We start from the raw sequence: 57,671 nt of genomic DNA, 5'->3' as shown, positions 1-57,671 counted from the left end.
AGGCAGCAACGGCTGCAACTGCGGCGCCATCACCTCTGCCACCCAGTCCATGAAGGCGCGTACGCGCTGCGGCAGATGGCGGCGTTGCGCATAGAGCAACGTGACCGGCATCGGCTCGGGTGCCAGCTCGGCCAGCACTTCGATCAGGGCGCCGCTGTCCAGATGCGGGCGCAACGGGCTGGCAGGCGCCTGGATGATGCCCAGCCCGGCCAACGCGGCAGCCAGATACGCATCGCCATTGTTCACCGTCACCGGGCCGCGCATCGGCAACACCTGATAGCTCTGGCCGTCGCGATATTCGAAGCCGGGCGAGCGTTGCCCGAGCGTCGGCACGTAATGCACCAGATCGTGCTGCGCCAGATCGTCCAGGCGCGTCGGTAGGCCGCGGCGGGCAAGATAATCGGCGCTGGCGCAGCTGACGATGCCAAACGCGCCCAGTGGGCGTGCGACCAGGCTGGTGTCTTCCAGCGTGCCCACGCGCAGCACGCAGTCGAATCCCTCGCGCACCACATCCACGCGACGGTCGGTGCCGCTGATTTCCACTTCCAGCTGCGGGTGCCGTGCCAGAAACGCGGGCAAGGCGGGGATCACGAAATTGCGCGCGATGCCAGCGGACATGTCCACGCGCAGGCGACCGCGCAGCTGTCCATGCTCGCGCTGAAACATGGTGTGCAATTCGTCCATGTCGTCGAGCAGGTCGCGGCTGCGCTGATAGAACGCCGCGCCGTCGCCGGTGAGTTGCACGCGCCGTGTGGTGCGATGCAGGAGCTGGGTGCCAAGCGAAGCCTCGAGCCGTTGCACGGCGGTGGAGACGCTGGCCTTGGGCAAGCCGAGCGTCTCGGCCGCGCGGGTGAAACTGCCCAGCTCGGCAACGCGCAGGAAGGCACGCAACGATTCGGTGGTGTCCATCGATTGGTCGATTATCTTGAACGGTGCAATCAGCGTGAGCCGATTTATGCGGTGCGGCAAGCGCAATAGGCTGGGCCACACCCACTTATGGAGCGTGCCGATGTCGACCACCACCACACCCATCACCTTGATCACCGGCGGTAGTCGTGGCCTGGGCCGCAATGCCGCGCTTGCGCTCGCTGCCGAAGGCAACGATATCGTGTTGACCTACCGCAGCCAGGCCGGCGAAGCCGCCGCCGTGGTGGCCGAGATCCAGGCGCTGGGCCGTCGCGCGCATGCGTTGCCGCTGGATGTCGCGCTGGCCGATACCTTCCCCGCATTCGTAGCGCAGCTGAAGGACGTGCTGGCCGAGTGGGGGCGCTCGCAGTTCGATGCGCTGGTCAACAACGCCGGTACCGGATTGCATGCAGCCATTGCCGACACCACGCCCGCGCAGTTCGATGCGCTGGTCGATATCCATCTCAAGGGGCCGTATTTTCTGACCCAGGCACTGCTGCCGCTGATCGCCGATGGCGGACGCATCCTCAACGTGTCCAGCGGCCTTGCACGTTTTGCGCTGCCGGGTTCGTCGGCCTACGCGATGATGAAGGGCGGGGTGGAAGTGTTTACCCGCTATCTTGCAAAAGAGTTGGGTGCACGCGGCATTCGCGCGAACACGCTGGCGCCGGGCGCCATCGAAACCGACTTCAATGGCGGCAGCGTCCGCGACAACGCGCAGGTCAATGCGATGGTGTCCTCGGTTACCGCATTGGGCCGCCCCGGACTGCCGGACGATATCGGGCCGGTCGTGGCGGCCTTGCTGGCGCCGGGCACCGGATGGATCAATGCGCAGCGTATCGAGGTGTCGGGCGGGATGCTGATCTGATCTGATCTCACCTGTCAGGCAGCGCGGCGATGTCGTTCGACGGCATCGCCGCGTGCAAGTTGCTGCAATGCCACCAGTACCTCACACCGCGCGGCCTCTGTATGGCGCGTGCTGCAGGGTTGCCTTGGAGCAACGAACAAGCCGACTGTGCACCGCCAGGGGGCGCGGCCGGTGCTCGGTGCGGCATGTACCACGCCTACACCCCGGTTTCTCCGTGCCGTCCACACCACCTCACGACTGCCCGCCACGCTTTGTTAGCCGCTCTTACTGAAGGGGCCGATCGCCGTGCAGGACGGGGTAGGGATTCAATGCCTCACCCTTCCACCACTGCTTTTCCGGACCCAGGCGATGGATCTCGAAGTGCAGATGCGGTGCGGCCGGATCGGCATTGCCGGTGCTGCCGACATAGCCGATCACCTGGCCACGCTTGATGGATTGTTTTTCGGCCAGGCCATCGGCGTAGCGCTGCAGATGGGCGTAGTAATAGCAGTACGCGCCGCCGGGCTCGAACTGGTATACCGTCAAGCCGCCGCGGTCGCTGTCGAACAGTTTTTCCACCGTGCCATCTGCCACGGCAAGCACCGGCGTGCCGGCCGGGGCCAGGATGTCGATGGCATCATGCACGCGGCCTTCGCTGCGTGCATCGGTAAAGGTGTCCTGCAGTTGGCCGCGGTCGATGCCCTGGACCGGGATCAGCAGGACGTTGCCCGTCGACTGCGCATCGGTTGCCGGCGCAGCTGCTGCAGCTGCAACTGGACTCGGCCCTGCGACTGCAGCATCGGCTGCCATCGATGGCGCAGGTTGCGCAGCAGGTGCGGAGGCGACGATCTGGTTCGCGGGTTGCGCAGCCACGGTCGACGCGCTCGCCGGCTGCGTGACCGTCGCCTCCGGCACGCCGCGTTCCAGCCACCAATACCCGCCTGCACCGATCGCCACGCCTGCAACCAGAATGATCAGCAGTTTCATGCTTACTCCTGCATCACCACCGGGACCGACGGGCCGACCACGCTGGCCAGATTGACCACGTCCCAATTGGTCAGACGCACGCACCCATGCGATTCGGTCTTGCCGACATGGCCGGGCTCCGGCGTACCGTGCAAGCCGTAATGCGGCTTGGACAGGTCGATCCACACACGGCCAACCGGGTTGTTCGGGCCAGACGGCAACGTCGCCTTTTGATCGCCCTTTTTCGCGTCCCAGAACAGTTTGGGGTTGTACTTGAACACCGGGTCGCGCGAGATGCCCAGGATCTTCCAGCGGCCGATCGGCAACGGATCGTGCTTGCTGCCCGACGACACCGGGAACTGCGCATAGACCTTGCCGTCGGCATCGAACAGGCGCAGCGTCGAGTCGGATTTGTCCACGACTAGCTTGGCAGGCTTGGCCAGAGGCGCGACGCCGTCAATGTTGGGAACCTGGATCGCGTTGCCGGCCTTGCTCAGATCCATGCCGGGGTTGAGCTGGCGCAGCAACGCAGGGTCGGCATGAAAGCGCTCGCCCAGGGATTCATCCACCGAGGTGTAGCCGAGCGAAGGCAGCTTGGCCTGCTCGGCCGGGCCCTTGGGGATCGCCTGGAACGGGCCGGCAACGTCGGCATCGGTGAGCGTGTACTGCACCAATGCCGGTGTGCTGTCGGCCTGCAAGGCCTGCCAGGTGGCATCGTCCAGTTCGCCGGTCACCTTGATGTCGTGTGCGGCCTGAAATCCGGAGACCGCGCGCTTCTGATTCGAGCCACGTTCGCCATCGATCTGGCCTGGGGAAAAATGCGCGCGGTCCAGCAGCACCTGCGCATGCAGGTCCGAGCGTGGGCCGGTGGCGACGGCCTTTGCGGCAGGCGTCGCCGTCGGCGCAGGGGCGGCAGCAGGCGCAGCTTGCGGTGCTTGTGCCAGCGCAGACAACGAAGCGCTCAACGACAGGGCGAGCAAACAGACGCGAGCGTAAGAGCGAGGGGGCATGTGCAGGTCCGCAAAGAGGCAAGCGCGCACAGTGCCGCAGCGGCCTGCGTTTGCTGCGTGAAATGGCTGCACCCGGACTGACTGAGGCGCGATGGCGCTGCGGTCCTTGCTCGATGAGGGCGGTGCGGTTCCAGGTTGCGCGGCCGTCCTCACGACGCCACCGCGTTGCACGCGGGGGCATGAAGGGTGGCTTGCGAGACCTCGCAGCATTGATCGGAGGCCGACCGCCTGCGTCATGCGCAGACAATCGACCGATGACCTGTGCGCCCACGTGCAAGAGCACCCGCCTGGTCGCCTACCGCACTGGCCCGATGGTCAGTAGGTATAGCCCACTGTCAGCAGGTACACCCGCCCGGTCTGCACGTAAGCGCCATCGGCGCCGGGGTCGTAAGCCATGTAGCGATCGGACTTGCCCTGGGTTTCGTAGAACGTGGCGGCGTTGAGCAGGTTCTTGGCCGATACGCCCACGTCGACGTGGTACGGCAGGTGATAGGTGGCGTTGAAGTCCAGCGACTTGACCGGCTGCAGATAGTAATTGAGCCGGTCGGTGGTCAGCCCCAGCAATTGCAGGCCGGTGTAGTTGTAGCTCAGGTCGGCGCGCAGGTGCGCATCGTCGTAGAACAGATCCAGGTTGTAGATACGCTCCGGCGCACGCGGCAACCAGGTTTTTTCCGGCTGGTCGGCCCGTTTGCTGTCCGCTTCGCTGCGCTGCAAGGTGAGGTTGGCGGTGACGCCAAGCTTGCTCCAGATGCCCGGCAGGTCCTGCAGGCGCTTGCTGCCGGCCAGCTCCAGCCCGTACAGCGTGGCAGTACCGCCGTTCTGCGGCATGGTCACCGGCACGCCGTTTTCGAAGGTGGTGCCGGTGGGTACCAATCCGCCGAGTGTGTTGTCGTTGCTGGTGGCCGATTGCGAGGTGTAGATGAAGCCGGTGATCCGCTTGTAGTAGGTCGACGCGCTGAGCACGCCGCCGTTGTGGTCGTAGAACTCGGCCGACAGGTCTGCGTTGTCGGCCTTGCTCGGCTGCAGATCGGGGTTGGGTCTGGAAATGCCGACCACGCGCTGGGTGTCGTCGATGGTGTACACCGTCTCGCCGGAAATCAGGCCGAAGGCCGGGCGGCTGAAACTGCGGCGCAGCGCGGCGCGGTAGACAGTGAGATCGTCGGGTCGATAGTTGATGCTGATACCGGGCAGGACTTGCCCATAGGTGCTGCCGGTGCCGACGAAGCCGCCGCTGGTGCCGTCGCCGCTGGATTGCCAGGAATCGGCCGAGTAGCGGGTCAACTCGTAGCGCACGCCGGGCAGGATGCTGACCTGGCCGATATGCAGCGCGGCCATCGCGTAGCCCGAATAGATCGCCTCGGTGCTGGACGTGGTGTTGGCGTTGTAGTCATTGGCGGTGTAGACGCCTGCGCCGTTGGGGTCGTCGACGTACTTGTAGGGCAGGGCCTGCGCGCGCATCCAGTTGCGGTCCAGCAGTTTGAACGGACCTGCGTAGTGCCCATCGAAGGCGTTGTAGGTCAGGCGGCCGGGGATGGCGCTCAGCGGGGGGCCGCCAGCGGTGGGGAAGGCGTAATTGGGGCCACCAAAATAGGGCCCGCTGGTCACGAAGTTGCCGTCCTTGTGGAAGAACGGGTGGTCGTACGCACCGCGGTCGGAGTGATCGGCAGACAGGCCGACCTTGACGCTGTCCAGCACGTCGCCATCGACCTGGTAGGTGATGTCGGTATGCGCGTTGAGGCGGTTGTCGTGACTGCCGGCATCGTGGCCTTGCACTTTCCACAGCAGCGACGAATCCAGGTTGTAGAAGAACTCCTTCAACGCCGCCGAGCTGGGACCGATGCTGGGGTAGGTCGGGTCGCTGAGGTCGAAGGCGAAGCTGCCCGGGGTATAGCCATACAGACTGGCCGAAACATAATCCGGCCGGCTGCGCGTGCCGCGCCCGACCGAGGTCCCGTAGTCCAAGCGCAGACGGTCCAGCGTGGTCTGGCCGCCAAGCTGCAAAGTCGCCAGCTTCTCGTCGATGTCGTGGGTATTGAAGTAGCCGCCACGCACCGCCGTGGGTTGGTTGCGATAGGTTTCCAGGCGTGCGCTGGATTGATCCTGCTGCCCGGTGACGCCGTAGCTGCCGTAGATGGCGCGTGCATAGAGCGCACTGTTGTCGCCTTGCCAATCGAGCGAGAGGTTGCCGCCATAGCGTTCGATCTGGCTGGTGTACAGGCTGTATTTGTAGCGTGTGCTGATCAGCGGGCCGGCAGCGCGTAGATCGGTTGCGTTGGCCAGTGCGGGGTCGGCAGGCACGTATTTGCTGTTGGGCGCCGGTGCCTGCGCCATGTTGTTGTTCTTGCCGTAATAGGCCGATGCGTAAACGCCAAAGGCATGGTCGCTGCCGAATTTCCAGGCGATCTCCTGCTGGAACGTGGCGCCGGTGTCCTTGCCGCCCAGATGCGAGGCCAGCTTGTTGAGCTGGCCTTGCGCGGTGCTCTTGGCATAAAACTCCTGGTCGAAATCGAACGCGTTGGGCGTGCGCATATCGATCGCACCGCCGATGGCGTCACCGGGCATGTCGGGTGTGGGCGACTTGGACACCTGCACCGACTGGATGCCGAACGGCGCCAGCATGTTCAAGGAGATCGCGCGCGTCGACGAATCGGTTTCCGGCATGCCGAAGCCGTTGAGCGTGTACGCGTTGTAGCTGGCGTCCATGCCGCGGATGCTGACGTAGGCGTTCTCGCCGGTGGTGGCCTGGCCCAGATGCATGTCGCTGTACGACGACAAGCCCGGCATGTGCGCCACCACATCGGCAATGCCGCCGGAGGGGATGGCGTCGATCTGTTGCTTGCTCATCACGCTGTTGACGCTGCTGGACAGGCGTTGCTCGTTGATCGAGCCGGGCGTGGCGGCATGCTTGGCCTGCACGTTGACCGAATCCAGGGTGGTGGTGGCAAGTTCCGGCGTCTCTGCCAGGACGGGCGCAGACAGCACCAGTGCGATAGCGCAGCTCAGACGATGGAGGGTACGGGGAGTGTGCATGCGGGGGACTCGCTAGGTGAAAGGGAGCGTCTGGCCATGACGCGGGCGCTAAGCGTGCAGCGCCGATGCCTTCCATTGCGGCGGGTCTGTGTGCGGGTTTATGCGGTGTACGCCAATGCAAGTGACGCCGATCAGTGACTCAGATCGACGCCCTTGCAGTGCGTTGAGGGCCGTTGCGGATTGCAGCGTGCAACCGCATCGCCCTCCAGGCGCACCACGTAGCCGGTGCTGGCCGACTCGTGTGCGGGAAAGTCGGTGCTGAGCAACTGCGCACCGCTGGCCAGCATGCTGTCGCGGCGGGTGGTGTCGTGCTGCAGCGCTTCCTTCAGGTCTGCGTCGGCTCGCGTGCGCACCAGGTAGCCGGCTTTCACCAGCCGCGTGATCGTGTCGGCGGGGCCATCGTTGAGTTCGGTGAACGCGGCATCTTCCTGCCCGGGCACGGCGTTGGTGAAACAGACCCGGCCACGCAGCGACGGATGTCCCGGCAAATAGCTCGCACCGGCCGTGCGTTGGTCGAGCAAGAACACGACCTTGCCACGCGAGTCGGCCAGCGACGGCCAGCCATGCGCAAGCACTGCGGCGTTGAGCGTACCCGCGTTGCCACGCACCTGGTCGGGGCTGACGTATTCGCCAGGTCGAAAGACCGAGCGCAGTTCGGCATCCAATGCATCCATGGTGCCTGCATCGAACGGCTCGGGCTGCACGCTGGGAAAGCCCAGCTCGACAGGCGCCTGCTTGGTTTCCAGCAGGATGAAGATCGGCACGTGCCCGGGGTGTTGCCTGGACCAGCTGCGCACCTGCTGCAGGCAGGCGATCAGCGGCTGGCAATTGCTGCGCTGGTCCACGTCCTGCACGTGCATGACCTTGAAGCCGGGCGTGTCCATCACACCGGCGGGTGCGCTGGCCGGTGCTGGCGGCAGCCCGGCCTTGGCGATCTGCGCGGCGATCCCCGGATGTGCATAGCGGCCACCCTGGGCATCGGCGAACACGTCCAGTTCCAGTTGCCTGACGCCATCGTCCAGTTGTTGCGCCAGCGGCGGATGGCGGTAATCCAGTGCCGCGAACAACGCGGGATTGAGCTGTTTCAGCAGCGTGGCTTCGCTGGGTGCAAATCCGGCGTGGTAGCTGTTGTGGCTGCCGAGGTATTGCAGGTCGGTGAGGCGCGGCGCAGCAGCTAGCGCAAGATTGCTGGTGATCAAGGCGGCAAACAGCGCAGCTTTCGGCAGTTTGCTTCGCTTTGTGCGTGGCTGCTTCGCTTGGCAGTCACTGGATGAATGAAGTGCGGGAAAAACCGGAGCAAAACCCATGCGGCGACGCCAGGAAACGAGGTGGTCGTCATCATCCGGGTGCAACTTGACGCACATCTTTCCGCAGTATTGCCGTCATGCGTCAGTCGCTTCGATACGCGCAAGCGAATCTGGTTGATCGCCATATGGATAAGTTCATTGTGGTGTTGTCTGGCGCAGTGCATAGGCCAGCAATCGCGCCTGGAGACGCTCGCCAATCGTGCGCGGTGTGTCCAGTGCCATGCGCTGCAGACAGGCCGCTGCGTCGGTCGTGTCGGTAGCGCGCGATGTCGTTGCACGCGCCAGCGTCGCCAGCATTGCGCCCCTGCTGGCGGTGGCACGCTTGAGCCAGGTCAGTGCACGTAGCAAACGTTGTTCGACCGCAGTGAAATCGCTGCCAAGCGGATAATCGGGCAGGCTGCCATCGCGCCGGAATGGCGCCAATGCCCGTTCAAGCGCGTCGGGCGTGTTGCGTTGTGCGCGGGCGGGCAACACGGGCGCCGTGCGCAGCTTGCGTGACTGGGCAGCCTGCGCAAGCAGCGCGTCCTGGAAGCGTGTATCGCAGATGCCGGCCATTTCCAGCACGCACTCCTGGTCGGTCTTGTGGCGCAGATCGGCGATGCCGTATTCGGTGATGTAGATGTCGCGCAGATGGCGGGGAATCGTGGTGTGGCCGTAGTTCCAGCGCACATTGCTGGCTGCCTCTGCGCCGGCATCGCGGGTGGCGCGCAGCATCAAGGTACTGCGTGCCTGCGGCAGGGCATGCGCCATCGCGACAAAGTTGTATTGCCCGCCGACGCCGGAGACCACGCGTCCGTCTTCCAGACCATCGGACACCGCTGCACCGAGCGCGGTCGCCATCATGCAGGAGTTGAAGAAGCGCGCGTCGCGGCGCTGCAGGCGCTCGAGGGCTTCATTGCCGCCGTACAGCTGGTTGATCTCGCTGATGCGGCGCATGCCGATGGCATTGCGGGTATCGGCATCCAGATCGCGCAGCCATTGATAGAAGTCCGGCGAGCCGAGATAGAACGCGCCATGCAGGAACTCGCCTTCGCTTGCCAGACGTGCACGATCGTCGGTATCGGCGCTGCCATCGGCAATGCGCTGCATCAGCGGCAGATCGTCGTGCACCTTGCGACGGATCACGCCGCTGTCCACCAGTTGCTTGAAGCCTTCGTTGAGCATTTCGCTGCAGCCGTACAGGCCGATCGCAAACGGCTCCAGGCCGCCGCTGGCAAGCACGCTGGGGTGCTGGTCCAGGGTTGGGTCCAGCGCCTGCAGCGCGCGGCGATAGGTCGCGTTGTCGGTGTGCCGCAGCACCAGGGCATGACTCAGCGCGTCGGCCAGCGTGCCGATGCCGATCTGCAGGGTGCCGCCATCGCGTACCAGCGTGCTTGCATACAGGCCGATGGCGTAATCGACGGTCGTCACCGGTTGCCGCGGCAGGCCGAACAGACGCGGCGATGGGCCGGGCAGGTCAATGATCAGATCGAAGAAGGTCGCATCCACCGCGGCGGTGCCGCCCATCCACGGCAGCTGCGGGTCCACTTCGGCCACCAGCAGCGGTCGCGGCAGGCCCAGCGCCTGCACGGCGTCCAGCGTGTCCTGGGTGATGTCGTTGTTGCACGACAGCGACAGCCGCGTGCCATCGGGTTCGCGCGCGACCTTCTGCACGATCAGATTCGGCGCGCGCTGCGCCACTGCGGCCGCGGCATGCGTGTAGTTCAAGCTGGTGTAGTCGGCCTGCGCCTGGGTGGAGCGCAGCAGGCCACCGGACTGCATGTAGAACTCTTCCACCTGCACGTGCGCCGGCAAGGCGTCGCGCAGCATGGCATCGACATACGCAAGGCGCGGAAAGTCCTCGCCGAAGTGACGCGCGATGAACGCAGCCGCAAAGCGCGCCTCAAACCCCTTGCCCGGTTTGGGCGGACTGAGCGACAGCGCGGTGTACAGCGCAAGCGATCGTGCGGGCGTGCTCTCGATCTGCGCATACAACGCATTCAACAGCCGGTGCGGCTTGCCGATGCCCAGCGGTGCACCCACCCGCAACGGGCCGGCGATGCATTGCAGGATGTGCGCGACCGCAGTGTCCAGATCAGTGACGTATGTAGGCATGCGCGAGAGCGTAGCCCAAAGCGCTGTGGTGGCGACACCGACAGCGGTCGGGCCACTCCCGACAGTGCGCAACGAATCGCTTCTGCAGAAATTACAACTGGGTAACAACTGGCTCATGGTGGCGTAATCGAGCGCTCCCAGGATGCGCAGCATGATCACCTCACCCACCCCCGCCGGTTTTTGCCCCCGCCATGGCTTTGCCAGTGCCAGCCTGGTCGAGGCCACGCACGCGCAGCGCCAGGAGGTGGAACAGTTCATCGCTGCGGTCTATCTGCGTCGCTATGGCGCGCAGCTGCGCAGCTTCCTGCCGCACCTGCTGGCCTATCGCGATACCAAGGGTGTGCTGCTGGCGGCGGTAGGGGTACGGCTCGGCAGCGCCGGTCGCCTGTTCGTGGAGCAGTATCTGGATAGCCCGGCCGAATCGGCGCTGGCCGGGCGGATGGCGGTGCCGGTCGCGCGCTCGGGCCTGGCCGAGGTCGGCAACTTCGCCGCGATCAGCTCCGGCAGTGCGCGCGCGCTGATCCCGCAAATGACCCATGCGCTGCATCACGCCGGCGTGCGTTGGGTGTTGTTTACCGCAACCCGGACCTTGCGCAATACCTTCGACCGGCTGCAGCTGCAGCCGGTTGCCCTGGCGCCAGCGCTGCAGTCGCGTGTAAAGGACGACGGCACCGAGTGGGGCAGCTACTACGCCACCCATCCACAGGTCCTGTGCGGCGATGTCGCCGCCGGTCACGCGTTCCTGCTTGCGCGGCAGGCGCTGCACCCGCAAGCCGTACGCTGGGACGTCGATACGCTGCTGTGCCAGGCAGGAGCAGGCGCATGAGCGCGCGGTTCGCAGCGCTGCTGGGTGCCCTGCACGGCCATGCGCCGCGCGTGCTGACCGCCGCCGGCAGCCTCGATGCGCAGCAACTGGCCGATGCCGTGGTGGGGCTGGCCGCGCGCCTGCAGACGGCGGGGCTGACCTGTGTCGCCAGCCGGCTGGACAACGGCCCGGGCTGGTTGATCCTGGATCTGGCGCTGCGCCTGATCGATGCAGTGCACGTGCCGTTGCCGACGTTCTTCTCCGAGGCGCAGGTGCTGCATGCACTGATGTCCAGCGGCGCGCAATGCGTCGTGACCGACGCGGCCGCCACTGCGCCACCAGGCACCCATGGCGAAATGTCGGCGTTGCAGTTCGATGCACTGCGCGCCTGGCGGGTGGAAGCGCTTGCGCAGAGCATCGTGCTGCCGGTCGACACCGCCTGCATCACCTATACCTCAGGCACCACCGGGCGTCCCAAGGGCGTGTGTCTGTCGGCCGACAGCCTGTTGACGGTTGCCGGCGCGTTGGTGGATGCATCGGCTGCGATCACGCCGCGTCGGCACCTGTGCCTGATGCCGTTGTCCACCTTGCTGGAAAACGTCGCCGGGCTCTACGCAACCTTGCTGTCCGGGGCGCAGGTCGCGCTGCCGTCGCTGGCGGAAATCGGCTACAGCGGCGCCAGCGGGCTGGATGTGCCGACGCTGCTGCGTTGCCTGCAGCGTTATCAACCGGAGAGCGTGATCCTGGTGCCGCAGTTGTTGTTGGCATTGGTCAGTGCTGCAGAGCAGGGCATTGCGCTGCCTGCATCGTTGCGCTATATCGCCGTCGGCGGCGGCCATATCGGCCCGAGTCTGCTGGCGCGCGCCGCAGCCTTGGGCCTGCCGGTGTTCGAAGGCTACGGCCTGACCGAATGCGGCTCGGTGGTCTGTCTCAACCGCCCCGGTGCGCTGCGTCCCGGCAGCGTCGGCCAGCCGCTGGCGCACACCCAGGTGCAGATCGTCGATGGCGAAATTCAAGTTGCCGGCGCGCGCGCGCTGGGCTATCTGGGCGAACAGCCGATGCCGTCGGGGCCGGTGCGCACGGGCGATCTCGGACGGGTGGATAGCGATGGGTTCGTCCATATCACCGGGCGGCGCAAACATGTCTTCATCACCGCGTTCGGTCGCAACGTCTCGCCCGAGTGGGTGGAAAGCGAGTTGCTGCAGCATCCGTTGCTCGCCCAGGCCGTGGTCTGGGGCGAAGCGCAGGCCGACAACGTTGCGGTGCTGTGGCCGCGTCGGCCCGGCAGCGACGATGCGGCCATCGCCCAGGCACTGGCCGAGGTCAACGCCGGCTTGCCCGACTACGCACGCATAGCGCGTTTCGTACGGGCCGATGCGCCCTTCAGCGCACACGAGGGCCTGCTCACCGCCAACGGCCGTCCCCTGCGCGACGCAATCCTGGCCCGCTACCAATCCGACGTCGATCGCAGCTATCGATTGCCGGCCACTGTCTCTCTCGGAGTTTCAGCATGACCTTCTACACATCCCTGCTGGCGCAGACCCAGGCCGAACGCGAATGCATGACGCAGGTGCCGATCATCCAGTCGGCACTCGTCGGGCAGATCGCGCACGACGATTACGTGGCGTTTCTCGCCCAGGCCTACCACCACGTGCGGCATACCGTGCCGCTGCTGATGGCCTGCGGCGCGCGGTTGCCGGCGCGGCTGGAATGGCTGCGCGAAGCCATCGGCGAATACATCGAAGAAGAGATGGGCCACCAGGAGTGGATCCTGGACGACCTGGTGGCGTGCGGCCAGCCGCGTGAGGCAGCCGTGCTTGCCGGGCCGTCGCTGGCAACCGAACTGCTGGTTAGCTACGCCTACGACACCATCCAGCGCGGCAATCCGGTCGGATTCTTCGGCATGGTGCTGGTGCTGGAAGGCACCAGCGTGGCATTGGCCACGCGCGCGGCCAATCAGATTGCGCAGTCGCTGGACTTGCCGCGCAACGCCTTCAGCTATCTGCTCTCGCATGGCGATCTGGATATCGAGCATGCCGGTTTTTTCGAAGGCCTGATGAACCGCCTCGACGACCCACTCGACCAGCAGGCGGTCGTGCATGCGGCCAAGCGCTTCTACGTGTTGTACGGCGACCTGTTTCGCACCTTGCGCGCCGATGGCGTGCGTCTGGCGGAGGCGGCGTGATGGATCTTCGCGGCAGGTGCGTGATCCTCACCGGCGCCAGTGGCGGCATCGGCAGCGCCTTGTGCGCGCAGTTGGTGGAGGCGGGCGCGACCGTGGTGGCGGTAGGACGCACGCCAGCGACCTTGCAGCGGCTTGCCGACACGCAGCCGGCCGGGCGCGTGCTGCCGCTGGCAGCCGACCTCGCCAGCGCAGCGGGCCGTGCGTCGCTGCTGACGCGGATACACGCGCTGCAACCTGCACCGTCGGTGCTGGTCCTTGCGCATGCGCAGGGCCACTTCGGGCTGTTGCAGGAGCAGGATCCGGCCAGCTTGGAGGCGCTGGTGCATGTGAACCTGACCGTGCCCATGCTGCTGGTGCAGGCCCTGCTGCCTATCTTCCTGAGGCAGCCGGAGGCGGCGATGGTGGCGGTCGGCTCCACGTTCGGCAGCATCGGGTTTGCCGGTTTCGCCGGCTACAGCGCGAGCAAATTCGGCTTGCGCGGGCTGTTCGAGGCCTTGGCCCGCGAACACGCAGACACGCAGGTGCGCTTTCAGTATCTGGCGCCGCGCGCCACAGCGACCAGCTTCAATCCCGCCGCGGTCGATGCGCTCAACGCGGCCTTGGGTACGGCGGTGGACCGGGCCGAGGACGTCGCGGCAGCGCTGGTGCAGTCGATCGCGCGTGGGGACGCGCGTCGGCAGTTGGGCTGGCCGGAAAAACTGTTTGTCCGGCTCAACGGCCTGCTGCCCGAAGTGGTGGACCGTGCGTTGCGCAAACAACTTCCCCTCATCCGCCGCCATGCGCGGCCCGGTAGCGTGGTTGCCACACAGGAGCTTTCGCATGAATCGCAATGACTGTCAGCTGCGTATTCTGGCTGCACTGGCGATGTTGGGTATCGCCGGCGCCAGTTGGGCGACCGGTCCGGCGCCGCAGGTGGCGCAGCTGCAGGATCGTTGGGCCGTGATCGCCTACCAAACTCCAAAATCAGAGCGGGTTGCGGCGCTGGAAACGCTCGCGCAGCAGGCCGAACAGGTACGGCACGCCTTGCCGGACGATGCCGATGCCCTGATCTGGGACGGCATCGTGCGATCCAGTCTGGCCGGCGAAAAGGGCGGTCTGGGCGCATTGGCGCAGGTCAAGCTCGCGCGGACGGATTTCGAGCAGGCGATCAAGCGTGCACCGCGTGCGCTCGATGGCGCGGCCTACACCAGTCTGGGAGCGCTGTATTACCAGGTGCCTGGCTGGCCGATCGGATTCGGCGACGATGCCAAGGCGCGCACCTTGCTGTATCAGGGTCTGGCAATCGACCCTGACGGACTCGACAGCAATTATTTCGTCGGGGATTTTCTGCGCGATCAGAAGGACTGGGCCGGTGCCGCAAAGGCCTTCGAGAAAGCCGCTGCCGCAGCGCCCAGACCGGGCCGGCAGCTTGCCGATGCCGGCCGCCGCAAGGAGCTGGCCGCCAAGTTGGCCGATGTGCGCGCGCAGCTTGCCAAGCACTGAGCCGCCTCACAGACTGGCTCACATGCGCATCTTGTTGGTCGAAGACGATCTTTCGCTGGGCGAAGGCATCCGCACCGCCTTGCGGCGTGCTGCCTATGCGGTGGACTGGGTACATGACGGGGTCAGTGCGCTGATGGCCCTGCAGGAAGACACCCTGGATCTGGTGATCCTGGACCTGGGGTTGCCGCGCATGGATGGGATCGAGGTCATTCGCACCGCCCGCGCCCGCGCGCTGGACACGCCGATCCTGGTGCTCAGCGCCCGCGAGCGCGCCGCCGATCGCGCGCTGGGCCTGGATGTGGGCGCTGACGATTATCTGGGCAAGCCCTTCGACATCAACGAGCTGCTGGCGCGCACGCGAGCGCTGCTGCGACGTGCGGCCGGGCGTGCGCAACCGACCTTGCAAGCTGGCGCGCTGCGGCTGGATCCGGCCGGCATGTCGGTGCGTTGGCATGGCCGCGATCTGGATCTGACCCGGCGCGAATTTGCCCTGCTGTGGCTGTTGATGGAGCAGCATGGCAGGCCGATCGGGCGCGAACGCATCCAGCAACATCTCTACGGATGGGACGAGGACGTGGCCAGCAATGCAGTGGATGTGCACGTGCATCAGCTGCGTCGCAAGCTGTCACCGGCGCTGATCCGTACCGTGCGCGGCATCGGTTACGCGCTCGACGAGCAGGCCGCCCAGGCTGCCGCCGCACCGCCGCAATGAATTCGATCCGCCGGGTGCTGTTGCTGGCCTTGCTCGGCGTGTTGTCGTTGCTGATGTTGGCTGCAGCCGGTTTCAGTTATCGCGCCGGGCTGCAGGAAGCTGGCGAAATGTTCGATGCGCGCCTGGTGCAATCGGCGCGCGTGCTGGTGTCGTTGGTGGACGAACCCTTGGGCGATCTGGCGCAGGGCGAGCCGATCGTGATCCGTGGATGGCACGGGCAGGCGCAGGGCGTGGGCGAAGCGCTGGCGTTCAAGGACGGCCATGCCTACGAAACCAAGCTGGCGTTTCAGGTGCGCAATGCCGGCGGCGCGTTGCTGTTGCGCTCGGACAGTGCGCCAGCGCAACCGTTGGCGCCGTTGCGTGCCGGCTATGCAGACGTGCGACTGCCCGATGGGCAGTGGCGTACGTTTACCTTGCACTCGCCGGGTGGGCGCTGGTTTCAATCGGCCGAGCGTGCCGACATCCGCGAAGAGCTTGCCGAAGATATTGCACTGGGCACCTTGTTGCCGTTGCTGATGGCGTTGCCGTTGATGGCGCTGTTGATCTGGGCCGTGGTGAATTGGGCCACGCGCTCGCTGGTGCGGGTCTCCGACGAGATTGGCGAACGCGATCCCAAGCGTCTGCAGCCGTTGCAGCCGCAGCGCATGCCGCGCGAAGTGCATGGCCTGGTACGCGCGGTCAACGGTTTGATGGACCGGGTGCAGGAAGGGCTGGAACGCGAACGCCGCTTCATCGCCGATGCCGCGCACGAACTGCGCACGCCGATCGCGGCGCTGAAAGTGCATGCGGCCAATCTGCGCCTAGCCGCCAACGCGCAGGAACGCGACGAATCGCAACAGCAACTCGATGCCAACGTGCTCCGCATCGAACGCATGGTGGCGCAATTGCTTGCCATGAGCCGGGTCGAAGCAGTCACTGCCTTGCCACGGCGCAGCGTGAGCCTGGACACCTTGGTGCGCAGCGAATCCGAAGATGTGCTGGTGGTTGCGCTGCAGCGACAGCAAGAGGTGGAACTGGCGCTGCAGCCGGTGCTGGTGCTCGCAGACGAGTCTGCGTTGTCGCTGCTGTTGCGCAACCTGCTGGAAAACGCCGTGCGCTACACACCGCCGGGCGGCCGCATCCGCATCAGCACATATGCCGAACCGGTGCCGACGCTGGTCGTGGAAGATTCCGGGCCGGGTATCCCGGAAGCTGCGCGCGGACGTGTCTTCGGCCGCTTCCATCGCGAGCTGGGCACCGGTGTAGAGGGTAGCGGCCTGGGTCTTTCGATCGTGCAGGACATTGCCCAGGCGCACGCAGCGCAGGTCCACCTGGACGATGCACCAACACTCGGCGGCTTGCGCGTCAGTGTGCGATTTGTGGGCAGTGCCGCCGGCTGAGGTCTGCAGTCATTGCGCCATGCATTTGGCCTGGGAACCACGGCCGCTGGCCTTGCGTGTGGCCAAGCGTGCCGAAATACGGCCCGGGGCAGCGATGTCGTGGGCCATGTGCGGCGCAGCCCGGCGCAGACGCATGCAGCTGCCGACGTGCGTGGCATGAGACTGCAACATCGGCACGGCCCGCGCTGGTCGATCGCGCAAGCGGCGTGGCTCTCGCTTGACAAGGCGTTCGTTCACAGCTGTAATCGTAAAAAATTACAGGCGTAATCCTATGCCGATCAGCGATGCGGAAGCGGTGGTGATGCAGGTGCTCTGGGACCGGGCGCCGCGCACGGCGGACGAGGTGGTTGCCGCGTTGGCGCAGACCCATTGGGCCGAGCCGACCGTCAAGACCTTGCTCAATCGCTTGCTCAACAAGGGCGCCATCGCAGCGCAGAAGGAAGGGCGCAAATACCTCTACACGCCGCTGTTGCAGCGCGATCACTGGGTGCAGCAACAAAGCGAAGGGCTGCTGCAACGCCTGTTCGGCGGGCGGGTTGCGCCGCTGGTAGCACACTTCAGCGAACGCGGAAAACTCAGCGCCTCCGACGTTGCCGAATTGAAGCGCCTGCTCAAGGAGTTGGACGATGAGCCCTGACGCGCTGATGTGGCTGCGCGCCACGGCCTACACCACGGTCGCATTGCTGGCGTGCCTGCTGCTGCGCCGTCCGCTGCGCATTTGGCTGGGTGCCACCGCAGCCTATGCAATCTGGGCCAGCGTGCCGCTCGCGCTGCTGGCAGCCGTGCTACCTGGCCCGCCAGTGGGGGCAGTGGTCGTGCAGGTGCCGGCGCTGACCGCCATCCCGCTCGCACCGGGCACTGGCAATGGCGCAGCAGGCGTGCAGCAGTGGTTGATCGCGGTGTGGCTGGCGGGCGCGGTGTTGAGCGCGGGCATGGTGTGGCGTGGTCAGCGGCGCTTCTTGCGCAGTCTTGGCCCGCTGCATGCGCTGGACAACACGCTATGGCTGGCCACGCATGATGTCGGGCTGCCTGCTTCGCTGGGAGTCATGCGCCCGCGGATCGTGCTGCCGACCGACTTCACCACGCGCTACAGCGCCGACGAGCGTGCCTTGATCCTGGCCCACGAGCGATTGCATCTGCGCCGTGGCGATCTGCAGGCGAATCTGCTGGCCACCGTGCTGCTGTGCATCGGCTGGTTCAATCCGCTCGTGCGTCTGGCATGGCGTGCATTCCGGCTGGATCAGGAGCTGGCCTGCGACGCCGCCGTGCTTGCGCGCCATCCGGGCAAACGGCGCAGCTATGCCGGCGCGATGCTCAAATGCCAGCTGGGCAGCAGATGGTCGCCGTTGGCGTGCCACTGGGCCGCGACGCATCCGTTGACGCAACGCATTTCCGCACTGCGCGCCCCGGCGCGGGAGATGCGGCGTGCACAATGGAACCTGCGCATGGTGATGGCGGTTGCAGGCGTTGCCAGTCTTGCCGGTTGGGTCATCCAGCCTGGGCGTCTGGGCGCGACGCCGACGCCCGGCAATGCGGTGGATTTCAGCACGATGCAGCCGCCCCGTTATCCAGCCGAAGCGCTCACTGCGCACCTTGCCGGTTTTGTCGAGTTGCAGATCGACGTCAGCCCGGGCGGCACGCCCGACCGCGTCGTGATCGTGCATAGCCAGCCGGCCGGAGTGTTCGATCAGGCCGTGCTCGATGCCGCGCGTCACTGGCGCTTTAAACCGGCAACTGCAGACGGCAGGCCGGTGGCTTCCCAGATAAGTGTGCCGGTCCGGTTCGAGCTGGACCCGCCGGAACAGGCGGGCGCATCCACCGATGCTGGCGGCAGCCAGCGCCTTGCGTCGCAATCCCGGCGCATCGATGACTGCGTTGCATCCGCAGGATGCGCAAAACAAGGGGCACTGCCATGAAGGACGGTCTGGCATGGTGCGTCGCCGTCGCGATGAGCCTGTGCGGCTGCGCAACGCAGCGCATGGCAGAGCAGGAGCGCAGTCAGCGCGAGGATTCGGTGGATCAACGCATGCTGCCGCCGCAATCCGGTGGCGGTGGTGGTGCCGTCGCCTCGTATACGCTGGCGCAAACCCAGCGGTTCCGCATGCCGCGCGCCCTGCGCAGCGAGGCGCCGGTGCTGCCGGCCGATTCGCCGCGTCAGACCTTGCCGCCAACCACGGTGTGCGCGCATGTGATTCTTGCAGCCGACGGCGCAGTGCAACGCGTGGACCCCATGTCCGATCGCGACGAATGTGCGGCCGGGCTACTGCCGGAAAACACCGACCTGCTGCACGCCGTGCGCACGACCGTGCAGCACTGGCAGTTCGTTCCCGCCGCACTGTGCACCTATGCGCCGGATGTCGCACAGCCGGCGGCGCTGGATGATTGCAGCGGTGCGACGCATGCAGAGCCGGTGCCGGTGACGTTGTCGTTCGCGTTTACCTTCGTAGTGCGGCAGGGCAAGGTGAGCGTGCGTACCGGCAAGGTTGCGCAGTGAGCGGACGTGACTGCGGCGCTTGATGTGCGTGCGCAGTAACGGCTGTCGCGCAGCGGCAACATCCAGGCCTTCGTCATGCAGGCACTGGCGTGATCAACGACGTAGCGCGGCATCGTCTGCAACGGGCAAGACAACTCTCGGATCACCGTGATGGATATCGGCCGGACGCGGGCGCCGATTACATCGGCAGGCCGCTCGTTGCCCGTCCCGTCGCCCACCAGCGTCTCACTGCACTACATGCACGCTGTCGGCGATGCGCTGTACCTCATCCGGGTTGTGGCTGACATACAGCATCGGCAGACTGATCTCATCGCGCACGCGCTGCAGGTAAGGGATCAACTCTTCGCGGCGTGCCTGGTCCAGTGCGGACAATGGTTCGTCGAACAACAGGATGGCCGGTTGCGACAGCAGTGCGCGGCCGATGGCCACGCGTTGCGCCTCGCCACCTGACAGATTGCGTGGGCGGCGTTGCAGCAGCGGGGCGATACCGAGCAGGGCCACCACGTCGTCGAATCCGAATGCCGCACCGCGCGCGTGCCGGCCGTAATGCAGGTTGCGCCGCACATCCAGATGCGGGAACAGCCGCGCATCCTGAAACACATATCCGATCCTGCGTCGATGCGTCGGCACGTCCACCCCCTGTGCGTGATCGAACAGGCAGCGTCCATCGATACGGATATGCCCGGCGTGCGGCCGTAGCAGGCCGGCAATGGCATTGAGCACACTGGTCTTGCCGGCACCGGAAGGGCCTACCAACGCCACTACCCGCGCATCGTCCTGGATACGGATATGCCGCTGAAAATGGCCGCGTTGCAGGTGAAGATCCAGATCCAGCATCAATCGTCCTCGCGCCGATACTGTCTGCTCACCAACCACTCCGACAACAGCAGCGCTCCCAGCGAGATCGCCAGCGCCACGCCGGCCAGGCGCCACACGCCCGATTCCATGCCCGGCACCTGCATCAATCCATAGATGGCCGACGACAGCGTCTGCGTCTGGCCGGGGATATTCGACACGAACGTGATCGTCGCGCCGAATTCGCCCAGCGCCTTGGCAAACGCCAGCACCACGCCGGCCACCAGGCCAGGCCAGGCCAGCGGCAGGGTGATGCTGAAAAACACCCGCCACGGTCCTGCGCCGAGCGTGGCGGCGGCCGCTTCCAGGCGGCGATCGGTGGCTTCGATCGACAAGCGGATTGCGCGCACCATCAACGGGAACCCCATCACCGCGCATGCCAGCGCCGCACCGGTCCAGCGGAACGCGAACTGGATGCCGAGGTATTCCAGCAACCAGCTGCCGACCGGCCCTTGCGTACCCAGCACCACCAGCAGCGCGTAGCCGGTCACCACCGGCGGCATCACCAGCGGCAAGTGCAGAAGGGCGTCCAGCAGCGCCTTGCCCGGGAAGCGCCGCCGCGCCAGCAGCCAGCCGCAGGCGATGCCCGGCGGCAGGCTGGCGATGGCGGCAACCAGCGCGACCTTCAGGCTCAGGCCGATCGCGGTGACTTCTTCAGCGGTGAACATCGACAGGCGGTGTACCTCAATCCTGCAACGAAAAGCCGCGACGCACGAAGATCGCCTTGGCCGGTTTGCTGCTCAGCCACTGCACGAACTTGGTGGCCTCGGGCGTGCTGCCGTTCTTCAGGGCCGCCACCGGATACACGATGGCGTCGTGGCTGTCGGCGGGGAACGTGGCGACCACGCGCACCTTGGGCTCGGCGCGTGCATCCGAGCCGTAGACGATGCCCAGCGGCGCCTCACCACGCGAGACCAGCATCAGTGCGGCGCGCACGCTCTCCGATTCGGCCAGACGATTGCTCAGGCCATCCCACTGACCCAGCTTGCGCAGCGAGGCGGCGGCGTACTTGCCGGCCGGCACGCTGCTGGTCTGGCCCACCGCCAGGCGTCCAGTCTCGCCGAGCGCCTTGGCGATGGCGCCGGGTGTGCGTGGATCCACCCGCACCTTGCTGGTGGCCGGTGCGATCAGAACCAGCGTATTGCCGAGCAGGTTGCGGCGCTGTCCCGGCACGACCAGGCCGCGCTGCTGCAGGTAATCCATCCATTCCAGATCGGCCGAGAAGAACACGTCCGCCGGTGCGCCTTGTTCGATCTGGCGCGCCAGGGCGGAACTTGCGGCATACGACACCCGCACCGGCGTGCCGGAGGCTTTTTCGTAAGCGGCGGCAGCCTCGTCCATCGACTCTTTCAGGCTGGCCGCGGCGAACACGGTGACAGGCGCGGTCTGCGCAGCGGCCAGGACGGGCAAAGCGAGCATCAACGCACACGCGGTGCGTTGCCAGAAACCGATGGTACGCATGGGAAATTCCAACCGGGGCAAGACCCCGATCATAGCGGCTGCGCCCAAGCCGCGTGGCGAACGCCAACCGGCGCTACCGAGCCACGCCCGCGCAGCTGCCCGCCTGAAGGTTGGCCTGCAACGCCGGCCGGATCAGCTTGGGCGCGGCAAGCGTGGCGTCGCGTGCCTGCCGTTGCGCGACGAATGCTTCGACATCCACGCCATCGCGCACGTGGATATTGCTGCGCCGTTGTTCGCCAATGCTGGTCTGGTGCGCCACTGCCCGGCCACCGGGGCCGTAGTCATGACAGACGAATACACGGGTGTCGTCGGTAAGCGCATACAGGCGCTGGATCGAGGCATACAGTTGCCGCGCATTGCCGCCAGGAAAGTCGCATCGCGCCGTGCCTGCGTCGGGCATGAACAACGAATCGCCAGGAAACAGCGCATCGCCGATTAGGTACGCAATGCTGTCGCTGGTATGCCCGGGCACCGCGATGACGCGCCCCTCCACACTGCCAAGCCCGAAGCGTTCGTCATCGGCAAACAGATGGTCGAACTGCGAGCCATCTGGGCGAAAGTGCTGCGGCAACCCATAGCGCGGGGCCAGCGTCTGCTGCACTTGAACAATCCCTTCGCCGATTCCGACCTGCGCCTGTGGCCATTGCTGCTTCAGCCACTGCGCGGCCGACAAGTGATCGGCATGCGCATGGGTTTCCAGCAGCCAGTGCAGCTGCCAGCCGCGTTGCCGGATGGCATCGGCGATGGCCTGCGCTGCGTGGGTCCCGATGGCGCCGGTATCGGCTGCATAGTCCAGTGCCGGGTCGATCACCGCCGCCGCGCCGGACGCCGCATCGGCGACCACGTAGGTGAAGGTGCTGCTGTCGGCGTGGAAGAACGCCAGAACCTCGGGCTGCATGGTTGCCTCCGCGTCAGGGGGTGGCCAGCGCCGCGTTGAGCACGGCGGCCAGTCGGTCGCCCGCCAGCCGCAACTGCGTCTCGGCAATCGGACGATAGGTGGCGATGTAGCTGGCCGGCAATACGTGCGCGTCGGGATACACGCCGGGGGTGATGGCGATCTTGCACGACGCCTGCGCCCATGCCGCCGCCGGCGGCGGCAGCGCGGAAGAGACCGCCGTGGCGGCCGGCAACGCCAGCAGGCGTTGCAGATAGGCGTCGTCGCTGAGGTGGCGGTCGTTGAGCATGCCGCTATCCCATAACGCATGCAGGTTGCTGCCCTTGCCATCGACCTGCAGCTGGAAATCGTTGCCGCCCTTGTCGTGCGCATAACCGGCGTGCATCGGCTGATGGATATCGCCGACAAAATGCACCACGAACTTCAACGCCTGGCGTCGTACCTCCAGCGGCTGGCGACGGTCGGCGAGCACGGCAGTCTGGCGATCGAGTGCGGCGATCACGCAGTTGCCGTCCGGGCAATCGCGCGGTGGCGCATAGTCGCAGTCGTGTTCGCCCAGGTTGACGTAATGCCATGGCCCCGAGCGCTTGCCCAGATCCGGATCGTGCTCGCGCAACTCGTCGGCCCAGGTCGCGACACCGTGCAAGGTGGGGTCCGGCTCGCCGGCAAGCAGCTGCGCCACCTGCGCGCGTGCCTGCGGGTTCAATTCGGTTTCGGCAATGCGCGCCACCAGACGGTGGCCCTGCGGGCCCCAGGCGAAGGCGGTGACCGGCTGGAAGGCCGCAGTCAGCGCCACGGCAAGCACAACGAGAGAGGGGGAGAAGGTCTTCATCCCCCGATTGTACGCAACCGTCCGGGACGGTTTGATGGCTGTCGCTGCCACGTCGCCGCGCAGCACTGCGACAGCGGCAGCGCGATCAGTAATAGACCAGGTACGAAATGCCATAGGTCAACGGATCGACCCGCGCCTTGCCAAGCCGCGCGCCGTTGAAATCGACATTGCTGCGCGAATCGGTCCAGCGCGCATCCACGCGCAGCCCGCTGCGGTCGTTGAAGATGAAGTCCACACCGACGTGCGCGGTGGCGCCGACCGAGTCGCCGAAGCGCAGCTCGCTGTTGCCGAAGGCTTGCTCGGTGTCTTCGCCGAGGAAGGTGGTGTAGTTGATGCCCACGCCCACGAACGGCGACACCGTGCCGTAGCCATTGATGTGGTACTGCAACAGCACGCTGGGCGGCACCGACCAATAGCTGCCCACCTTGCCGACGCCCTCCAGCTCGAGATCGTGCTTGCCTGCAACGGCGGCATGCACCTCGATCCCGAGGTTGTTGCGGATGAAGTATTCGTAGGTGAACGACAGCGCCGGCGCACCCTTGATCTCGGCGCGTGCGCCGCCGAAGTTGCCGCTGTCGGACTTGGGCGAGACATAGCCTGCGCCGTAGCCGGTTGTCCAATGGCCGGCCGACTGTGCAAGGACGGGAGTGGCCGAAGCGGCCAATGCGATGGCGAGGGCGGTGCGGATGAACATGCTCATGGAATCCCCGGTAGGTCGGACAGGCGTTCGACGTGTCCGACCTGTCCGCAACTCCGGCGGTGGATGCACGTCCCTGGAGGCCAAGTGTGCCAGAGATGCATCGCGCTTGCCGCTGTGACTCAGAACCGATACACGTATGCCGCGCCGTAGACCAGCGGGTCGATATTGACCGTGCCGATGCGGGTGCCGTCGAGGCGGGCTTCGCTGTCGATGTCGATCCAGCGCGCGTTGACGCGCAACGCGCCGCGCTCGCCGAGCTTGAAGTCCAGCCCGGCATGCAGGGCCAGGCCCCACGAATCGTCCAGTTCCAGCTCGCTGCCAGCCAGTGCGCCGCGGGTATCGGTGCTGAAGAACCGCGTGTAATTGATGCCGGCGCCGACGAACGGAGATACCTTGCCCTGGCTGTTGAAGTGGTATTGCAGCGAAATCACCGGCGGCAGATGTTTGGTGCTGCCGACGCGGCCCAGCCCGCGCAAGGCGATGTCGTGCTCGAACGGCAGCGCTGCCAGTACTTCGATGCCCAGGTTGTCGGCGATGAAGTATTCGGCCGTAAAGGTCGGTTTGATGTCCTTGCCCACGTCCGCTTCGAGCGTGCCGCCGACCAGGCGGCCATTGTCGGATTTGGGAGCGACCTGGTGCGCGCCGACGGCAACGGTCCAGTCACCTTTGGATTGAGCCAGTGCGGGGACGCTGGCAAGGCTGGCGGCCAGGCCGGCGAGCAGAAGGGGAGAGCGCATGCGCATAGAGGGTCTCGTTGTGTGCAGGGGATGGACGAAGTCTTGAGGGTTTGCGCCGCCGCCGCCTTGATCCTGATCAAACCGGGGCCACAACCATCCGGGTCATCGCGATGCGGCGGGTGATGGGTCGGCGGCAGCATCGCTGCGCAATGGCAGCAGCGCGGCGCGCCATGGCGCTTGTCGCAGGCAGGCCGCAGGTCGGATGCGCAGTGCGTTGCGGGCTGCGCCACCGTCGGCGGGGGAGGCGTGCCGACGGTGATACGCGGTAGGGCGCAGACAGCGGGCGGCGTACTCCGGGGCGCCGGCACTACTTGGCCCTGGCGACCTGCGGGGCATCCACTTCCGGCATCGCCGAGCTGTGGTGGTTGATGATCAGCCACTTGCCGTCGCGCTTTTCGTAGACGAAGGTGTAGCGCGCCTGCACATCGCTCTTCTTGCCGTCCTTGTCGGTCAGCGTGAAGGTGTACACGCCCGCATCCACCGCGCTGTCGTCATCGAGCACGCGCACGGTGCGGTAATTGACCACGCCCTGGGGCTTTTTGGTCAGGAACATCTCGAAGTACTTTTCGATCTGCTGGCGCGAGGCGCGTACTTCGTTGGACACGGTCGGCAGCAGCACGCCGTCGGGCGCATACAGATCGGCCACCTTGTGCGGGTTGCCTGTGGCCAGCGCGGCGTTCCAGGTGTCGAACAGTGCGGCGACTTCGCGTGCTTCACCGTCCACAGGCAGCGACGCCTTTTCGGTGTAATGCATCACGCCGCCGGCCAGCGCCGGGGTGGCAGCCAGAGCCAGAACCAAGGAGGACAGAGTGCGACGCATGGGAATCTCCGTGTAGTTGATTGGGTGCCTCAGCAGGCAGGGCCAGTATCGAAATCCACGGAGCGCCGAAATGCTGCTGTTCGGCATATGCATGAATACGCTTTTCGGCGTAGTTGATTGCATTGTAAGTAGTTGTAAAATAAAGAGTATCGGCAGTTCCGTCGCGTGCGCTGCTGCTCTGCCTTCAGGTGTCGAACTGCACCTTGGGTGGGCCAGGGACCCTCAGTGCGCACGCCCGGCGAGCGCGTGGCGCTCTGCAGCCAGGCACAAGGCGCACATCGGCATTCGCCAACGCGGGCGACAAACCCAACAGATCGCTTGCGCATGCACGGTGAGCGGTGCCTGATCCTCGATCCCTTTCCGCATGCCACTGCACGGCCGTCCAGGGAGGACGCTGTTAGAATGTCAGCCCCTTTCCATCCGCCGCGCTGTCGCGGCCGCAGGAGCTAGTGAACATGGCAATCAAGGTTGGCATCAACGGATTCGGTCGCATCGGCCGCAACGTGCTGCGCTCTGCGGTGCAGAACTTCGCCAATGACATCGAGATCGTGGCCATCAATGACCTGCTCGAGCCCGATTACCTCGCCTACATGCTGCAATACGACTCGGTGCATGGCCGCTTCAAGGCCGATGTGTCGGTCGACGGCAACACGCTGATCGTCAACGGCAACAAGATCCGCCTAACCCAGGAACGCGACCCGGCCAACCTCAAGTGGGATGCGGTCGGCGCCGATGTGGTGATCGAGTCCACCGGCCTGTTCCTGACCAAGGAAACCGCGCAGAAGCACATCGACGCGGGTGCCAAGAAGGTGATCCTGTCGGCACCGTCCAAGGACGACACGCCGATGTTCGTGTTCGGCGTCAACGACAAGACCTACAAGGGCGAAGCGATCGTCTCCAACGCCTCGTGCACCACCAACTGCCTGGCGCCGTTGGCCAAGGTGATCAACGACAAATGGGGCATCAAGCGCGGCCTGATGACCACCGTGCACGCGGCCACGGCTACGCAGAAGACCGTGGACGGCCCGTCCAACAAGGATTGGCGCGGTGGGCGCGGCATCCTGGAGAACATCATCCCGTCCTCCACCGGCGCAGCCAAGGCCGTGGGCGTGGTGATTCCGGAACTCAACAAGAAGCTGACCGGCATGAGCTTCCGTGTGCCGACCTCGGACGTGTCGGTGGTCGACCTCACCGTCGAACTGGAAAAGCCGGCCACCTACGCCGAGATCTGCGCCGAAGTGAAGGCACAGAGCGAAGGCGCCTTGAAGGGCGTGCTGGGTTACACCGAAGACAAGGTGGTGGCCACCGACTTCCGCGGCGAGACCTGCACCTCGGTGTTCGACGCCGACGCCGGCATCGCGCTGGATTCCACCTTCGTCAAGCTGGTGTCCTGGTACGACAACGAGTGGGGCTATTCCAACAAGTGCCTGGAAATGGTGCGGGTTGTCGCCAAGTAAGTAAGGCCTGACGTCGTGCATAGAAACCCCGGTCTGTCCGGGGTTTTTTATGCGCGCTGTACTCGTACCGGTGGAGAGCCTGGTGATGCATGGACGTAAACCCGCGAGCCTTGCGCTGCGCGTTGTCTGCCCGATCTCATGCGGCCGGTTTGGCCTGCCAACTGCGCATCCGGCGTGCAAGCGGCCTGTTTTTCCGTCCAGGTCGCCGCGGGCGCAGCGTCTTGTCGGGTGCCCAGGCGTAGCGATGCCGACTTTTGTCCGCACGCGAGTAGCATGTCGACGCTAGAGTCGGCCGGATGCCGGCGAGGGGATAGGCGTTGGAAACGATAATCGTGCTGGTGGCGCTGTTGCTGCTTGCGGTGCCGGTGGGCGTGGTGATCGCGCTGGTATGGATCGCCGGGCTGCGGCGGCGCGTGGATGCGCTGGAACAGCGGCTTGCGCAATGGCAGGCGGGCAGTGCGCCTGCGGCCGATAGGTCGGTCTCTGCGCCGGCCGACGCATGGGGGCAGCCGGGCGACCGCTCCGCATCCGACATGTCCACATCCAGCGCGGCGGCGACCGATGTACCCAATACGCCCGATCGCACCGCGGTGTCTGCGCCCGGGACATCGCTGCCGCCCACACTGCCTGCATACACGCCTGCAGCGTCGGTTGCCGGGCAGACACAACAGGTGCCGCCTGCGTCCAGCTGGCAAGCCCCGTTGCCGTCGGAGCCGCACGCAGCACCACCGCAACCACAGCACCTGCCTGCGCCCCCATCGCAACCGGACCCGATCACGCGCGCCATCGGCGCGGTCAAACGCTGGTTCACCGAAGGCAATGTGCCGGTCAAGGTGGGCATGTTGGTGTTGCTGGCCGGCGTTGCGTCGTTGTTGAAGTACGCCAGCGATCAGGGCTGGATGCGCATGCCGGTGGAGCTGCGCTTGGCCGGCATCAGCGTGCTGGCACTGGCTGGTCTGGTGTTTGGCTGGAAGCAGCGGTTGCAGCGGCCCGGGTTTGCGTTGGCGTTGCAAGGTGGCGCCATCGGCGGCTTGCTGCTGACCGTGTTCGCGGCCTTCAAATTGTATGGCTTGCTGGGTGCCGGTCTGGCGCTGGGCATCAGCGTGGTGCTGATTGCCGGCATGTGCGTGCTGGCGGTGGTGCAGGACTCGCGCACCCTGGCGGTACTGGGTGTGTTGGCGGGCTTCCTCGCGCCGATCTGGCTGTCCACCGGCAGCGGCAATCATGTCGGGCTGTTTTCGTATTACGCCGTGCTCAACGCCGGCATCGTGGCGATTGCGTGGACGCGGCCGTGGCGGATACTCAACCTGCTTGGGTTCGCCTTTACCTTCGGCATCGGCACGCTGTGGGGCGCGCTGCAGTACACCCCTGCAAAATTCGCCAGCACCGAGCCGTTCCTGTTGCTGTTCTTCGCCATGTACGTCGCGATTCCGGTCCTGCATGCGCGGCGCGGCGACGGCAGTGCGGGCAAGCTCATCGATGGCAGCCTGTTGTTCGGCACGCCCTTGGTCGCCTTTGCGTTGCAGGCGCGTTTGCTGGAAGGCGATCGCCTGCCCTTGGCGTTGTGTGCTCTCGCCGTGGCTGCGCTGTATGCAGGCCTGGCGAGCTGGTTGCTGCGGCGTGCCTCCACGCGCTTGCTGGGCCAGGCGCACGCGATGCTGGCCGTGGGGTTTGCGACGTTGGCGGTGCCGTTGGCGTTGTCGGCGCGGGCCACCGCCAGCGTGTTCGCGCTGGAAGGCGTCGGGTTGTTGTGGCTGGGCCTGCGTCAGCAGCGACGCATCCCGCAGGTCAGCGGCGTGGCATTGCAGCTGCTGGCGGCGGTGGGCGTGGCCTTCGGCGTGGATGCGTGGCGCTACGACAGTGTGGCGGTGGCCAATGCCACCTGCATGAGCAGCCTGCTGATCGCCATCGCCGGCTGGGCCAGTGCCTGGTTCCTGCGCGATGCGGGTCATCGGCGGAGCGCGCTGGTGGCGTATCTGTGGGGGCTGGGCTGGTGGACGCTGTGCGGGGTGCACGACATCCTGCGCTTTGCCGGCGATCTGCGCAGCGAGCCGGATCTGCTGCTGGGCTTTGTCGCGCTCAGTGTGTGGCTGGCGGCCGAGGTGCATCGCCGTCGCCCCGCAGCTGCACTGGTCTGGACGGTGATGGCCGGGCTGGCGCTGGCCGCGCCGCTGGCGCTGTGGCAGAGCCACGCGCATACGCAGCCGTTCGCGCACTGGGGCGCCATGGCCTGGCTGGCGTTTGCACTGGCAGGCGCGCGGGCATTGTGGTGCCTGCGCGCGCAGGCCGGCACTGGCGCCGTGGTCGCGCAGTTCATCTGGTGGCTGTTGTGGCCGTTGGTGATGTCGTTGGGGATGGCCTGGTTGGCCGATGCCTTTGCGCTTGCCAATGGCTGGCGCTGCGCCTTGCTGGGGCTGCCGTGGCTCGCCGTGGCAACGGTGGGATTGCTGCGCTGGTCGTGGCTGACCTGGCCGCAAGGGGCGCGCTTCGATCCTGCACGCAGCGGCCTGCTGAGCTGCGTGTTCGCGGTGCTGGGGATCGGTTGGCTGCTGGCATTGCTGGATCCGGTCAGCGCCGCGCCACTGCCGTGGGTGCCCTTGCTCAATCCGGCCGAACTGGCGCAGCTGGCGGTGCTTGCGCTGATTGCGCGCTGGGCGTGGTCGACACACGCGCCGGCGATCCTGCAAGCGCGTCGCGTCACTGCGCTCGGGGTACTGGGTTGGGTGCTGATTACCGGCAGCACCTTGCACAGCGTGCATCACTGGGGCGGTGTGCCGTGGAATGCCGCGCTGGTCGGTGCGACGGTGTCGCAGACCAGCCTGACCATCGTGTGGAGCGTGCTGGGCGTGCTGGGCTGGGTGATCGGCTCGCGTCGCGGGCAGCGCGGGCTGTGGCTGGGTGGTGCCTTGCTGATGGGCCTGGTGCTGGCCAAGCTGGTGCTGGTCGATCGCCAGCATCTGGGCAATCTGCTCGGCATCGGCTCGTTCATGGCCTACGGCCTGTTGTGTACGGTGGTCGGCTATCTGGCGCCGGCGCCGCCGCGTCCGGTGATTGAAGAACGCGTTGCCGAAGACGACGGCGCGGCAAAGGATCAGGCATGAGCAAGAAGCATTGGGGATGGGTGCTGCTGGTACCGCTGCTGGCGCAGGCGGCCGATGTGCGGCAGGACTATCGGCAGCAATGGCCGCTGCAGGTGGCCGGTTCCGACGCCGGCCTCTACCAGCTGACCTTGAGCGAGGCGGTGTATCGCAGCGCGGTCGATGCGGGCCTGGGCGATGTCACGGTGGTCGATGCGCGTGGCGAAGAAATGCCCACCGCACCGCTGCCGGCCGCTGCTGTGCCGGCCGCATCGCGTCGGCAGCGGTTGCCGTTGTTCGCATTGCCTCAAGGAGTCACGCCGGCCAACGGCGATCTGCAGTTGATTGCCGAGCGCGATGCCAGTGGTGCGGTGCGCCGGCTGGAAGGCCGCTTTGCGACCGGTGCGCCAGCAGCCTCCAGCGCCGGCGGCAGCTGGTTGCTCGACGCCAGCGCCCTGCGCGAGCGCCCGCGTGCGTTGTGGCTGGATTGGGAGGGCAATACGCCGGTGCAGGCGCAGTTGCGTGTGGAAGGGAGCGACGACCTGCGCGATTGGCGTGTGCTTGCCTCCGAGGCGACGGTGATGGCCCTGGACAACCAGGCGCAGCGGCTGCAGCAACGCCGGATTGCGCTGGACGACGGCGCGCGCTACCTGCGCATCGTGCCGACGTCGGGCGCCTTGCCGCGGTTGCATGCGGTCGATGCGGAAGTGGATGGCGTGGTCGCTCCTGCCCAACTGGCCTGGCTGGACCTGCAGGGCACTGCACACGAAACCGGCGTGACCTACGTGGTGCCCGGCCGTTTTCCGATCACGCAGCTGGATGTCGGCGGCGGCCTGGCCGAGGCGGTGGAATGGATCGTGGAAAGCCGCGATGCCGACGATGCGCCGTGGCTGCGTCGCGCCGGGCCATGGTTGGCGTATCGGCTGGGCAATGGCGCCTCGCCACCGCAGGGGTTGTCTGCGCCGGTGCGCGATCGTCAATGGCGATTGGTGGCTGCTCAGGGCCGCAGTACTGCGGTGCCGACCCTGCGCGCGGGATATCAGCCGGAGCGGCTGATGTTTCTTGCCCAGGGGCAGCCGCCGTATGCGCTGGTCGCTGGCAGCGCGCGCGTGCACCGTGGCGAGGCGCCACTGGGCTCGATGCTGCAGGCACTGCGGCAGCAGCGGGGGATGCAGTGGCAGCCCGTGCAGGCCAGCATGGCCGTGCAGGCACAGCCGCTTGCCGGCGATGCGGCGCTACAACCGGCCGCCACCCCGCGCGACTGGAGACAGTGGCTGCTCTGGGGCCTGCTGATCGGGGGCGCCCTGCTGGTTGGCGGTTTTGCGGTCAGCCTGCTGCGCAACTCCGGTACGGAGCGGCCGCGCTAACGCTGCGATGTCGTGTGCTTGCCAACCGTGTGCAGGCGATGCGGGTTTGCCGCTTTGCTGCGAAGGCCGGACAATGGGTATCCCCCGTCGCCGAGGCAGCCGCATTGCCCGTCGTGTTCGACCGACCAGAGTTCGCGCCCTCCGCCGTTGCGGCGGCGCCCGCCCAGCGCACCGCCCGGTTGCGGTACGGCGGGCCGATTCCGGGCCCTGATTGCCCGATCCCCGCCGCCAAGGCAGTCGTATTGCCTGTGGTCTCCGAGCCACTGCCGTCCCCGTCTGCCGCACGTGCAATGGCGGCCTGGTGGTGGACGGCGGCGCCCCTTCAAGCTGGCGCAGTAGCGCCATTGCTCCGCGCACAGAGCGTGTACGCACGCGCGGCGCCGTATACCAATCCCCAATCCCGATTCCCTAATCCCCAGACTTAGCGAGCCAAGCCCATGTCCATCGTCCGTATGACCGACCTCGATCTCTCCGGCAAGCGCGTGCTGATCCGCCAGGATCTCAACGTGCCGATCGACAACGGCCAGATCACCTCCGAGCAGCGCATCACCGCCTCGGTGCCCACCATCCAGCTGGCGCTGGAAAAGGGTGCCGCGGTGATGGTCACCTCGCACCTGGGCCGCCCCAAGGAAGGCAGCTGGAGCGAAGAAGATTCGCTGGCGCCGGTGGCCGCACGCCTGACCGCGCTGCTGGGCGTGGACGTGCCACTGGTGCGCGACTGGGTCGACGGCGTGGAGGTGGCGCCGGGCCAGGTGGTGCTGCTGGAAAACTGCCGCATGAACGTCGGCGAGGGCAAGGACGACGAGACCCTGGCGCGCAAATACGCCGCGCTGTGCGATGTGTTCGTCATGGACGCTTTCGGCACCGCGCATCGCGCGCAGGCCTCCACCCATGGGGTGATCCGCTTCGCGCCGGTGGCCGCTGGCGGCCCGCTGCTGATGGCCGAACTCGATGCGCTGGCCAAGGCACTGGACAACCCGGCCAAGCCGCTGCTGGCGATCGTGGCCGGCAGCAAGGTGTCCACCAAGCTGGAGCTGCTGTCCAACCTGGTCAACAAGGTCGACCAGCTGATCGTCGGTGGCGGCATCGCCAACACCTTCATCGCCGCGGCCGGTCATGACGTGGGCAAGTCCTTGAACGAGCCGGATCTGATTCCCACCGCCAACCAGATCGTGGCCGACGCCAAGACGCGCGGCGCCGAGATCCCGCTGCCCACCGACGTGGTCGTTGCCAAGCAGTTCCTGCCCGATGCGCAAGCCACGGTGAAGTCGCTCGATGCCGTCGAGGCGGACGATCTGATCCTGGATATCGGCCCGCAGACCGCGCAGCGCTACGCCGAGCTGATCGCCAAGGCCGGCACGGTGGTGTGGAACGGGCCGGTCGGCGTGTTCGAGTTCGAACCCTTCAGTCACGGCACCGAAACCCTGGCGCGTGCGATCGCCAGCTCCAAGGCGTTCTCGATCGCCGGCGGTGGCGACACCCTGGCCGCGGTGGACAAGTACGACATCGCCAAGGACGTCACCTACATCTCCACCGGCGGCGGCGCGTTCCTGGAATTCCTGGAAGGCAAGACCCTGCCTGCCGTGGCGGCGCTCGAGGCGCGCGGCAAGTGAGTGCAGCCACGCTGTTCTTCGATCTGGACGGCACCCTGGTCGATTCGGAACCGGGCATCGTCGCCAGCATCGCGCACGCCTTCGAGACGGTGGGCCAGCCGCGTCCTTCGCCGCAGACCCTGCGCGCCTGGATCGGCCCACCACTGCGCGACAGCTTCACCGAGTGCTTCCCCGACGACCCGGCGCTGGTGCAACGCGCGCTCGGCGTCTACCGCGAGCGTTACGACGCGGTGGGCTGGACCGAGCTCAGCGTGTTCGACGGCATCGGCGAGGTGGTCGCCGGCCTGCAGCGCGCCGGCCATCGTCTGGCGGTGGTCACCTCCAAGAACGAGCGTTATGCACGCCGCATCGTCGAGCACCTGCCGTTCGGTGCCTGCTTCGAGAACGTGATCGGTGCCAGCGAAGATGGCGAACGCCGCTTCAAGCCGGACCTGATCGCCGAAGCATTGCGTCGTCTGGAGATCGACAAGACCGGCTGCGTGATGATCGGCGACCGGCGCATGGATATCGATGGCGCCAATCACCACGGCATCCATAGCATCGGTGTGTTGTGGGGCTTCGGCGACGAGGCCGAGCTGCGCGCTGCAGGCGCCGGCGCGATTGCGCATACGCCTGCGCAACTGACGCAGCTGATCCACACGTGAGCTCAGCGCACCGACCGTGGCGCTCGCTTGGTCGCCGCCGGTGCGCTGCGCAAGGTGGTTCAACAGATTGCTCTTCACTGCCACCGGGTTAGGGTGGCGGCCGCATCGCGTTGCCCGCTGCAACGCGTGCGTCAACGCACGTACTGTCCCGCACTGTCCGTAAGACATGCCGGAATACGAGGGTGGCTATGCCGCAATGCCATCCTCGGTACGTGACGTGTGTGTTAAGTTTCGCGGCTTTTACAGGGAGGCCATCATGAAAGAACGTCAACGCCGCACCAAGATCCTCGCCACCCTCGGACCGGCAACGGACGCGCCCGGTGTGCTGGACGCTTTGTTCAAGGCGGGCGTCAACGTGGTGCGCCTCAACTTCAGCCACGGCGACCCGTCCGGCCAGGCCAAGCGCGCCGCCGAAGTGCGCGCCGCCGCTGCGCGCGCCGGTGCCGAAGTGGGCATCCTGGCCGACCTGCCGGGCCCGAAGATCCGTATCGAACGCTTTGCCGAGGGCAAGATCAAGCTGACCATGGGCGAGCGCTTCGACCTGGTGGCCGATGCCAATGCGCCGGCCGGCGACCAGCACCAGGTGGGCGTGAGCTACCTGGGCCTGCCGCAGGACGTGGTGGCCGGCGACGTGCTGCTGCTCGACGATGGCCTGGTGCAGCTGCAGGTCACCGACGTGCAGGGCGCGCGCATCGTCACCACTGTGCTCAATGACGGCGTGCTGTCCGACCGCAAGGGCTTGAACAAGCAGGGCGGCGGTCTGTCGCTGGGCGCGCTGACCGAGCGCGACAAGGAGCTGATCGGCATCGTCGCCAAGATCGGCGTGGACTTCATCGCGGTATCGTTCTGCCGCAATGCGCAGGACATGCACGATGCGCGTCAGATCGCCCAGCAGCACGGCTGCGATGCGCAGCTGGTGTCCAAGATCGAGCGCACCGAAGCGATCGAGAACCTGGTCGAAATCGTCGAAGCCTCCGACGTGGTGATGGTGGCGCGCGGCGATCTGGGCGTGGAAATCGGCGATGCCGAATTGCCGGGCCTGCAGAAGAAGATCATTCGCGAGTCGCTGGCGCAGAACAAGGTGGTGATCACCGCCACGCAGATGCTGCAGTCGATGGTCGAAAGCCCGATCCCGACCCGCGCCGAAGTGCTGGACGTGGCCAATGCGGTCATCGACGGTACCGATGCGGTGATGTTGTCTGCCGAGACTGCCGCCGGTGCCTATCCGGTCCGCGCGGTGGAAGCGATGGCACGCATCTGTCTCGGCGCCGAGCACCAGTTCGAATTCGATACCGACTTCGAAGCGGCGCAACGCAATCTGCAGCGCGCCGACCAGGCGATCGCCATGGCGACCATGTTCCTGTCCGAGCACATCGGTCTGGGCGGCGTGGTGGCGTTGACCGAATCCGGCGGCACGCCGCGCTTCCTGTCGCGCTTCCGCTCCAACATGCCGATCTACGCCTTCACCCGTCACGATGGCGCGCGTCGTCAGATGGCGATGATGCGCGGCGTGTTCCCGATCAGCTTCGACAGTCGTGGCCTGACCCCGCGCGAAGCCGCCCGCGCGGCGATCCGCCTGCTGGTGGAAAACGAGCGCATGGGCCCGGGCGACCGCGTGGTGTTCACCAGCGGCGAGCACATGGAAATGCACGGCGCCACCAACACGCTGCGTCTGCTGGAAGTGGGTGAAGACGGCCGCGCGACCGGCCTGGGCGAGCTGTAATCCCTGTCGACGGTATCCGGCGCATGACCTGAGCCGGAAGACGTCACATGCAACGGCGGCCCCAGGGCCGCCGTTTTGCTGTGTGGAGATGCCGGGCGCGGGCAAGCGCTCGGCCCTGGTCTGATTGGTGCTAACGGCGGTCTCCTGCGAATGCCCGGTCCGCGCAACATCGCCGCCGCGCTGCCTGGCGGCTGGTAGGACGCGCCATGTGTGTCGCAAGGCGAAACCTGCCCACGACGGCGATTCCTTTTTCAGGCCCGTCGACGGAACGAAGGGATGGCGAACGACGCGCGGTGTGACCGGATCGGTGACGACGAAGGAGGTGCTCGGCGTCACGTTGGTAGCGCATGCCGCAGGCAGCTCCATGCAACAGACCAACACCCGCAAACGCCAGCCAACGCATGCGTGGCGCATGTTCAACCTCATTGGCGTAATGCATCAGCACCGCAAGCAACAAGCTGCACGTCATGCTCAGCTTTGACGAATCCCGAATCCCGAATCCCGAATCCCGAATCCCGAATCCCGAATCCCGAATCCCGAATCCCGAATCCCGAATCCCGCGATGCGCGTCGCGCCACACATCCTGTCACGCAGGCAAGGTGTAATCGGTTGCAGGCATTCCGTGAAGGAATGTGTACGACTTTCGTCGCTATACTTTCGTTCTCCCCCGCAGCTGCCACAGGAACTACATGAGCATCGAACAGCTTGCCGAAACCGCCCAGGCCATGGTCGCCCCGGGCAAGGGCATCATCGCCATCGACGAATCGACCAGCACGATCGCCAAGCGTTTTGCCAGCGTCGGCATCGAGAATATCGAAGAAAACCGTCGCGCCTACCGCGAACTGCTGCTGACCACGCCCAAGCTGAGCGATTACATCTCCGGCGCCATCCTGTTCGACGAGACCATCCGTCAGAAGACCAAGGACGGCGTGCCGTTCGCCAAGTACATGGCCGAGCACGGCATCATCCCGGGCATCAAGGTCGACAAGGGCGCGCAGCCGCTGGCCGGCATGCCGGGCGAACTGGTCACCGAAGGTCTGGACGGCCTGCGCGCGCGTCTGGAGGAGTACTACACGCTGGGCGCGCGTTTCGCCAAGTGGCGTGCGGTCATCAATATCGGCGAAGACATCCCGTCCGGCACCTGCATCGAGGCCAACTCGCATGCGCTGGCGCGTTATGCGGCGCTGTGCCAGGAGCAGGGCCTGGTGCCGATGGTCGAGCCGGAAGTGATCATGGACGGCAACCACGACATCGAGACCTGCTACGAGGTCACCGAAGCCACGCTGCGTTCGCTGTTCGGCGCGCTGTATGAGCAGAACGTCGTGCTCGAAGGCACCATCCTGAAGGCTTCGATGGTCATCTCCGGCAAGGGCTGCGAAGAGCAGGCCAGCGTGGAGGAAGTGGCCGAGTCCACCGTGATGTGCCTGAAGTCGACCGTGCCGGCGATCCTGCCGGGTATCGTGTTCCTGTCCGGCGGCCAGACCGACGAGCAGTCCACCGCCCACCTCAACGAAATGCACCAGCTTGGCAACCTGCCGTGGCCGCTGAGCTTCTCCTACGGCCGCGCGATGCAGCAGGCTGCGCTGAAGCTGTGGGCCAAGGACATGACCGGCAACTTCGCCAAGGCGCAGCAGATCATCTATGAGCGCGCCAAGGAAAATGGCCTGGCCGCGCTGGGCAAGTGGAAGGGCTGATCGGTTGATCGCGGCTGCAGGGCCGCGTCGTCCGTAAACCAGAACGCCGGCAGCGATGCCGGCGTTTTTTATTGCATGTCCACGCGCGGATCGACTGAGCTGTGGGTCGGCCCGGAGCAGCGCATTGAGATAACTGCGCGGACGTGGGCGGGGGCCGCCGCTCCCGGGTTGGCATGCACGATGCGGATACGGTGTCTGCTGCGCCCGTCTGCCGGCCTGCGATGCCCACCTACGATGGTTTGTTTGCGCTCCCGGTGCGATAGGGCAATGCATGCCATGCATCGAGTTAGCTGCACAGCGTTCGCTGCACATCGATTGTCTGGGTCGAGGGACGATGCAACGCGAGTTGCCAAAACGCAACGAGCGCCTTGCGGCGCTCGTCAGTGCAAGCTGCAGGACAGGGCGATCAGGCAGCGGCGGTGTCCTGCGTTGCCAGTGCCTGCTGATATGCCTTGTAGGTCGCCTCGTTATAGGCCACCAGCACGATGTGCTTGGGCACCTTGTGCGAGCGCTGCCAGTCGCGCGTTTCAGTGACCGCAATCCGTGCAGCCTGGTACAGCGGATAGCCGTAGATGCCGCAGCTGATGGCCGGGAACGCGATCGAATGCAGCATCATCTGCTCGGCAAGCTTGAGCGACTGCCAATAGCAGTTGGCCAGCTGCTCAGGCTCGTTGTGCTTGCCGTCGCGCCATACCGGCCCGACGGTATGAAATACATGCCGCGCCTTCAGGTCGAACCCGTCGGTGATGCGGATTTCGCCGGTGGGGCAGCGCACGCCCGGGCGCACCTGCGGCAACGCCTCGCACGCTTGCAGCAGGCGCGGGCCGGCGGCACGGTGGATGGCGCCATCGACGCCACCACCGCCCAGCAGTGATTCGTTTGCGGCGTTGACGATGACGTCAACGTCCAGTTCGGTGATGTCGCCTTGCCAGACTTCGATTCTCATGGCGCGATAGTTATGGGATTTGAATGATGAACGCGTGATGGGGTCAGGCGTCGCGGAGCCCCACGCTAGGGGCCATTCATCTCACCCGCTGCGACAGCCGCGAACGGCGCTGAAGGCGCAGCAAGGATCGACCGACAGCGCGGCTTTCCGGCGAAACAGGCGCGCCAGCGATTGGAATAATTTATCGCCGGCGCAAGGGTGTTGCCGGCGCCCATGACGGTCAGGTCGGCATCGCATCGCGACCCGGCGCGTCCGGTGCGTGCGCCTCAGAGCCAGCGGCGCACGCGCGTGCGGTACTCGCTGTAGGCACGGCCGAATTCGGCGTGCAAGCGGCCTTCTTCGAACGGGATCAGGTAGAACTGCAGCCCCAGCCACGGTAGCGGCAACAACAGCACGCCCCACAGATATCCCATCTGCACGGTCAGGCCCAGATAGCTGAGGATCAGGGCCAGATACATCGGGTTACGGGTGAAGCGGTATGGCCCGGTGAGCACCAGCCGCGAGGGCTGGCCGCTCGGCAGGATGGTGGTGCGACGGCGCGCAAACAGCACAAAGCAGTTCACCGCAAGCGCAAGTCCCAGGCAGGCAACGATGCCGCCGAGCAGTTCGATCCAGGCCAACAGCTCCGGCGGCGGCAACGGCAGGTCGAACCGCCGCTGCAGCCAGGCACCCAGGGCCAGCGTCACAGCGAAGTGCACGGGCGAGGTGATCATCACCAGCCACGGCGCGCGTGCGTTGCGCGTGCCGCCGTGTCCGTACGATTGCTTGCTCACCACACTCTCCCTGCAGAACGGCGGACATCCTAACGTTTCCTTGACACGTAGGGGAATGCATCACCGCAACGCAATGTGTGGCCGGGAGCGAGGTATGGCAGCGGGACTGGAGGCAGGAACATCGAGTCCGGTGCGGCGCGTTGCGAGCGCGTTCCGGGGTTGGCGTGCGCTGGTCTGAAGCAATACCGTGCCCAGCACGGCCGGACATCCACGTTTGCCGGTCACCGCCACACCCACCTCGTCATTGCTCCATCGCCGTGCAAGGGCGGGTACGCGCGGCATTGCCGTCGCACTTGGAGCCATCGTGCCGGTATCGATTGGCTGGCGCGGCGCGTTTCGATTGCAGACCCGCCATCAGGGCCTGGGGGCAGCGCCCGATGTGCGGCAAGGATGCGGTGCGGTGCCTGGCGCTGATGACGCTGCGCAGGCACTGCTGCAGCTGGCTGACGTGTTGTGCCCGGTTCGTCTGCTGACGTTACCTCTCAACCCGGGTTCGTCACGGCGGCGCAAGGCCGATTGCGTTCGGCAGCTGGGAAGCCCGGCATGTGGTCCGCACTGCGCGGCACTGCTGTGTGCGTAACCGCAGCCGGGCGATGCGAAGTGGCCGCGGCGACAAGGCGCGCAGGACCATGCTTGGGCCTGCCGAACGAATGCGCTTGCCGGGTGGCTGGTCGCGGATAAAAAAGGCCGCGCCAGATGCGCGGCCTTCCAATGCCACCAACCAGCCGATCAGGGCAGGCCAGCCAGCCAGTCGTCGTCCGAGCCTTCGTTGATGTCGGCAAACAGCGGGGTGGAGAAGTAGCGCTCGCCGGTGTCGGGCAGCATCGCCAGGATCACCGCGCCTGGAGCGGCGGATTCGGCCACGCGTAACGCAGTGGCGACAGTGGCGCCGCCGGAGATGCCGGTGAAGATGCCTTCCTCGGCGGCCAGCCGGCGTGCGATGGTGATCGCGTCGGTGTCTTCCACGCTCAGCACTTCGTGCGCGACCTCGCGATTGAGCACGTCGGGCACGAAGTCCGGGGTCCAGCCCTGGATCTTGTGCGGTTTCCAGTCCTGGCCCTGCAGTAACGCCGCACCGGCCGGTTCGCTGGCGGTGATGCGCACTTCCGGGCGCGCCACGCGCAGCACTTCGCCCACGCCGGTGAGCGTGCCGCCGGTGCCCCAGCCGGTGACGAAATGGTCCAGCCGGTGGCCGGCGAAGTCGCGCAGGATTTCGGCGGCGGTGGTGTTGCGGTGGTAGGCCGGGTTGGCCGGGTTGGCGAACTGGCTGGCCAGGAACCAGCCATGTTGCTCGGCCAGTTCCTTGGCCTTGCGCACCATGCCGCTGCCGCGCTCGGCGGCTGGGGTCAGGATGACCTTGGCACCGTAAGCGCGCATCAGCTTGCGGCGCTCGATGGAGAAGGTTTCCACCATGGTGGCGACGAACTTGTAGCCGCGTGCGGCGGCGACCATGGCCAGCGCCACGCCGGTGTTGCCGGAGGTGGCTTCGACAATGGTGTCGCCGGGCTTGAGCAGGCCGCGCTGCTCGGCGTCCAGGATGATCGCCAATGCCAGGCGGTCCTTGACCGAGCCGCCGGGGTTGAACGATTCCACCTTGACGTACAGGGACACGTTGCCCGGGGCGAGGCGGTGGAGTTTGACCACCGGGGTGCGGCCGATGGTGTCGAGGATGTTGTCGTACAGGGCCATGGGGTCTCCGTCGGATCAGGCTGCGTGGGCCAGTGTGGGCGTGTCGGGCGTTGCGATGGGTGAGTGTGGCAGCGTCGCGCTCACCGGCGTGGCGCCAAACCAGTGCAGCGCTGGCGCCAGTGCGGTCACTTCGCCCAGGATCAACAAGGCGGGCGCCTGCACCTGCAACTGCCGCGCGGTGCTGGCCAGGGTGGCGAGCGTGCCGGTGATCACCCGTTGCTGCGGGCGCGAGCCGTTTTCCACCAGTGCGAATGGCGTGGTCGGCGCGCGGCCGGCCTGCAGCAGGCGCTGCTGGATGCCGTCCAGGCCCGCCACGCCCATGTAGAACGCCAGGGTCTGGCGCTCCTGGCCCAGCGCCTGCCAGTCCAGCGTGTCCAGCGAATCCTTGCAGTGCGCGGTGATCAGGCGCAGCGACTGCGCGTGATCGCGATGGGTGAGCGGGATGCCGGCATACGCGGCGCAGGCGAGGGCGGCGGTGATGCCGGGGACAACCCGAAAGCCGATGCCATGCGCGCGCAGGAATTCCAGCTCTTCGCCGCCGCGGCCGAACACGAACGGGTCGCCACCTTTGAGCCGCACCACCCGACGTCCGGCGCGGGCATGTTCCAGCATCAGCGCATGGATCTGTTCCTGGCGGGTGCTATGGCCTTGCGCAGCCTTGCCGACTTCCACGCACAACGCATCGCGACGAGCCAGTTGCAGGATCTGGGGGCTGACCAGGCGGTCGTACAGCACCACCTCGGCCTGCCGCAGTGCGCGCATGGCGTGGCGCGTGAGCAGGCCGGGGTCGCCTGGGCCGGCACCGACCAGGGTCACGCTGCCGGGAGAGAGCGGGGCGATACCGGTCTGCGGCGCGGGGGAGGGTGCCGAGGCAGTTGCAGATGCGGTCGGTGCCGCATTGTGGGTCAACAGGCGGTGGCGGCTTGCTGCGGCGCGCAGGGCATCGTTGGGGTGCGGCTGCTCGCTGGCGGCGATGGTGAGCCAGACCGGGGAATCCGGCAGCGCCAGCCAGGCCGGCTCGAAGTGGCCGGGCAGCCACCGGATCCGCCCAGCCTGCGCCCACTGCTGCAACTGTGGGGTCAGTTGCGGGGCGCCGACCAGCGGCAGCGCACCGGCCTGCAGCAGGTTGGCGGTGGCGCGTTCGGCATCGGCACCGCCACCGACCACCAGGACGGCACGGCCACGCAGGTCGGCAAGAAGCGGGAACACAGAGGTCACGGACCGGGAGCATCGAAGGGAGGGCCAGACCGTAACGCCGGCTTATAGCTGTCGGAAATGACTTCATGCGTCCTAAAAATAGCGTTCGGTTATAAGCTGGCCCGCCGAACTCCTCTACAGTCGATGTCCTTGTAGCGCCTCGCGCTTTTTTGGATATAAGCCCATGACGCTGACCCAACTTCGCTACCTGGTGGCCATCGCCGATGCCGAGCTGAACATCACGCTGGCGGCCGCGCGCGTGCACGCCACCCAGCCCGGCCTGTCCAAGCAGCTCAAGCAGCTGGAAGACGAGCTGGGCTTCCTGTTGTTCGTGCGCAAGGGCCGCAGCCTGGACGCGGTGACGCCGGCCGGGGTGGAGGTCATCGAACGCGCACGTGCGGTGCTGTCGGAAGCCAACAACATCCGCACCTACGCGGCCAATCAGCGCCGCGAAAGCCAGGGCCAGTTGACCCTGACCACCACCCATACCCAGGCGCGCTTCGTGCTGCCGCCGGCGGTGGCGCAGATCAAGCACGCCTACCCGCAGGTGAGCGTGCATCTGCAGCAGGCGGCCGAAAGCGCGGCGCTGGACCTGCTCAGCCAGGGCGATGCCGATATCGCGGTGGTCAGCACCGCCGGCGGCGAGCCCAGTGCCGGCATCGCGGTGCCGCTGTATCGCTGGCGGCGACTGGTGATCGTGCCGCGCGGGCATGCGCTGGACACGCGGGTGGCGCCGGACATGCAGGCGCTGTCTGGGCACCCGCTGATCAGCTACGAATCGTCCACCCGGCCGGGCTCGTCGCTGCAGCGGGCGTTCGCGCAGGTCGGGCTGGAGCCGAGCATTGCGTTGACCGCGCTGGATGCGGACCTGATCAAGACCTATGTGCGCGCCGGGCTCGGCGTGGGGCTGGTGGCCGAAATGGCGGTCAACGCCAATGACGAAGACCTGCGCGCCTGGCCGGCGCCGGTGCCGATTGCCGAATGCATCGCCTGGGCGGTGCTGCCGCGCGACCGCGTGCTGCGCGATTACGCGCTGGATCTGGTGCATGTGCTGGCGCCGCAGATCGACAAGCGCGACCTGCGACGCGTGCTGGATGGCAACCAGGCGCCGAACTGGCCGCTGCCGCCGACCTGGGAATCGCTGACCCAGACCATCACCAGTTGAGCGCCACGCGATGACCGAGCCAGCACGCCCGCCGCTCAGCAGACTCTGGTCGCCCGAACCCGATGGCGGCATGTCGTTGCAACTGTCGGCCAACATCGACGGGCGCGAGCACGCCGTGCTGACGGTGCTGGCGGACCCGCAGGACGAATCGCTGTGGGTGGCGCTGCAAGCCGGCGCAATGCCGGTGCAGATTCCGTTGGCGGTGTTGCGTCAGGCACTGGAAGTGGCCGCAGAAGACGTGCATTCGGCGGCGTGGTTTGCGCAGCAGGGGGATGAGGCCGGGATTGGCGAGTAGGGATTCGCGATTCGTCTAGCGGTCTCTGCCACGTCGTGGTGGTGCGTTGGGCGCGTTACGTGTTGTTGTGTCCGCTAACGTGCATGTTGCACTGCAACGTAGAGTTGCCCAAAAATCCTCTTTTCCCTCAATGCCATACGTGCGCCGATCGGTGCGTGGCGCTGCGTGCTGTCAGTGATTCTCCCTACGCGTGTCGGGGCCGGCTTCGCGGCGTTGTCGTCACCCATCAAGTTGGGCGCGGCGCTGTCGTAAATCCTTATAGCAACTATGACGCGACATCTCGGACGTCTAGGGGTGGACGGCGCAGGACCGGCGATGCAGGTATCGCATCACCGGTTTGATCAAGGGGTGTCGTAGAGGGTTGCTAGCGCTGTCGCATCACTGTTGCGCGAGGCTGCGCACAACGCGACTGGCGCACCCGGGTCCCTGGGGAGAGGCCTGGCGTGTTTGGCGGCGGATCCGGGTCGGGAGCCCGGGTCCGCCTTTTTTTTGCCGAAACGAGCGCAGTGCACGGCAGTTGCCGAACCTGGTTGGCCGCTACTGACACGCGTCGGAATGCCCGGCTCAGCGCCGGCGATATGGTGTGCGGCAGGCTGCCGCCTGATTGCCTGGACGCGCGGTCGCCCATCGTCGTGCAGCCGCGCGCGAACGCGTCAAGCCAGTGGAATGCGTACCGAAAAACAGGTGCCGCCTTCCGACCGCGGCCGCACCGTCACCTCGCACCCCAGCGTCTCGGCGGTGCGGTGCACGATCCATAGCCCGATGCCCAGACCATCGCTGCGCGGGTCCGCCTGGCGAAACGCCTGGAAGACCTGCTCGGGCTGTTCCAGATTCAAGCCGATGCCACTGTCGATGATCTCCACCACCGCATAACCGGGCCGGCGGCGGGTGCCGACCAGCACGCGTCCACGCTCGGTGTATTTGATGGCGTTGCCGACCAGGTTGCCGATCAGGGTGGTCAGCAAGGTGGGGTGGCTGACCACGCGCAGCGAGGTCGGCACGTGGCGCAGCGCCAGGCACTTGTCGATGGCCGGCTGGCGCCAGACGCCCAGCACCGAGTGCAGCACGTCTTCCAGCTGCAGCGGCTGCATGTCCGGCATGGCGGCCTTGCTGGCGGCTGCCAGCGTGGCCAACTCGTCCAGGTGGCGCCCGACCTGGCTGATCGCATCGCGCGCCGTCACCAGGGTCGGAATGGAATCGACGTTGGCATGCCGGCGCATCTTGTCGATGGCATAGGCGGCCGTGCGCAGCGGGGTCTTCAGATCGTGCCCGGCAATGGCCATCAGGCGGCTGCGGTAGCGGTCGGATTCTTCCGCGATCAGCAGCGCGCGGCGCAATTCCAGCTGCGCCATGGTCTGGCGTGCGAGCGCGCGCAGGGCTTCGACCTGTTCGTCGGTGAGCTTGCGCGGCTGGCGGTCGAGCACGCAGACGGTGCCCAGCGGCAGGCCGTCCGGCGTCTTCAACAGCGCGCCGGCATAGAAGTACAGCGGCGCCTCGCCGGTGACCAGCGGGTTGCGCGAAAAGCGGCTGTCTTCGCGCGTGTCGGGCACCACCAGTACGTCGCTGTCGAGCAGCGCATGCGCGCACATCGACTTGAACAGCGGCGTCTGGCGCTCGCCCATCCCGAGCTCGCTCTTGAACCACTGGCGGTCCGCATCCACCAGGCTGATCAGGGCGATCGGGGTCTGGCAGATGATCGACGCCAGCCGGGTAATGTCCTCGAAGGCGGCCTCGCGCGGCGTATCGAGGATGCCGTAGCTGCGCAGCGCCTGGAGGCGCAGCGCCTCGCTGGGCGGCTTGGGCGCGCAGGGAAGTGGCTCGGCCGCTGGATCGGACAGGACGGTGCTCATGCGCGCGCAGGATGAATGGGACGACGTGCAAGCATAGGGCATGGCGGCTCCCCGCACGTAGGCCCGTTCGGATGCATCGATGGAACTGTGACTGCCGGCCTGGACAATGGATTGAGGTGATGGCTTGCGCGTCATCGCCCGGGACGTGGTCGCGAGCCGGCGGGACAGCGATGGTCGACAAGCTCCAGGCGATGCCGGTTCGCGCAGATGCCTGCACCGGTGTGGGGTGCGACATCCTGTCGCGCACCGGCCGCGCCCATCGCTCGCGCCGACACGGCGGCTTACACTGCGCCGATGTCCCCGGCCCATCGCCATCGCCTGCTGCACCTGCTCGCCTGCCTGGCAGTGGCACTGATGCTGGTGGCGCCGTTGATCAGCCGCTGGAGCCAGGCACGCGCGCCCGAGCCGATGTGCATGAGCGGCCCGGCGCCTGCCGCTGCTGCAGGGCATGCGGGCCACGCGCCGGCGCAAGCGCACGGCGCGATGTCTCCGGATCACGCCATGGCCGGCGCCATGCACCATGCCGGCGACCATGACACCGCGCTGCATGGCGAAGCCTGCGACTACTGCATGCTGGCCGCACGCCTGCTGCCCTGGCTGGCGCTGCTGGTGCTGTGTCTGCTGCCGCGACGCCCCGTGTCGATGCCGTTGCCGGCGACGGTGCGGGCATGGTCGGCCTTGCACTGGCCCGCGCTCGGAGCGCGTGGGCCACCGTTGTCCGCCTGAGCCTTGTCCCGTTGCGGGCGTCCGTTCTGCTGCGGCCTGTCTGCGCTTGATGCGTTGGCGCGCCTGCGCAGACGCGATGGACGACGCATTTTTTGAATGAAGCCGGTGCTCGCCCTGTGGGGGCGGCGTGCGGCTGCATTGCCGTGGTGACGCGGCAAAGGGTTGGTTATGCGTTTGCGGTTGTCGAAAACGATGTGGTACGCGCCGTCGTTGGCGCTGGTGTGCGGTCAGGCCTGCCAGGTACAGGCGCAGGATGCCGCGCTGACACTGGGCAAGGTGCAGGTGAGCGAGCACGCACAGCGCACCCCGAGTACGGCGCGCGTGCTGAGTTCGGTCGATGTGATCGGTGGTGCGCTGCTGCACGATCAGCACGTGGATTACAGCTGGGAACTGTTGATGCGCGCGCCCGGCGTGCAGGTGACCCAATTCCGCATGGGGACCGATGCAGGGCGGTTTTCGTTCCGCGGCTTCAACGGCGAGGGACGGATCAACGCGGTCAAGCTGCTGATCGACGGCATCCCCAGCAACGATAACGCCGGTGGCATGCCGTATCTGGATGCGGTGTTTGCGCAGGACATCAGCGCCATCGAAATCGTGCGCGGCACCAACGATGCGCGGTACGGCCTGAACGCCATCGCCGGCAGCGTGGATGTGCTGACCCGCACCGGTGGCAACGATGGCCGCCTCAGCGTCACCGCCGGCAGCTTCGGTGCGCGCGAGGTGCAACTGGGCAAGGGCTGGGAGCGGGGCCCGTGGAGCCAGAACTATGTGCTGGCCTGGCGCGATTCCGATGGGTATCGCGATCACGCCGATGCGCGCAAACGCAGCGTGGCCGGCAAGTGGTTCTATACCGACCCGGATGGCGCCTTCCGTGCCGGGCTGACCACGCGCTACTACGACAACCACGCGCTGGAGGCGGGGTATCTGGATGCGGCCAGTGCGCGTGCGGCGCCGCGCAGTTCGCCTGCGTATGCGCAGGACGATCGCAGCGAACGCCGTGTGCGTCAGACCGCCTTGCACGCCGATGGCACGCTGGGTGCCGATGCGCAGTGGAGCGCCAAGGCCTACCAGAACGACTACCGCAATCAACGCTGGGTACGGTTTTCCGCAGCCGGCCTGCAGCAGGAACGCGACACCGCTGAAACCCATCGCGGCGTGCTGCTGCGTGGCAACTGGCAGCCCGGCTGGGGCATGTGGAACGCGGCGCTGGAAGCCGGCGCCGATGCGCAGTGGCAAGACAACCGGTCGCAGCGCTACCGCACCATGGCACGCGTGCGCGGCGCACAACTGCGCGACTGGAACTACGATCTGCACACTCGCGGTGCCTATGTGCAGGCCGTGCTGCGCCCGGTCGACCGTTTGCAACTGGTGCCGGGGTATCGCATCGATCGTGTCGATGGAACCTTGCATGACGTGCTGGCCGGCGTGTGGGCGCCGACCTATGACTACGGCACCATCAAGCAGCCCAAGTTCAGCGCGAGCTATCGTGTTGGCGAACAGGGTAGCGTGTACGCCAACTGGGGACGCACCTTCCAGATCGGTAGCGGCGATGGTGCGTATCGTCGCCAGCCGGGCAATCTCGGGCCATCGATCAACGATGGCTGGGAAACCGGCTTCAAATTCGCGCCGTCGGCACTGCTGGATGGGCGGGTGGCGTATTGGGAACAACGCGCGTCCGGCGAGGTGGCCACCATTCTCGGCGTCAACGGCGTGGCCGGCATCGGCGATGTGGCCAATGTCGGCCGGACGCTGCGGCGCGGGTGGGATGCACAACTGAATCTGCAACCGGCCGAACACTGGCGTGCGTGGATGTCGTATTCGCGTCAGAAGGCCAGCATCGCCACGCCCGACCCCAGCGCGCCGGCCACGCGCGGCAAGGAGATCGAAAACGTGCCGCACTGGCTGGCTACCGCCGGGCTGGAGTGGCAGGTGAGTGCAGCGGTGCAGCTCAGCGCCTGGGGCAACGCGCAGGGCGATTATTACCTGGAGCGCAGCAATACCCTGGGCCGCACCGGTGGCTATGCCTTGCTCAATCTTGGCGCGCGTTGGAACCTGGATGCGCGTAATGCACTCAGCGTGCAGCTACGCAATGTCACCGATCGCGCCTATGTGTATGCGTGGTACGACAGCGGCAGTTCCGGCTATTCGCCGGGTGATGGCCGCGCGCTGTCGGTGTCCTGGGATTGGAGCTTCTGATGCGCACACGCACGGGGACTGCCAGCGTCGACCTGGCGCCGGGCGATGGTCGCTGGCGGTTCTATCGCGCGGTGTGGCGCTGGCATTTCTATGCCGGGCTGCTGGTGCTGCCTTTCATCATCTGGCTGGCGCTGACGGGTGCGGCATTCTTGTATCAGGACGCCATCGATCGCACGGCGCACCACGGTTTGAAAGTGGTGCCGGTGGGCGCGGCGCGCGCGTCTGCACAGCACCTGGTGGAGGTCGCGCAGCGCGACGGTGGCGGCACGTTGTTCCGCTACACCACGCCCAAACGTGCCGATGCCAGTGCAGAGATTGGCCTGGTAGATGCGCAGGGCACGCGCAGGGTGGTGTATGTGGACCCGTATCGCATGCGTACGTTGGGCAGCTTGCCCGAGCACGGCACCCTGGCCTGGACGATTCGGCGGCTGCACAGTCTGGAGTTGATCGGCCCGTTCGCACGGGGCCTGATCGAAATGGCGGCGGGGTGGGCGATCGTGCTGGTGCTCACCGGTGTGTACCTGTGGTGGCCGCGCGGGCGGCGCGGTGGGGTGGTCAACGTCCGTGGCACGCCGAAACAGCGGCTGTTCTGGCGCGACCTGCATGCGGTGACCGGTGCCGGCGTGGGGGCGGTCCTGGTGTTTCTGGCGCTGACCGGCATGCCGTGGTCGTGGCTATGGGGAGCGCAGGTCAATCGCTGGGCCAACGGGCACGACTTCGGCTATCCGGCCGGCCTGCGCGTGCAGCAGCCGATGTCGGAGCAACGCTTATCCGAAACCACCGATCCGGCGTGGTCGTTGCGGCAGGCACGTCTGCCGGAGTCCGCGTTGCCTGCGGCTGGTGCGCTGGACGAGCGATGGCAGGACGGGCAAGCGGACGGGCCGCGCGCAGCTGCGGTGCACGCGGCCGATCCTCACCCCAACCCCGGCTCCAGCTCTGCGCCCCGGTCCGTGCCAGCAGCGCGGGCGCGCCAAGGCGCGCAAGCAGTGTCCTCGAGCCCCGAGGGGAGAGCGGCTGGCTTCCATCCGGCTCATTCAGAACATTCAGAACATTCAGAACATTCAGAACATTCAGAACAACCGGGGCAACCGGAGCAACCGGAGCAACCGGAGCATTCAAGCCAGTCAGACCAATCCGTCCATGCAGCGCACGGTGGCGCCGGCAGTGTCGCTGCGCCAGGGAGGGGCGCGATGGGACTGGATGCGGCGATGGCGCGGTTCGATGCGCTCGGTATTGCGCCGGGGTATAGCGTGTCGCCGCCGCGTGGCGCGCGTGGTGTGTATACGGCTTCGGTTTACCCCGCCGATCTGCAGCAGCAGCGGGTGATCCATCTGGATCAGTACAGCGGTGCGGTGCTGCTGGACATGCACTACCGCGATTACGGGCCGGTGGGGCGCGCGCTGGAATGGGGCATCAATGTGCATCTGGGCCAGCAATACGGCACTGCCAATCAGTTGATCCTGTTGTTCGCCTGCGCGGCGATCGTGCTGTTGTGCGTCAGTGCCGCGGTGATGTGGTGGAAGCGGCGGCCGGTGGGTGGGGTGGGCGTGCCGCCCTTGCCCGCCGACCCACGCACCCTGCGCGGGTTGCTGGTGCTGCTGGTGCTGTGCGGGTTGCTGTTTCCGTTGGTGGGGCTGTCGCTGCTGCTGATGTGGCTGTTCGATCGTTACTGGATACAGCGCTCGCAAGCGGACGCTGCGGCGTGATGTGGTGGCTGCGTGTGCAGCCACCACTCAAATGTCCTCGTGAATCCCGCACTCGCGCTTGAGGCCGAAAAAGCGGGTGTCTTCTTCGCGCATGCCCGGTTCCCAGCGGCGGGTGGTGTGGAAGTCGCCGATCGAGACGTAGCCTTGCTCCCACAGCGGGTGATACGGCAGGTCGTGCGCCTGCAGGTATTGCCACACATCGCGGTCGGTCCAGTCGGCGATCGGGCTGATCTTGTAGCGGTCGCCGCGCTTCTGCACGATCGGCGTCTGCGCGCGTCCGCCGGACTGGCTGCGGCGCAGGCCGGTGAACCAGGTGCCGACATTGAGCTCGTCCAGTGCGCGGCGCATCGGTTCGACCTTGCGCAGGTTGTTGTACTGGTCGATGCCGACCATGCCCTGTTCCCACAACCGGCCATGGCGCGCTTCCATCCAGGCGCGGCTGACCAGCGGGCGATACACCTTGAGGTTGAGCTTGAGCCGGTCGGCCAGCGCATCGGCAAAGCGGTAGGTCTCCGGAAACAGGTAGCCGGTATCGACCAGGATCACCGGAATGTCCGGGCGCTGCTGGGTGAGCAGATGCAGCGTGACCGCCGATTGCGCGCCGAAGCTGGACGACAGCGCGGCGTCCTGCGGACCATGTTGAAGCGCCCACGCCACGCGCTCGTCGGCGCGCAGGCTTTCCAGTTGCGCGTTGAGCCCGTCCAGGTCATCCAGCGCGGAAGAGGTGATCGATGCAGCGGGCAGCGCGGTCATGCGAGCAATTCCAGGTCGAGGTGACGGTGCGTGGGGTAGGGCGGCAGTGCGATCAGTCCACTGCGGTGCAGGAAATCGCCGAAGCCTTCGTCGCCGGCCTGGTCGCGTTCTGCGGCGTAGCGGGCCAGTAACGGGTCCAGCGCGGCCAGGATCTCCGGCTCGGCGATGTTTTCGCGATACAGGGTATTCAGACGCTGGCCGCGACGGTCGCCGCCCAGCATCAGGTTGTAGCGACCGGGCGCCTTGCCCACCAGTGCGATCTCGGCCAGATACGGGCGCGAACACCCATTGGGGCAACCGGACAGGCGCAGCACGATGGGGGTGTCGGCCAGCCCGTGCTGCTGCAACAGCGGCTGCAGCGCAGCGCTGAAATCGGGCAGGTAGCGCTCTGCCTCGGCCATCGCCAGGCCGCAAGTCGGCAGTGCCACGCAGGCCATCGCACCGCGTGCCAGCGCGGTGGCGGCATGGTTGCCCGCATCCAGCGCGTACTGCGCAACCAGCGAATCGATCTGCGCGCGCTGCGGCGCAGGTATACCGGCGATGACCAGATTCTGGTTGGGCGTCATCCGGAACTCGCCCACGTTCAATTGCGCAATCGCGCGCAGCCCGCTCAGGTGCGCGCCGGTTTCGGTGTCGGCAATGCGCCCGGCCGGCAGCGACAGGGTCAGATGCCACAGGCCGTCGTCGCCTGCGACCCAGCCATAGCGGTCGCCGTTGTGCTCGAACGCGAACCTTTGCGCAGGCTGCAGCGAAAAACCGGCGCGACGTTCGATCTCGGCCACGATGGTGTCCAGGCCGTGATCGTCGATGGTGTACTTGAAGCGCGCGCGCTTGCGCACCGCGCGGTTACCCAGATCGCGCTGGGTGGTGACCACCGCGGTCGCGAGCTCCAGCAATTGATCGCGGGTCACGAAACCAATGACGTTGGCCACGCGTGGCCAGGTTTCCGCGTCGCCATGGCTGGCGCCCATGCCGCCACCGATGCTGACGTTGTAACCGAGCAGCTCGCCGTCGCGCAGGATGGCAATGAAGCCCAGGTCGTTGGCGAACACGTCCACGTCGTTGAGCGGCGGGGCGGCGAAGCCGATCTTGAACTTGCGCGGCAGATAACGATCGCCGTAGATCGGCTCGTCTTCGCTGCCGGAACCGGAGACGCGTTCCTCGTCCAGCCAGATTTCGTAGTACGCACGGGTATTGGGCAACAGGTGCTCGGACACGCGCGCGGCATCGGCGTACAGCGTGGCATGGGCCTGCGACAACAAGGGGTTGGCCGCAACCTGCACGTTGCGATTGACGTCGCCGCAGGCCGCCAGCGTATCGACCAGGGTGGCGTTGATCGCCTGCATGGTCGCCTTGAGTTCGCGCTTGATCACGCCATGGAACTGGAACGCCTGGCGGGTGGTGATGCGCAGCGAATGGTTGGCGTAACGGGTGGCGATGCCATCCAGCGCCAGCCACTGGCTGGGCGAGATCACCCCACCCGGCGTACGCGTGCGGATCATGAACTGATACGCCGGTTCGAGCTTCTGCCGACGCCGCTCATCGCGGATATCGCGATCGTCCTGCTGGTAGCTGCCGTGGTACTTGATCAGCGTCTGATCGTCCTCGCGCAGCGCCCCGGTCACCGCATCGGCCAGGCTCTGCTGCAGCGATCCGCGCAGACGGCGACTTTCGGATTTGATGTCTTCGACGGAGTGGCTCATGACGGGATTCGGCATTCGTGATTGGGGATTGGCAAAGACAAGCAACAAGCAGCACCACGACAACACGCAGACCGACGGAGCCCGCCGTTACGAATCCCCAATCCCAACTCCCCAATCCCGGCATCAATAGACATCGCGCGCATAGCGTCCCTCCACCTGCAGCTGTGTGAGATACGCGGCGGCGTCTTCGGCGCTGCGGGCGCCGTGGGTGGTCACAATGTCCAGCAAGGCAGCGTGCACGTCCTTGCCCATGCCGATGGCGCCGCAGACATAGACGTGCGCGCCGCCCTGTAGCCACGCGTAGACCTCGGCACCGCGTTCGCGCAGGCGGTGTTGCACGTAGACCTTGTCGGCGTGGTCGCGCGAGAACGCCAGCTCCAGCGCGTGCAGCTCGCCGCGTTGCAGGGCGTGCTGCCACTCGGCCTGGTACAGGAAATCGGTATTGAAATGCTGGGCGCCGAAGAACAGCCAGTTACGCCCCTTGGCACCGGTTTCGGCGCGTTCCTGCACAAAGCCGCGGAACGGCGCCACGCCGGTGCCCGGGCCGATCATCAGGATGTCGCGGTCGGGGTCGGCCGGCACGCGGAAGCGTGTATTGGGTTCGATGTAGACCGGGGCGGTATCGCCTTCGGCGAGTGCGGCGAGAAAGCCGCTGGCCGACCCAAGGTGCGCATGCCCGTGCGCCTGGTAATTGAGTTCATCCACCGCCAGGTGCACCTCATCGCCCACGCGCTTGCGGCTGGAGGCGATCGAGTACAGCCGCGGGGTGAGTGGACGCAGGGTGTCCAGCAGGCTGGCGTGGTCCCAATCCGCCGGCCAGCGTCGCAGCACGTCGATCACTTGATGATCTGAGAGCAACGACGCCAGGCCGGCAGTCTGGGTAGGGGTGAGCAGCGCCTGCAGTTCGTCTGCGCGCGCGCGCTCGGCATGGGCGGTCAGAAACGGCCGCGACAGCTTGGTCAGTTCGCGCCGGGTCGCCAGCCACTCGTTCAAGGCCAGAGTCTGGTCGCCGACAGTGACGGCGGCATGACCATCCAGTCGCAAGGTCTGCAGCACCGCATCCACCAATGCCGGCGGATTGCGATGGACGATGCCCAGCGCATCGCCGGGCTCGTAACTCAGGCCGCTGCCTTCCAACGAAAATTCCAGGTGCCGCACGCGCTTGCCGGGCTGCGCATAGACGCGAAAGCCCGGGCCCTTGAAGTCGCGCCCGCTGATGATCTGGTTGGCCAGCAGCTCGGCGGCAAACGGGTGCTGGTGCGACCACGCCGGCGCAACCGGGTTGCTGCGCAATGGCGTGACCGTGGCCGAGTGTGGAGCGCTCTTGAGCAGCTCGCGCGCTTGCTTGAGCGCTTGTGCGCGCCACGGGTCGGCAATGCTGTCGATGTCCAGGTCCGCTTCGCCGCGCGGCTGCACACGGCTGGCACCGAGCTCGGCCAGACGGTCGTCGATGCGCCGCGCGATGCCGCAGAACTGCGCATAGCTGGAATCGCCCAGGCCCAGGACCGCGTACCTGAGCTCGGGCAGCTTGGGCGCGCGGCGGCCGGCCAGGAATTCGACCAGGCCGATCGCATCGTCCGGCGGGTCGCCTTCGCCCTGGGTGCTGATCACCACGTACAACAGGCGTTCGCTGGCGAGCTCGCGGGTGGGGTAGGCGTCGGCGCGCAGCAAGCGCACGCTCAGCCCGGCGGCCTCGGCATCGGCGGCCAGTTGTTCGGCCTGGCGGCGCGCGTTGCCGGTCTGGCTGCCGTACACCACGGTCAGCCGCTGGCTGTCCTGCGCGGCCGCCTGCGGTTGCCCGCCCGGCAGGACCGCCAGCGACCGTGGCGGTTGGCCCTGCGCCAGCCCGGCGGTATAGCCGGACAGCCACCACAGCGAGGCGGTATCCAGGCCGTCGACCAACCGTTCCAGCAGCGCCTTGCGCTCGTCGGGCAAGGGGCTGGGCGGTAGCGCGGAACTGGCGGCGGTCATTCGGATCCAGGAGCGGCGATTGGATGAACGATGTTAGGGAAGCGTTCGCCCGTCCAGAAAGGATCACCGGTTATCGCGTTATGCCGGCCGCTTATTTCAGGCAGACATCTGCCCGCCACACACTGCGCTGCCTTGGCCTACCATCGGCTGGTCTTGCCTGCCGCCGCCCCGACACCCTGATGACCCTGCCACCGCTGTCACACCTGGACCGGCTCGAAGCCGAAAGCATCCACATCCTGCGCGAGGTCGCCGCCGAGTTCCGGGCCCCGGTGATGCTGTATTCGGTCGGCAAGGACAGCTCGGTGCTGCTGCATCTGCTGCTCAAGGCCTTTGCGCCGTCACCGCCGCCGATCCCGCTGCTGCATGTGGACACGCGCTGGAAGTTCGGCGAGATGATCGCCTTTCGCGATCGCCGTGCGGCCGAGACCGGGGTGGACCTGCGCGTGCACATCAACCCCGACGGCGTCGCGCAGGACATCGGCCCGATCAGCCATGGCGCGGCGGTGCATACCGACATCATGAAGACCCAGGGCCTGAAGCAGGCGCTGGAGCAGGGCGGATTCGATGCCGCGATCGGCGGGGCGCGCCGCGACGAGGAGAAATCGCGTGCCAAGGAGCGCGTGTTCTCGTTCCGCAATGCGCGTCATCGCTGGGATCCCAAGAATCAGCGCCCGGAGCTGTGGAATCTCTACAACGCGCGCACCAGGCCCGGCGAGAGCGTGCGCGTGTTTCCGCTCTCCAACTGGACCGAGCTGGATATCTGGCTATACATCTATCGCGAAAAGATCCCGGTGGTGCCTCTGTATTTCGCCGCAGCGCGGCCGGTGGTGGAGCGCGACGGCGCCTGGATCATGGTCGACGACGACCGCCTGCCATTAAACGACGGCGAAATCCCGCAGCTGCGCTCGGTGCGCTTCCGTACGCTGGGCTGCTATCCGCTCACCGGCGCGATCGAATCGACCGCAGACACGCTGGAAGCGGTGATCGCCGAAATGCTGGTCAGCACCAGCTCCGAACGCCAGGGCCGCATGATCGATCATGCGCCGGGTGCGTCGATGGAACAGAAAAAGCTTGAGGGGTATTTTTGATGGGTAGTGATTCGGGAGTGGGAATTCGGGATTGGCAAGAGCAACCCGCGGCGAGTGGGAAGGCGGAGGGGAACGCTCTTGCGAATCCCGAATCCCCACTCCCCAATCCCGGCACCATCAGCGCCTACCTGCATCAACACGAATCCAAGCCGCTGCTGCGTTTCATCACCTGCGGCAGCGTGGACGATGGCAAGAGCACCTTGATCGGGCGGTTGCTGTACGACAGCAAGCGCTTGTTCGACGATCAACTGGCGGCGCTGGAAAGCGATAGCCGCCGGCATGGCACGCAGGGCGAGGGCATCGATTACGCGTTGCTGATGGACGGGCTGGCCGCCGAGCGCGAGCAGGGCATCACCATCGATGTGGCGTATCGCTACTTCGATACCGACCGACGCAAGTTCATCGTCGCCGACTGCCCCGGCCACGAGCAATACACACGCAACATGGCCACCGGCGCGTCCACCGCCGATGTGGCGGTGGTGCTGGTGGATGCGCGCAAGGGCTTGCTGGCGCAGACGCGCCGGCACAGCTATATCGTGTCGTTGCTGGGCATCGGCCACGTGGTGCTGGCGGTCAACAAGATGGATCTGGTGGACTACGACGCCGACGTCTTCACCGCCATCGCCGAGGGCTACTGCGCGCTGGCCACGCAGTTGGGCATTGCCGATGTGCAGTGCATTCCGTTGTCGGCACTGGCTGGCGACAACCTGTCCAGCGCTTCCACCCGCATGCCGTGGTACAGCGGGCCGCATCTGCTGCAGCATCTGGACAGCGTGCAGCTGGAGCCGCCTGAGACCGGCAGCGGGCTGCGCTTGCCGGTGCAATGGGTCAATCGCCCCAACGCGCAGTTCCGCGGCTATGCCGGCACGATTGCCGCCGGCCAGGTGCGGGTGGGCGATGCCGTGGTGGTGGTGCCCTCCGGGCGCCGTACCCAGGTGGCATCGGTGCTGGATGCCAATGGCGAGGTGGATAGTGCGCGCTCCGGTCAGGCGGTCACGCTGACCTTGCGCGATGAGATCGATATCAGCCGCGGCGACATCATCGCCGCCATCGACGACCCGCCGGAAGTGGCCGACCAGTTCGCCGCGCATCTGCTGTGGATGGACGATGCCGCCTTGCTGCCGGGCCGCCCGTACTGGCTCAAGATCGGCAGCCGTACGGTCACCGTGAGCATCAGCGAGATCAAGCACAAGGTCGATGTGAATACGCAGGAGCGGCTGGCCGCCAAGCGGCTGGAACTCAACGAGGTGGGCTACTGCAATCTCGCGTTGGACGAGCCCATCGCCTTTGCGCCGTACGCACGCAACCGCGTGCTCGGCGGTTTCATCCTGATCGACCGGCAGAGCAATGCCACCGTGGCGGCGGGGACGCTGGAGTTTGCGTTGCGGCGCGCCGGCAACGTGCATTGGCAGCATCTGGATGTGGACCGCAGCGCCCGTGCGCGCATCAAGGGCCAGGCGCCGCGCGTGCTGTGGTTCACCGGCCTGTCGGGCGCGGGCAAATCCACCGTCGCCAATCTGGTCGACAAGCGCCTGCATGCGCTGGGCTACCACACCTTCATCCTGGACGGCGACAACGTGCGCCACGGGCTCAACCGCGATCTGGGCTTCACCGACGAAGATCGCGTGGAAAACATCCGCCGCGTGGCCGAGGTGGCGCGCCTGATGGCCGACGCCGGCCTGATCGTGCTGGTCAGTTTCATCTCGCCGTTCCGCGCCGAGCGGCAACTGGCGCGCGAGCGGTTCGATGCCGGCGAGTTCGTCGAGGTGTTTGTGGATGTGCCGCTGGAGGTGGCAGAAGCGCGCGATGTGAAGGGGCTGTACCGCAAGGCGCGGGCCGGGCAGATTCCCAACTTCACCGGTATCGACTCGCCGTACGAGGCGCCCGAGACACCGGAGATCCATCTTCACGCCGATGGTGAGAATGTAGAGGCGCTGGCGCGCCATGTGCTCGAGTTTCTGGGGCTGGAGCGCTGAGCGCAGCCTTCAGGACGTTGCATCCAGTGTTCCGCGCGTTGTGCGCGGCGTCAGACCCAACCGTGGCGCGACTGCTCGGGTCTGCGCCTCAGGACTTGCCCGGGTACCGGATTGCAGCATCGAGGGCCGCGCCGACCAGCGCATCGTGACCCGGACGGCAAGGGTCTTTGGTCATGGTGCAAAGCGCGCCCTTTCTGTCAACGCATGGCGGCGAGGTCGGTAAACTTTCGCGGTACCCCGCCAGGATGTTCTGATGCTTGTTCTGCCCAGCGCGCGCAGTTGCGCCGCGCTCTTGTTGGCCGTGTGGCTGTCCGGTTGTGCCCGTCAGGCCAGTGCGCCGGCCGCTGCCAAGCCCATCCCGGTGGTCGTGCAGCCGGTGGCGGTGCAGCCCTGGAACTCCACCGTGCAATCGATCGCCACCGTGCGTGCGCGCGAATCGGTCGCGCTCACTGCGGCGGTCAGCGATGTGGTCGAGCAGGTGTATTTCGACAGCGGCGACGAGGTCAAGGCCGGGCAGTTGCTGCTGCGGCTGCGCGGCAATTCGC

At 66.4% G+C, this 57,671-nt stretch carries 49 protein-coding genes and 1 other RNA gene (2 of these 50 cut by a window edge); 28 read left to right on the top strand and 22 right to left on the bottom strand.

Going from position 1 to position 57,671, the window contains the following annotated elements:
- On the bottom strand, positions 1-975 hold the 5' portion of the coding sequence (locus FHY18_RS14050; protein WP_259156953.1) for a LysR family transcriptional regulator. The gene continues 3 nt to the left of window position 1, outside the view; 975 of the gene's 978 nt are visible here — the first part of the coding sequence; its start codon is at positions 973-975; its stop codon lies off the left edge, out of view.
- Between the two features lie 34 nt (positions 976-1,009).
- On the opposite strand from FHY18_RS14050, the gene FHY18_RS14045 reads away from it, so the two are divergent.
- Both FHY18_RS14045 and FHY18_RS14040 read left to right on the top strand, forming a co-directional pair.
- Positions 1,010-1,774 (top strand): SDR family oxidoreductase, encoded by a 765-nt coding sequence (locus tag FHY18_RS14045; RefSeq protein WP_259156105.1) that lies wholly within the window; start codon positions 1,010-1,012, stop codon positions 1,772-1,774.
- Between the two features lie 185 nt (positions 1,775-1,959).
- A non-coding RNA gene (locus tag FHY18_RS14040) (sX9 sRNA) lies at positions 1,960-2,034 on the top strand.
- A gap of 4 nt (positions 2,035-2,038) precedes the next feature.
- Here FHY18_RS14040 and FHY18_RS14035 read toward each other — a convergent pair.
- The 5 genes from FHY18_RS14035 to FHY18_RS14015 form a co-directional block, all read right to left on the bottom strand.
- Entirely contained in the window at positions 2,039-2,740 is a 702-nt protein-coding gene (locus FHY18_RS14035) for a M23 family metallopeptidase (RefSeq protein WP_259156104.1), read from the bottom strand.
- Positions 2,741-2,742: 2 nt separating this feature from the next.
- The gene (locus FHY18_RS14030) at positions 2,743-3,672 is read right to left on the bottom strand and encodes a murein L,D-transpeptidase (protein WP_259156952.1); all 930 of its coding nucleotides are present in this window, start codon (positions 3,670-3,672) and stop codon (positions 2,743-2,745) included.
- 372 nt (positions 3,673-4,044) lie between these two features.
- Complete coding sequence (locus tag FHY18_RS14025; RefSeq protein WP_259156103.1) at positions 4,045-6,759, bottom strand: TonB-dependent receptor; 2,715 nt, start codon at positions 6,757-6,759, stop codon at positions 4,045-4,047.
- Positions 6,760-6,890: 131 nt separating this feature from the next.
- On the bottom strand, positions 6,891-8,066 hold the full coding sequence (locus FHY18_RS14020; RefSeq protein WP_259156102.1) for a phosphatidylinositol-specific phospholipase C1-like protein: 1,176 nt from the start codon (positions 8,064-8,066) through the stop codon (positions 6,891-6,893).
- 135 nt (positions 8,067-8,201) lie between these two features.
- Complete coding sequence (locus FHY18_RS14015) at positions 8,202-10,160, bottom strand: acetyl-CoA hydrolase/transferase C-terminal domain-containing protein (protein WP_259156101.1); 1,959 nt, start codon at positions 10,158-10,160, stop codon at positions 8,202-8,204.
- A gap of 151 nt (positions 10,161-10,311) precedes the next feature.
- On the opposite strand from FHY18_RS14015, the gene FHY18_RS14010 reads away from it, so the two are divergent.
- The 10 genes from FHY18_RS14010 (at position 10,312) to FHY18_RS13965 (ending at position 19,217) form a co-directional block, all read left to right on the top strand.
- The gene (locus FHY18_RS14010) at positions 10,312-10,986 is read left to right on the top strand and encodes a thermostable hemolysin (RefSeq protein WP_259156100.1); all 675 of its coding nucleotides are present in this window, start codon (positions 10,312-10,314) and stop codon (positions 10,984-10,986) included.
- On the top strand, positions 10,983-12,479 hold the full coding sequence (locus FHY18_RS14005; RefSeq protein WP_259156099.1) for an AMP-binding protein: 1,497 nt from the start codon (positions 10,983-10,985) through the stop codon (positions 12,477-12,479). The genes FHY18_RS14010 and FHY18_RS14005 overlap by 4 nt, the downstream gene beginning before the upstream one ends.
- Positions 12,476-13,150, top strand: a complete 675-nt coding sequence (locus FHY18_RS14000; protein WP_259156097.1) for an iron-containing redox enzyme family protein — start codon at positions 12,476-12,478, stop codon at positions 13,148-13,150. The genes FHY18_RS14005 and FHY18_RS14000 overlap by 4 nt, the downstream gene beginning before the upstream one ends.
- A complete protein-coding gene (locus tag FHY18_RS13995; protein WP_259156950.1) occupies positions 13,150-13,983 on the top strand; it encodes an SDR family oxidoreductase in 834 nt (277 codons plus the stop codon). The genes FHY18_RS14000 and FHY18_RS13995 overlap by 1 nt, the downstream gene beginning before the upstream one ends.
- A complete protein-coding gene (locus tag FHY18_RS13990; protein WP_259156096.1) occupies positions 13,970-14,632 on the top strand; it encodes a hypothetical protein in 663 nt (220 codons plus the stop codon). Before FHY18_RS13995 ends, FHY18_RS13990 begins: the two co-directional genes overlap by 14 nt.
- 22 nt (positions 14,633-14,654) lie before the next feature.
- Positions 14,655-15,344 (top strand): response regulator transcription factor, encoded by a 690-nt coding sequence (locus FHY18_RS13985; protein ID WP_259156094.1) that lies wholly within the window; start codon positions 14,655-14,657, stop codon positions 15,342-15,344.
- Positions 15,345-15,361: 17 nt separating this feature from the next.
- Positions 15,362-16,723 carry an ATP-binding protein gene (locus FHY18_RS13980; protein WP_259156949.1) on the top strand — a complete coding sequence of 454 codons (1,362 nt, stop codon included), beginning with the start codon at positions 15,362-15,364 and terminating at the stop codon, positions 16,721-16,723.
- 271 nt (positions 16,724-16,994) lie between these two features.
- Entirely contained in the window at positions 16,995-17,360 is a 366-nt protein-coding gene (locus tag FHY18_RS13975) for a BlaI/MecI/CopY family transcriptional regulator (RefSeq protein WP_259156093.1), read from the top strand.
- On the top strand, positions 17,350-18,639 hold the full coding sequence (locus FHY18_RS13970) for a TonB family protein (protein WP_259156091.1): 1,290 nt from the start codon (positions 17,350-17,352) through the stop codon (positions 18,637-18,639). The genes FHY18_RS13975 and FHY18_RS13970 overlap by 11 nt, the downstream gene beginning before the upstream one ends.
- Positions 18,636-19,217, top strand: coding sequence for a hypothetical protein (locus FHY18_RS13965; protein WP_259156090.1), 582 nt, complete (start codon positions 18,636-18,638; stop codon positions 19,215-19,217). The genes FHY18_RS13970 and FHY18_RS13965 overlap by 4 nt, the downstream gene beginning before the upstream one ends.
- A 225-nt stretch (positions 19,218-19,442) precedes the next feature.
- Here the strand turns inward: FHY18_RS13965 and modC are convergent, their stop codons facing one another.
- The 8 genes from modC to FHY18_RS13925 all read right to left on the bottom strand — a co-directional run bounded on the left by modC (position 19,443) and on the right by FHY18_RS13925 (position 25,517).
- On the bottom strand, positions 19,443-20,054 hold the full coding sequence (gene modC, locus FHY18_RS13960; RefSeq protein WP_259156088.1) for a molybdenum ABC transporter ATP-binding protein: 612 nt from the start codon (positions 20,052-20,054) through the stop codon (positions 19,443-19,445).
- On the bottom strand, positions 20,054-20,740 hold the full coding sequence (gene modB / locus FHY18_RS13955; protein ID WP_259156086.1) for a molybdate ABC transporter permease subunit: 687 nt from the start codon (positions 20,738-20,740) through the stop codon (positions 20,054-20,056). The genes modC and modB overlap by 1 nt, the downstream gene beginning before the upstream one ends.
- 16 nt (positions 20,741-20,756) lie before the next feature.
- Positions 20,757-21,533 (bottom strand): molybdate ABC transporter substrate-binding protein, encoded by a 777-nt coding sequence (gene modA, locus FHY18_RS13950; RefSeq protein WP_259156085.1) that lies wholly within the window; start codon positions 21,531-21,533, stop codon positions 20,757-20,759.
- A gap of 73 nt (positions 21,534-21,606) precedes the next feature.
- Positions 21,607-22,431: an MBL fold metallo-hydrolase gene (locus tag FHY18_RS13945; RefSeq protein WP_259156084.1), complete on the bottom strand. Its 825-nt coding sequence runs from the start codon at positions 22,429-22,431 to the stop codon at positions 21,607-21,609.
- 13 nt (positions 22,432-22,444) lie between these two features.
- Positions 22,445-23,260, bottom strand: a complete 816-nt coding sequence (locus tag FHY18_RS13940; RefSeq protein WP_259156083.1) for a S1/P1 nuclease — start codon at positions 23,258-23,260, stop codon at positions 22,445-22,447.
- Positions 23,261-23,345: 85 nt separating this feature from the next.
- The gene (locus FHY18_RS13935; protein ID WP_115554470.1) at positions 23,346-23,960 is read right to left on the bottom strand and encodes an OmpW family outer membrane protein; all 615 of its coding nucleotides are present in this window, start codon (positions 23,958-23,960) and stop codon (positions 23,346-23,348) included.
- 119 nt (positions 23,961-24,079) lie between these two features.
- On the bottom strand, positions 24,080-24,703 hold the full coding sequence (locus tag FHY18_RS13930) for an OmpW family outer membrane protein (protein ID WP_259156082.1): 624 nt from the start codon (positions 24,701-24,703) through the stop codon (positions 24,080-24,082).
- 301 nt (positions 24,704-25,004) lie between these two features.
- Positions 25,005-25,517 (bottom strand): SgcJ/EcaC family oxidoreductase, encoded by a 513-nt coding sequence (locus FHY18_RS13925; protein ID WP_259156081.1) that lies wholly within the window; start codon positions 25,515-25,517, stop codon positions 25,005-25,007.
- A 455-nt stretch (positions 25,518-25,972) separates the two neighbouring features.
- Here FHY18_RS13925 and gap point away from each other — a divergent pair, with 455 nt between their 5' ends.
- The 8 genes from gap (at position 25,973) to FHY18_RS13885 (ending at position 37,092) form a co-directional block, all read left to right on the top strand.
- A complete protein-coding gene (gene gap / locus FHY18_RS13920; RefSeq protein ID WP_104534756.1) occupies positions 25,973-26,974 on the top strand; it encodes a type I glyceraldehyde-3-phosphate dehydrogenase in 1,002 nt (333 codons plus the stop codon).
- Between the two features lie 317 nt (positions 26,975-27,291).
- A complete protein-coding gene (locus FHY18_RS13915) occupies positions 27,292-30,075 on the top strand; it encodes a DUF2339 domain-containing protein (RefSeq protein WP_259156080.1) in 2,784 nt (927 codons plus the stop codon).
- Entirely contained in the window at positions 30,072-31,418 is a 1,347-nt protein-coding gene (locus FHY18_RS13910; protein WP_259156079.1) for a DUF3999 domain-containing protein, read from the top strand. Before FHY18_RS13915 ends, FHY18_RS13910 begins: the two co-directional genes overlap by 4 nt.
- 437 nt (positions 31,419-31,855) lie before the next feature.
- On the top strand, positions 31,856-33,031 hold the full coding sequence (locus FHY18_RS13905) for a phosphoglycerate kinase (RefSeq protein WP_259156078.1): 1,176 nt from the start codon (positions 31,856-31,858) through the stop codon (positions 33,029-33,031).
- Positions 33,028-33,675 (top strand): HAD family hydrolase, encoded by a 648-nt coding sequence (locus FHY18_RS13900; protein ID WP_259156077.1) that lies wholly within the window; start codon positions 33,028-33,030, stop codon positions 33,673-33,675. The genes FHY18_RS13905 and FHY18_RS13900 overlap by 4 nt, the downstream gene beginning before the upstream one ends.
- A gap of 256 nt (positions 33,676-33,931) precedes the next feature.
- Positions 33,932-35,398 (top strand): pyruvate kinase, encoded by a 1,467-nt coding sequence (gene pyk / locus FHY18_RS13895; RefSeq protein ID WP_259156076.1) that lies wholly within the window; start codon positions 33,932-33,934, stop codon positions 35,396-35,398.
- Positions 35,399-35,693: 295 nt separating this feature from the next.
- On the top strand, positions 35,694-35,879 hold the full coding sequence (locus FHY18_RS13890) for a hypothetical protein (protein WP_259156074.1): 186 nt from the start codon (positions 35,694-35,696) through the stop codon (positions 35,877-35,879).
- Between the two features lie 208 nt (positions 35,880-36,087).
- On the top strand, positions 36,088-37,092 hold the full coding sequence (locus FHY18_RS13885) for a class I fructose-bisphosphate aldolase (protein WP_104612028.1): 1,005 nt from the start codon (positions 36,088-36,090) through the stop codon (positions 37,090-37,092).
- Between the two features lie 406 nt (positions 37,093-37,498).
- On the opposite strand, the gene FHY18_RS13880 is transcribed toward FHY18_RS13885, so the two are convergent.
- The 4 genes from FHY18_RS13880 to cobA all read right to left on the bottom strand — a co-directional run bounded on the left by FHY18_RS13880 (position 37,499) and on the right by cobA (position 41,718).
- Positions 37,499-38,038 carry an O-acetyl-ADP-ribose deacetylase gene (locus FHY18_RS13880; RefSeq protein ID WP_259156071.1) on the bottom strand — a complete coding sequence of 180 codons (540 nt, stop codon included), beginning with the start codon at positions 38,036-38,038 and terminating at the stop codon, positions 37,499-37,501.
- Positions 38,039-38,304: 266 nt separating this feature from the next.
- A complete protein-coding gene (locus FHY18_RS13875; protein WP_259156069.1) occupies positions 38,305-38,811 on the bottom strand; it encodes an isoprenylcysteine carboxylmethyltransferase family protein in 507 nt (168 codons plus the stop codon).
- A gap of 729 nt (positions 38,812-39,540) precedes the next feature.
- Positions 39,541-40,500, bottom strand: coding sequence for a cysteine synthase A (gene cysK, locus FHY18_RS13870; RefSeq protein WP_259156067.1), 960 nt, complete (start codon positions 40,498-40,500; stop codon positions 39,541-39,543).
- Positions 40,501-40,515: 15 nt separating this feature from the next.
- The gene (cobA, locus tag FHY18_RS13865) at positions 40,516-41,718 is read right to left on the bottom strand and encodes a uroporphyrinogen-III C-methyltransferase (protein WP_259156066.1); all 1,203 of its coding nucleotides are present in this window, start codon (positions 41,716-41,718) and stop codon (positions 40,516-40,518) included.
- 163 nt (positions 41,719-41,881) lie between these two features.
- Between cobA and FHY18_RS13860 the strand changes: the two genes are divergently transcribed.
- Together FHY18_RS13860 and FHY18_RS13855 are read left to right on the top strand one after the other, a co-directional pair.
- Positions 41,882-42,862: a LysR family transcriptional regulator gene (locus FHY18_RS13860; RefSeq protein WP_259156064.1), complete on the top strand. Its 981-nt coding sequence runs from the start codon at positions 41,882-41,884 to the stop codon at positions 42,860-42,862.
- Between the two features lie 10 nt (positions 42,863-42,872).
- A complete protein-coding gene (locus FHY18_RS13855) occupies positions 42,873-43,157 on the top strand; it encodes a hypothetical protein (protein ID WP_259156063.1) in 285 nt (94 codons plus the stop codon).
- Positions 43,158-43,810: 653 nt separating this feature from the next.
- Here FHY18_RS13855 and FHY18_RS13850 read toward each other — a convergent pair.
- Positions 43,811-45,007, bottom strand: a complete 1,197-nt coding sequence (locus FHY18_RS13850) for a GAF domain-containing sensor histidine kinase (RefSeq protein WP_259156062.1) — start codon at positions 45,005-45,007, stop codon at positions 43,811-43,813.
- A 294-nt stretch (positions 45,008-45,301) separates the two neighbouring features.
- Here FHY18_RS13850 and FHY18_RS13845 point away from each other — a divergent pair, with 294 nt between their 5' ends.
- The 3 genes from FHY18_RS13845 (at position 45,302) to FHY18_RS13835 (ending at position 49,635) form a co-directional block, all read left to right on the top strand.
- The gene (locus FHY18_RS13845) at positions 45,302-45,733 is read left to right on the top strand and encodes a DUF2946 family protein (RefSeq protein ID WP_259156061.1); all 432 of its coding nucleotides are present in this window, start codon (positions 45,302-45,304) and stop codon (positions 45,731-45,733) included.
- 192 nt (positions 45,734-45,925) lie between these two features.
- Complete coding sequence (locus FHY18_RS13840) at positions 45,926-47,929, top strand: TonB-dependent receptor (protein ID WP_259156060.1); 2,004 nt, start codon at positions 45,926-45,928, stop codon at positions 47,927-47,929.
- Positions 47,929-49,635, top strand: a complete 1,707-nt coding sequence (locus FHY18_RS13835) for a PepSY domain-containing protein (protein ID WP_259156059.1) — start codon at positions 47,929-47,931, stop codon at positions 49,633-49,635. The genes FHY18_RS13840 and FHY18_RS13835 overlap by 1 nt, the downstream gene beginning before the upstream one ends.
- A gap of 27 nt (positions 49,636-49,662) precedes the next feature.
- Here the strand turns inward: FHY18_RS13835 and FHY18_RS13830 are convergent, their stop codons facing one another.
- The 3 genes from FHY18_RS13830 to FHY18_RS13820 form a co-directional block, all read right to left on the bottom strand.
- Entirely contained in the window at positions 49,663-50,388 is a 726-nt protein-coding gene (locus FHY18_RS13830; RefSeq protein ID WP_259156058.1) for a phosphoadenylyl-sulfate reductase, read from the bottom strand.
- A complete protein-coding gene (gene cysI / locus FHY18_RS13825) occupies positions 50,385-52,106 on the bottom strand; it encodes an assimilatory sulfite reductase (NADPH) hemoprotein subunit (RefSeq protein WP_259156057.1) in 1,722 nt (573 codons plus the stop codon). Before cysI ends, FHY18_RS13830 begins: the two co-directional genes overlap by 4 nt.
- A 108-nt stretch (positions 52,107-52,214) precedes the next feature.
- The gene (locus FHY18_RS13820; protein ID WP_259156056.1) at positions 52,215-54,062 is read right to left on the bottom strand and encodes an assimilatory sulfite reductase (NADPH) flavoprotein subunit; all 1,848 of its coding nucleotides are present in this window, start codon (positions 54,060-54,062) and stop codon (positions 52,215-52,217) included.
- Between the two features lie 179 nt (positions 54,063-54,241).
- Here FHY18_RS13820 and cysD point away from each other — a divergent pair, with 179 nt between their 5' ends.
- The 3 genes from cysD to FHY18_RS13805 all read left to right on the top strand — a co-directional run.
- The gene (gene cysD, locus FHY18_RS13815) at positions 54,242-55,150 is read left to right on the top strand and encodes a sulfate adenylyltransferase subunit CysD (protein WP_259156054.1); all 909 of its coding nucleotides are present in this window, start codon (positions 54,242-54,244) and stop codon (positions 55,148-55,150) included.
- Positions 55,150-57,126, top strand: coding sequence for a sulfate adenylyltransferase subunit CysN (gene cysN, locus FHY18_RS13810; RefSeq protein ID WP_259156053.1), 1,977 nt, complete (start codon positions 55,150-55,152; stop codon positions 57,124-57,126). The genes cysD and cysN overlap by 1 nt, the downstream gene beginning before the upstream one ends.
- A 253-nt stretch (positions 57,127-57,379) precedes the next feature.
- A protein-coding gene (locus tag FHY18_RS13805) for an efflux RND transporter periplasmic adaptor subunit (protein WP_259156052.1) crosses the window boundary here: on the top strand, positions 57,380-57,671 show its start. 779 nt of this gene lie beyond the right edge of the window; the window shows 292 of its 1,071 coding nt (coding positions 1-292); the start codon lies at positions 57,380-57,382; the stop codon falls past the right edge of the window.

Origin of the sequence: Xanthomonas sp. 3793 (assembly GCF_024806835.1) — a bacterium.
GTDB lineage: Bacteria > Pseudomonadota > Gammaproteobacteria > Xanthomonadales > Xanthomonadaceae > Xanthomonas > Xanthomonas arboricola_F.
The sequence above is the reverse complement of the archived record's forward strand: the minus strand, read 5'-3'. Positions and strand labels throughout refer to the sequence as shown.

Coding starts and splice junctions, on each gene's coding strand:
- FHY18_RS14045 (WP_259156105.1), top strand. CDS start 1,010: ATGTCGACCACCACCACACCCATCACCTTGATCACCGGCGGTAGTCGT.
- FHY18_RS14035 (WP_259156104.1), bottom strand. CDS start 2,740: ATGAAACTGCTGATCATTCTGGTTGCAGGCGTGGCGATCGGTGCAGGC.
- FHY18_RS14025 (WP_259156103.1), bottom strand. CDS start 6,759: ATGCACACTCCCCGTACCCTCCATCGTCTGAGCTGCGCTATCGCACTG.
- FHY18_RS14020 (WP_259156102.1), bottom strand. CDS start 8,066: ATGGGTTTTGCTCCGGTTTTTCCCGCACTTCATTCATCCAGTGACTGC.
- FHY18_RS14015 (WP_259156101.1), bottom strand. CDS start 10,160: ATGCCTACATACGTCACTGATCTGGACACTGCGGTCGCGCACATCCTG.
- FHY18_RS14010 (WP_259156100.1), top strand. CDS start 10,312: ATGATCACCTCACCCACCCCCGCCGGTTTTTGCCCCCGCCATGGCTTT.
- FHY18_RS14005 (WP_259156099.1), top strand. CDS start 10,983: ATGAGCGCGCGGTTCGCAGCGCTGCTGGGTGCCCTGCACGGCCATGCG.
- FHY18_RS14000 (WP_259156097.1), top strand. CDS start 12,476: ATGACCTTCTACACATCCCTGCTGGCGCAGACCCAGGCCGAACGCGAA.
- FHY18_RS13995 (WP_259156950.1), top strand. CDS start 13,150: ATGGATCTTCGCGGCAGGTGCGTGATCCTCACCGGCGCCAGTGGCGGC.
- FHY18_RS13990 (WP_259156096.1), top strand. CDS start 13,970: ATGAATCGCAATGACTGTCAGCTGCGTATTCTGGCTGCACTGGCGATG.
- FHY18_RS13985 (WP_259156094.1), top strand. CDS start 14,655: ATGCGCATCTTGTTGGTCGAAGACGATCTTTCGCTGGGCGAAGGCATC.
- FHY18_RS13975 (WP_259156093.1), top strand. CDS start 16,995: ATGCCGATCAGCGATGCGGAAGCGGTGGTGATGCAGGTGCTCTGGGAC.
- FHY18_RS13970 (WP_259156091.1), top strand. CDS start 17,350: ATGAGCCCTGACGCGCTGATGTGGCTGCGCGCCACGGCCTACACCACG.
- FHY18_RS13965 (WP_259156090.1), top strand. CDS start 18,636: ATGAAGGACGGTCTGGCATGGTGCGTCGCCGTCGCGATGAGCCTGTGC.
- modC (WP_259156088.1), bottom strand. CDS start 20,054: ATGCTGGATCTGGATCTTCACCTGCAACGCGGCCATTTTCAGCGGCAT.
- modB (WP_259156086.1), bottom strand. CDS start 20,740: ATGTTCACCGCTGAAGAAGTCACCGCGATCGGCCTGAGCCTGAAGGTC.
- modA (WP_259156085.1), bottom strand. CDS start 21,533: ATGCGTACCATCGGTTTCTGGCAACGCACCGCGTGTGCGTTGATGCTC.
- FHY18_RS13945 (WP_259156084.1), bottom strand. CDS start 22,431: ATGCAGCCCGAGGTTCTGGCGTTCTTCCACGCCGACAGCAGCACCTTC.
- FHY18_RS13940 (WP_259156083.1), bottom strand. CDS start 23,260: ATGAAGACCTTCTCCCCCTCTCTCGTTGTGCTTGCCGTGGCGCTGACT.
- FHY18_RS13935 (WP_115554470.1), bottom strand. CDS start 23,960: ATGAGCATGTTCATCCGCACCGCCCTCGCCATCGCATTGGCCGCTTCG.
- FHY18_RS13930 (WP_259156082.1), bottom strand. CDS start 24,703: ATGCGCATGCGCTCTCCCCTTCTGCTCGCCGGCCTGGCCGCCAGCCTT.
- FHY18_RS13925 (WP_259156081.1), bottom strand. CDS start 25,517: ATGCGTCGCACTCTGTCCTCCTTGGTTCTGGCTCTGGCTGCCACCCCG.
- gap (WP_104534756.1), top strand. CDS start 25,973: ATGGCAATCAAGGTTGGCATCAACGGATTCGGTCGCATCGGCCGCAAC.
- FHY18_RS13910 (WP_259156079.1), top strand. CDS start 30,072: ATGAGCAAGAAGCATTGGGGATGGGTGCTGCTGGTACCGCTGCTGGCG.
- FHY18_RS13905 (WP_259156078.1), top strand. CDS start 31,856: ATGTCCATCGTCCGTATGACCGACCTCGATCTCTCCGGCAAGCGCGTG.
- pyk (WP_259156076.1), top strand. CDS start 33,932: ATGAAAGAACGTCAACGCCGCACCAAGATCCTCGCCACCCTCGGACCG.
- FHY18_RS13885 (WP_104612028.1), top strand. CDS start 36,088: ATGAGCATCGAACAGCTTGCCGAAACCGCCCAGGCCATGGTCGCCCCG.
- FHY18_RS13880 (WP_259156071.1), bottom strand. CDS start 38,038: ATGAGAATCGAAGTCTGGCAAGGCGACATCACCGAACTGGACGTTGAC.
- cysK (WP_259156067.1), bottom strand. CDS start 40,500: ATGGCCCTGTACGACAACATCCTCGACACCATCGGCCGCACCCCGGTG.
- FHY18_RS13860 (WP_259156064.1), top strand. CDS start 41,882: ATGACGCTGACCCAACTTCGCTACCTGGTGGCCATCGCCGATGCCGAG.
- FHY18_RS13855 (WP_259156063.1), top strand. CDS start 42,873: ATGACCGAGCCAGCACGCCCGCCGCTCAGCAGACTCTGGTCGCCCGAA.
- FHY18_RS13850 (WP_259156062.1), bottom strand. CDS start 45,007: ATGAGCACCGTCCTGTCCGATCCAGCGGCCGAGCCACTTCCCTGCGCG.
- FHY18_RS13845 (WP_259156061.1), top strand. CDS start 45,302: ATGTCCCCGGCCCATCGCCATCGCCTGCTGCACCTGCTCGCCTGCCTG.
- FHY18_RS13840 (WP_259156060.1), top strand. CDS start 45,926: ATGTGGTACGCGCCGTCGTTGGCGCTGGTGTGCGGTCAGGCCTGCCAG.
- FHY18_RS13835 (WP_259156059.1), top strand. CDS start 47,929: ATGCGCACACGCACGGGGACTGCCAGCGTCGACCTGGCGCCGGGCGAT.
- FHY18_RS13830 (WP_259156058.1), bottom strand. CDS start 50,388: ATGACCGCGCTGCCCGCTGCATCGATCACCTCTTCCGCGCTGGATGAC.
- cysI (WP_259156057.1), bottom strand. CDS start 52,106: ATGCCGAATCCCGTCATGAGCCACTCCGTCGAAGACATCAAATCCGAA.
- FHY18_RS13820 (WP_259156056.1), bottom strand. CDS start 54,062: ATGACCGCCGCCAGTTCCGCGCTACCGCCCAGCCCCTTGCCCGACGAG.
- cysD (WP_259156054.1), top strand. CDS start 54,242: ATGACCCTGCCACCGCTGTCACACCTGGACCGGCTCGAAGCCGAAAGC.
- cysN (WP_259156053.1), top strand. CDS start 55,150: ATGGGTAGTGATTCGGGAGTGGGAATTCGGGATTGGCAAGAGCAACCC.